Below are 57,671 nucleotides of genomic sequence, written 5' to 3'. Positions count from 1 at the left end.
TATTTTTCTTGCTTCTTTATAGAAAGCCTTCGTCTTGTCTGCCATTTTCTCAACTCCCTTGAACTCAGCAGCCTGTAAGGCACAGATCAGTTCAATCGAAAGGACATTATTAGCATTTTGAATAATTTGATAAGCATGTCTGGCAGCGATTGTTCCCATGCTGACATGATCTTCCTGGTTAGCAGAGGATGGAATTGAATCTACACTTGCCGGATGGGCTAATGTTTTATTTTCGGAAACAAGAGCAGCTGCACAATACTGAAGAATCATTGCCCCTGATTGCAAACCAGGCTCCGGACTTAAAAATGGTGGCAGATCATTTAACTGAGGATTGACTAATCGCTCAATTCTTCGTTCCGAAATGTTGGCAAGTTCTGCTACAGCGATTTTCATAAAATCCATTGCAAGTGCAATCGGCTGACCATGGAAATTTCCGCCTGAAATGACACTTTCCCCTTCATCAAAAACAAGCGGATTATCTGTCGCAGCATTCATTTCAATTTCTAGCTTTTCCTTTACATAGTCAAGTGCTTGCCATGAAGCTCCATGAACCTGTGGGATACATCGGATGGAATATGCATCCTGAACACGAATTTCCCCTTGCTTTGTAATTAACTGACTGCCTGATAAATAGGCTCTCATTCTTTCTGCTGTATTAACCTGCTGCTGATAGCCTCTTGCAAGATGAATTTTCTCGTCAAAAGCATCGATAATCCCATTTAAGCCTTCCATAGTAACAGCAGCAATTAACTCACTTTGATAGGCAAGCTTTTCTGCTTCAAGATAAGCAACTACTCCCATTGCTGTCATTGCTTGAGTTCCATTAATGAGAGCTAGTCCTTCCTTTGCTTCCAATGTAAGTGGATTTAAGCCTTCTTCCGTAAGAACTTCAATTGAAGGTCTTCTGTTTCCTTTATAAAAAACTTCTCCTTCTCCGACAAGAACTAATGCTAAATGTGAAAGCGGAGCTAGATCCCCACTTGCGCCAAGAGACCCCTGCTGCGGAATAACCGGATGAATTTCTCTGTTCACCAGTTCAAGTAATCTTTCAATGATGATTGGTCTAGCTCCAGAAAAACCTTTCAGTAAAGCATTCGCTCTTAATAACAGCATTGCTCGTGAAACAGACTCCGGAAATGGCTCTCCTACTCCACAAGCATGTGAACGAATTAAGTTTAGCTGAAGATCTTTGACATCCTTCTGATTAATAAGTACATCACTGAACTTTCCAAAACCAGTGTTGATACCATATATGACTCTTTCTTTCTCAACAATTCTTTTTACTGCGTTATAGCTTTCTTTTACGGCCACCATACTTTCTTCAGATGGCTCGACTTTTTCCTTCTCAAATAATACCCTCTTAATTTCTGCAAGCGTTAACGTGTTTCCTGTTAGAATAACCATTTTTATTCCTCCTCAGTACATTAGCGGGATAAAGAAAAGGCTGTACTTCAAACAGAAGTTTGAAATACAGCCTTTTTGTATGGTTCATTATTCAATAGAAAGCTTTGAATCATGATCATCAATCCCAATCAAAAATTTTCCGAATATAATTAATTGTATGTTTATAATTCAACCCTTGTCAATTATTACTTTACATTTTTTAACAAATTAGATCATTAGATTGTTAGAGTGATAAAGTATTGTCATATTTCAGCAACAAATTTCAGAGTCATTAAACCTGAATAAAACCCGCCATATCAGAAATGGAGGGTTTAGGTTTCATAGGCTATATTAAGTTTGCATTTAAAGCATAAATTATAGATAAGTTACCACTTAATGCTTAAAAAGTTAGTAAAAACAATTTTTACTTGTATTTTTAATCGAATCTCGTATTAATACATATAAGAGGGTGTCCCTCATGAACAGCCTCAATTTTCTAGGCTATAATCTTCCAGGATGAATAGTTTAAATAACTACTTACTTTTTTCTAGGATGTACTTGCGAGTTCCTCATGTAGGATCTCTCCTGATCCCATTTCTACAGAGTAGCTTAATGGTGCAAATAATAGTGCTCCTTCTAAAAAAATCATACTTAAGAAATTTGTAATGTTTGAGACAGAAAAAAGAAAATATTGAATTGTATGATACAACTATAGAAGGAGGGAACAGTATGAATCATGTAGTAAAGACGTCTGGACTTACTAAACAAGTTAAAGGGAAAAATCTTGTAACAGATATTAATCTTCATATACGAAAAGGTGAGATTTATGGTTTTCTTGGGCAAAATGGTGCAGGTAAAACAACCATTATGAAAATGCTCACAGGAATTACGAAGCCAACAAGTGGAGAAATAGAATTATTTGGTCAAATGCTTAGTGAACGGTCTAAGTCGGTTTTAAAGAGAGTAGGCAGCATCATAGAATATCCGATATTGTTCGAGCATCTGACAGCTTTAGAAAATTTAAAGCTTCACTGTGAATATTTAGGATATTACGATGAAAAAGGGATGAAGCATGCGCTTGATATGGTTCACTTAAGAGGGATTGAAGACAAAAAGGTGAAGGAATTTTCACTTGGGATGAAGCAGCGGCTTGGTTTAGCAAGAGCAATCGTAGTAAAGCCTGAACTCATTATTTTGGATGAACCGACAAATGGGCTTGACCCGATTGGTATTAAGGATATTCGAGATTTAATCTTTATGCTTAACAAGGAATATGGGATCACCTTTCTTCTTTCCAGCCATATTTTAGGCGAAATAGAGCAGGTTGCAAATCGAATTGGCGTTATTAAGAATGGAAGGCTTTTAAATGAAGTAGCCTTAGAAGAAATACGAAAGCAGCATACTGATTATATCGAACTACTGACAACAAATGCAGAAAAAACTGTATATTTACTTGAAAAAGAGCTTCATATATCAAATATGAAAATAATCCAAGGGAACAGAATTCGAATCTACGATTTGTCTCATACTCAAAATGACATTTCCAAACTATTGATTCAAAATGATATCGGACTGGAAGAAATCCAAAAACATTCAAGTTCATTGGAGGATTATTTTTATAAACAAATTAATGGGGGTGGAATGAATGACTAAGTTAATTCAAATGGAATGGAAGAAATTAAACCAAAAAACCGTTTGGATGGAATTATTGATTTACATGTTGATTCTTATCTTTTTCCCTGCATTTTTCATCAAGGTGGCTATGCCTGCTTTCGGCCAAAGCTATGCTGCTGCAATTGAACTAAACGGTTTTATTCAAATGGGCTATGTTTTGTTTGGTGGATCGCTAATCAATCATGTTTTCATTGAAGAATATAAAAATAAGACCATCTCGCTTTCTTTCGGGTATCCAATAAGTCGACAAAAGTTGTTTACAGCAAAAGTGCTGTTCATCGCCCTGTTTGTCTTTTTTGCCACCATTATTACATTTATTTTATCTGGATTGACAACTTATTTGCTTGATCAGTTTTTTCCCATTATTAATGGAAAGCCGACAACTTCAGATATGTTAGAATTTTTCAGCAGCATGATGATTGGTTCAGTTTTGATTACTCTAATCAGTTTCATTCCTCTCTTTTACTTTGGAATATGGAAAAGGGCAGTCGTACCAGCCATCATTTGCTCCATATTTATTATGCAATTGCCTAATTTTTCATTATTTTTCAATGTTAAACCAGATGTTGTAGTCATCATACTGAGTATTTTAGGCGCAATAAGCATATTTCTTTCTATAAAGACTGCTGAAAGCGTAGGGGAGATATAGGAGAACATCTTCTGCAAACGTTTCCGGTTCATATGATTTTCAACAATGGGTAGCGTTAACCAATGAAGGATTAACGCTCTTTTTTTTGATTACCTATTGAATGAAGCAGGTTAGAAGAACTACGATTATTAGATGTACCCAGCAGAACAAATGGTCGCAAGGTGCCCAAATACAAATACCACTAATAAAAGCTCCTCAGTGGATTCCTGTATAACGCTCATTCGCTTAGACAGCAGTTTTGCTGACAAATGGTAGTTTGTTGTAGGATAATGGTGATGTATTTAATGGGCAAAGTATGAGGGGTAAAACTCCAAAAAGAGGAAGTGTTAAACGATGAATTTAGAAATAGTTATGCAGGAGCTTGAAGCCCTTGGCAAGGAACGAACTAAAAAAATGTACATATCTAATGGTGCGCATGAGCCGCTTTTTGGCGTGGCTACAGGTGCAATGAAGCCAATAGCTAAGAAAATAAAAATAAATCAAAATTTAGCGGATGAGCTTTATGCCACAGGGAACTACGACGCAATGTACTTTGCAGGCATTATTGCAGATCCAAAAGCAATGACTGAGTCGGATTTTGATCGTTGGATGGATTCGGCATATTTTTATATGCTGTCCGATTATGTGGTAGCAGTAACTTTAGCGGAGGCAGATATTGCACAAGTAGTTGCTGATAAATGGATCGCAAGCGGTGAAGAGCTGAGAATGTCAGCCGGCTGGAGTTGCTACTGTTGGCTTTTAGGGAATCGCTTAGACGTTGAATTTTCCGAAAGCAAGATTGCCAAGATGATTGAAATGGTGAAAAATACGATTCACGATTCGCCTGAACGAACGAAATCTGCTATGAATAATTTTCTATACACTGTTGGGGTTTCATATTTGCCACTCCATGAAAAGGCAGTCGAAACTGCGAAGGCAGTAGGTGTAGTAGAAGTCAAACGGGACAAGAAAAAAAGTAGTTCCCTACACGCTTACGAAAATATTCAAAAGGAAGTAGAAAAAGGCAGGCTTGGTTTCAAACGCAAATATGTAAGATGTTAAACAATTGCCCCGCATCACGAACAATATTCAATTATCGAGGGTGTTGATCCAAGATGGATTGATGCCCTTTTTTTGTTATAGTTAACTGATAGAGAGTGATAGTACATTCTAGTCCTGTTTCATAAATTTTGGTTACTTCTAATTTTTCTTATTTTTAGGATGTAGTCAGCTTATTCGCCCCTCATAATAAAGTGAAACTTCCATCAGTGGGGGTTTTTCGACGCACAGGACGTGCTAGTGCCGACGTTGCCACAGGACGTGGCGTTCTTAGTCGGCTTCTATCCCCCACTGATGGTTAGTTGAACCAATCACGCTCAAAACGCCACGTCCTCCCAAAAGCTCTGCTTTCGGTCGTGCGATGAAATGCGGATGAATTACTCCTTGTCCTGTGGCTTTCGCCCACTAGGACATCGTGTCCGTCGTCGGGCCCCTTTACGGGCAGTTGATCCCCCACTTAGGTTTCTTTAATTTTCTCGCAACCTTGAAGTGGGGGTCTTACTGCCCGTTAATCTGTGATAAATTCCATCCCCATTCAACTTTTTAGGGAGATTGACTGCATTTCCAACATAATAATTTGGGGACTCCCAACCACTAAACTTTTTTATAGGTAAATACACATTTATGAGTGAACAAGCTGATAGGTTAATGACTAAAGAATATAATGATTGGAGATTAGAAAAAGTAAAGGAGTACATTTTATTTATCCTAGTCAAATGTATCTGTATAATAACAATCCATATAATGATGAAGCTTATTTATTTTCAACTCCATTCCAAGAGCAGAAATTCTGCCAACCGTTGGGCTGGATACAGATGAGGTTATTTTGAAATAGACTTACTACAATTTCAATCGTTTTCTTCCTATTAACAAGAAAATGGTTTCAACGAATCTGCAAATACTTTTCCTATACACCAAAAAAGGAGGAATTATTTTGCAAAATACTCAATTTACATCGGTTAGTTTGCCCTTTCCGTCAAGATGGGGACTTAGTACTAATATTGCAGGAAGACCGATTTTTAGGGGGGAACTTACTATCAACTCTGTCTCAGGCAACACGGTAATAGGTACCGCCAATTTTCGAGGTGCACCGATTCCTGTCAATGGATACTGGGACGAAAATACGAAACAACTAAGGTTTGAAACACCGTATGCTTCATTTTCTGGTAAATTAGATATTTTTGATGACCCAACAATTAAAGTTCGTCATTTAATTTTAAGTGGACGGTTTGTTATGAAAACCACTTCATTACAGGCAGGAGATAGCGGAGATTGGATTGCTACAACTAATAGAGTTCTTACTGGGCCTCCAATAAGCACGGGTACCCTGCCGCCTGTCGGAGTCTTTCTAACATCTACTCTCCTTTATGGAAGTCAAAGGGATTTTTAGCAACATACTAATATGAATTTTCTCGCTAATAAAAGTTCCTCGTTTATCATTCAGCTATTAGACGTGCTGCTTTAAAACAAAGCACCGTCTTTTTGTGTTTTAGGTCCATATTTTAGCTAAAAAAAGGAGATGTTCCCATTGAACATCTAAGAAGTTTTAATATGAAATTTGCTTAAAAAGACAGGTGAAACTCGTTTTTTCATTTGGTTTGCTATCTAAGTGAATCGTACCCTTCATCGCTTCTGTTAAGTACTTTGTAATACTTAGTCCTAGACCGCTTCCTTGAAAATGAGGATTTCTAGCATCATCTAATGTGTATAACCGTTCAAACACCCGCTCTTGATGAATCTCTGCGATACCTTTACCTCTATCCCAAATCTCAATCGCAACAAACTCATCAACCTCCCTAAGTGTTAATCCAAAGACCCCTCCATCACTTCCATATCGGATTGAATTTGAAATTAGATTGCTTAATATACGTTCTAATGCATCTTCATTTCCCCAAATATAAAATTCCCGATCTGGAATATCAATCTCTACTTGAAGTCCTTTAGAGAGGAGCATATCATAAAACTCCAAAACACTTTTTCTGCAAATTTCATTAAGTGGTATCTTACTTAGAGGCATTACATAATCATCCGATTCTAACTTTACTAAGTCAAAAAACTGATTCAACAAACCAGTTAAACTTAATACTTTTTCATGCAGACGAGTCATAAGCATTTTCTTTTCGTCAATTGCCATACTTTCATCTAGTTTCAACTTTTCCACGTACCCTAAAATAACCATAAGAGGTGTTTTCAAATCATGAGACATATTGGAGATTAATTTTCTTAAACTAGCTTTAGTTTTTGCATAGTCTGCAATGACCTTTTGGTTATAATCCAGGAGCCTGTTAATTTGTATAAGTAATAGGCGAACGGCTTGCCAATCCGTAGGCACCAATACTTTTTCTGCTGTCTCCTGCTTAATGATATCACTTATCTTTTCGCTGATTTCATTAATATTTTGTGTAAGATTCCTCCGAAACAAATATTGTAATATATTCATAATAAGCAAAACGAAAATGATTATACAAAGAATAGGAACCATGGTTTATTCACCTAATTTATATCCAATGCCCCAAATCGTTTTAATGAATTGTGGGTTAGATGGATCCACTTCAATTTTTTCACGGAGCCTTCTTATATGTACATTAATGACATTTTCATTACCGTAATAATCATCTTCCCAAATCAAATGGTATATTTGTTCCTTTGTAAATACTCTACTTTGATTGGTCATAAACAACTTTAATATCTGAAATTCTTTTGACGTTAACTGGACATTTTTATCCCCTATATTTACAGCAAATGAATGCATGTCAAGGGTGATATCTTTATAATTAAGACTATTTTGGCAGGAGTTGCTATCTTGTGGTAGATATTCAGTTGACCTGCGAATGGCCGCATGGACTCGCGCTGTTAACTCTATCATAGAAAATGGTTTGCTTATGTAATCATCCGCTCCAAAGCCAAGTCCGAGAGCTTTATCAAGATCACTTCCTTTTGCTGAAATGATCAGTATAGGAACCCTGCTCTTTTCTCTTATTTTTTTCAATAATTCCGTGCCACTCAATTTAGGGAGCATTAAATCAAGTAAAATTAAATCTGGTTCATTTTTATTAAAAAGGGCTAAAGCCTCTTCTCCATCAAATGCAGCAGTTACTATAAAACTCTCATTCTTAAGGGTATCGGCGATTAATTGACTAATTTCTATGTTGTCCTCAACTAGCAGAATGCCTTTTTTCATACTTCCACATCCAATCAAATATGTCCATTTGTTATATAATATTATTTCTATATTTTTCAGATAATTCCTTTTTAAGTAACCTGCCGAAAATGATTCAATTTAATCATACTTTATTTTAAAATAACACAAAGGCGAAGAGCATTTGAATGCTTCTTCGCCTTTAAATTTTATTTAGTCTAACTTCATTCCTTTTAATAATTCAGCAAAAGGATTATTAATTGGTTCAGCTTCTTTTTCTTGTTGCTTTAAATACTTTTGTACAGTACGTTTATCAACTTTTCCACTGCCTTCTTTTTTGCGACGAGCTTCAAAAGCAGATAGCTTTTCACGATATCCACATTTACATGTGAAGATTTGACCTGCGCCTTCACCTCGCAGCTCCATTTTCTTTTTGCATTGAGGGCAGCGAGCGTTTGTGACACGTGAGACGTTCTTCCGGTGTCCACATTCACGATCCTGGCAAACAAGCATTTTACCTTTTTTTCCATTTACTTCAAGCATTGGTTTTCCGCAGTCAGGACAAGATTTTGTGGAAATGTTATCGTGTTTGTATTTTTTATTACTTGCTTTGATTTCAGACACGATTTCTTTCGTGTAGCCTTTCATTTCTTTAATAAAGACATCTTTTTTCAGCTTGCCTGCAGCAATTGCTTCAAGTTTTTGCTCCCACTCAGCTGTTAGAGAAGGCGATTTTAATTCTTCTGGTACCAAGTCAAGTAACTGACGTCCTTTAGATGTAAGATGAATGTCCTTATTACCGCGTTTTTCAATTAAGAATGAGTTAAATAGTTTATCGATAATGTCTGCACGTGTTGCAACTGTACCTAATCCGCCTGTTGATTTTAAGGTTTCAGCCAATCTTTTATCCTGGGTATTCATATATTTCGTTGGGTTTTCCATCGCTGATAATAATGTTGCTTCATTAAAACGAGCTGGCGGTTTTGTTTGACCAGAAGTTTGCATGATTAATTTTACGTTTAATACATCACCTTTTTCAATGCGAGGTAAAATTTGTTCTTTTAAATCATCTATACCTTCTTCATCATCTACAAAACGGTTTTCATATACTTCTTTCCAACCAGCGTGTACAATCATCTTTCCGCGTGCAACGAAGTTCTCATCTCCTATTTTTGCACGAAGGGTTAATTGCTCGTATTCGTATGCTGGGAATAGTACTGCTATAAAACGTTTTATAACTAAATCGTAAATTTTACGTTCTTTGTCAGTGAATTTCGCCATTTGAACGAAGCCTTCAGTTGGGATAATGGCATGATGATCTGATACTTTACTGTCATCTACAAATGCTTTAGATGCTTTAATAGGTTTGTTTATCACCTTGTTGGCTAATGGACGATATTCTCCAACTCCACATGCTTTTAAACGCTCTGGAAGTGTTGCGACAATATCGGATGAGATATATCGTGAATCTGTACGAGGGTATGTTAATACTTTGTGCTGCTCATACAGTTTTTGCATAATATTTAATGTTTCTTTTGCAGAGTAGCCGTAGATTTTATTTGCATCACGCTGCAGCTCTGTTAAGTCATAAAGACCCGGTGCGAATGATTTCTTCGGTTTTTTCTCAATTTCAGTAACAATCGTCTTTTCCCTAGTGAGTTTTCGAATGATTGTATCGATCTTCTCTTTATCGAAGCTGCGCGTATTTCCTTTTGCATCTTGCCAAGTAAGCTTAAGTTTATCCGCTGTTTGTGCTTCAATACCGTAGTATGTTTGTGCTTTAAAGCTTTTAATTTCCTCTTCACGTTGGGCAATCATGGCAACAGTTGGTGTTTGTACACGTCCGCAGTTAAGCTGAGCATTGAAGCGCGTTGTCAGAGCACGAGTAGCATTTAAACCGATATACCAGTCTGCTTCTGAACGTGCCACTGCTGATTGATACAGATTGTCATAGTTTTTACCTGGCTTTAAGTTGGCAAATCCGTCTTTAATCGCTTTATCTGTGACAGATGAGATCCACAAACGTTTTATCGGTTTATTTATTTTTACTTTATCAATAATCCAGCGTGCGACTAGTTCTCCTTCTCTCCCTGCGTCTGTCGCCACGATTATTTCACTAATATCCTTTCTAGTCAGCTGACTTTTAACCGCATTAAACTGTTTTCCAGTTTGCTTAATAACTGTCAATTTCAAACGATCAGGCAGCATAGGCAGATCTTCTAAATTCCACGTTTTATATTTCACATCATAGCTTTCTGGGTCAGCAAGAGTGACTAGATGTCCAAGTGCCCAAGTTACGATATATTTATCTCCTTCAAGATATCCATTTCCCTTTCTACTACACTTCAGCACACGTGCGATATCTCGTGCAACAGAAGGTTTTTCAGCAATTACAACACTTTTTGCCATATTTATAACATCCTTTCGAGTTTCCGTAAGATAAATATAGCATACGTCCCAAATAGATTCAGTTTTTCCGAAGATTCCAATGAATTATTGAACCTGTTGCTAAACTAATAGGGTATTTACTAGTAAATAAATATGGTAAAATTTAGATAAAGTGAAACTTCCATCAGTGGGGGTTTTCGACGCACAGGACGTGCTAGTGCCGACGTTGCCACAGGACGTGGCGTTCTTAGTCGGCCTTCATCCCCCACTGATGGTTAGTTGCGGCCCACAGGAAGTGGGGCACGCAGACGTTGCCACACGATGTGGCGCTTTTAGTCTGTGTTCATTTTTCGGGCTTTTACGGGCAGTTGTCCCCCACCTATCTTCCTCGCTTCTCTCTCAATCTTGAGGTGGGGGTCTTACTGCCCGTTAATGCGGGATAAAAAGGAGTTGGCAGCCATTAAAACTAAAATCAATTTTCCATTTATCTATTTTTTTATGGAACCAAATGTCGTTTTTGTTTATAAAATTGAAACGCAAAATTATGTAACTGTATCAGATTTTATTAAAAGAGGTCAATGGGAGACGTTTGAATTAGATCATGGAGAAATATTTGATATGTTTAATCATGAAGTTAGCAAACCACTTGAAGGTAAAGGTTACTTTATTAATGAAGTTGATCTGAACATTATGGTAGAAGAAATAAATAAACATATTCAAAAAAATCGCCATTCCCTTTCCCTACCTCAATATGCTGGCGGAGCTAGTGCAGTGCATATCATTACCTCAGAATCTGCAGCAGGTTCTTTAAGAGTGGGGCTTGAAAGACCTAAGGTTGTGATTGGATTTCCAGACTGCTTTTCGATTGGACCATTGTGGAAACTAGATGAAAAAATAGGTCAAGCTTACCGAAATGAATGGTTACAGGAAAATATTAATTTTGAACAGGATGATTATGAATATCAAAATAAATTTACAAATACACTGCGAGAAATTGAGGATATACCAACTGAAGTTCCTATTTACATCTGGTATGGTAATAATGCCGATGAACAAACTGGACTTCGATTTTTCCTAAATTTATTGCGGGACAAAACAAATGAGATTTTTCTTATCAACTCAACTGACCTCTATGAAAGATATATTCATTCTATAGATGAAGAGCAGCCTACTTTCCATACAAGTCAGATTGAATCTAGGAACTTAAGACTTCTATTTGAACAAGGCAATGGGAATCAGCCCTTATCTGATAGGGATCGAATTCAATTTCAAAGAGAATGGGAGACATTATCACTGACGAGTGATGTTCTACGATTATGGATTAATGGTGAAATAATAGGTGTGTCTGAACATTATTATGATCCACAAATTATCAGTACACTTGAAAAGCTGCACATTGAGCAAGAAAACAAAGATTTTATCCAGACTGGAAGAGTAATTGGGGAAACATTACAACAAATGGATGAGGTTGTTAATGTTTTCTTTTTAGAGTATAGGATTAGGCATTTAGTATACAGTGGTGTACTGGAGTTAAAAGGAATACCAAAATCAATGAGACATTATCGTGTTAAACTTCGGTAATGGAGCATTCATTTAAGTACAACACTGAATTATACAATCTTGGAACAAGTCTTGGTCAACTGCGTAAAGCTGTGATGGAAGATAAGGATTAATTGAAACACTATATACTCTTTTAAGAGCGTAGAAAACGCTCTTTTTATTTTGTCATAAACAACTTGTCTACACCATAGCATGTACTATCAAATGGAAGGAGTGTGACAAAATGTTAAACAGGATAGCCAATCGCTTTTCGAAACTGGTTGAGAGATATTTACCCGATGCATTTGTTATTGCAGTATTCATGACCATTCTCGTCTTCGTTCTCGGATTTATTATGAAGCCTTCTGAACCTATCAAGCTATTTAAGTCATTCGGAGATGGTTTTTGGGTGTACCTCGCTTTTACAATGCAAATGGTTCTTTTGCTGATGACCGGTATGGCTTTGGCTTCAGTCCCTGTAGTACAGAGAATTCTAGAGGCACTGGCATCTAAGGCAAAGACCGCAAATCAGGCTTACATCATGACTTTTCTTGTATCCTCAGCTGCGTATTATATTAACTGGGGGCTTGCAGTTGTAGTTGGTGCTATAATAGCGCGTGAATTAGGGAAAAGGAATAAGCATGCTCACTTTCCGCTCCTAGTTGCATGTGCCTACACCCCTACTGTCCTATTCGCAGCTGGCTTATCAAGTTCAATTGGCTTAACAGTAGCGACAAAAGGACATTTTTTAGAAGAAATTATGGGCGTTATTCCAACTTCAAACACCATTTTCCATTCGGGTACTATCATCATATTTTTAGCACTTTTAATTACACTCCCAATCTTTATTATCCTCATGGCACCTAAACAAGGAATTATCTCGTACACTCCCCCAATCCAAAATAAAGAAATCGAAGTAAAAAATGAATCTAGAAGCAGTCCTGCAGAACGATTGGAAAACACTTCATTCCTTGGAATTCTGACAGGGATTATTGGTATGGTATATGTTATTAATGAGTTTATTAATGATAGGGACTTAGATTTAAATATAATTAATATTTTCTTCTTATCACTTGGGCTGATACTCCATAAATCACTTGGTCAATATGCAAAAGCATTCAAAGAGGCAGGTACCGCGATTTCCCCTATCATTCTGCAATTCCCTTTTTATGCAGGGATCATAGCCGTATTAGGGAGTTCCGGACTAGCTGAATCAATCATTAATGGGATGGCATCTGTAGCCAGTAAAGAAACTTTCGATATCTTTACTTACTGGACTGCAGGACTCGTTAATATTCTTGCCCCTTCTGGCGGCGGTCAATGGGCCTTGCAAGGGCCTCTTCAAGTTCCAGCTGGTTTGCAGCTTGGAGTAGATCCCGCAATTACCGCAATGGCAGTTGCCTGGGGAGATGCCTGGACAAACCTGATTCAACCTTTTTGGGCGTTGCCAATTTTAAGTGTAGTAGGTCTTCATATTCGTCATATTATGGGCTACTGCATTTTATTGAGTGTTTGGGTTGGGGTTTTAACGACTGTATTAATGCTATTTGTTTATTAATTTGATATAAGTTATCTTTAAAAAACGAAAATCGGCTGGTTAGCCGATTTCTTTTTTTTCTCAAGTTTCGAATGAAACAGAAAATAATTTCTTGAATTACTTTCCAATTTGGTAGTATGATAGCGTTATTCTAAAAAAAATATCGAGGATACATCATGAGAATTAGAGATTGGGATTCAAATTTAAAAGTTAGGTTGTTCGGAGAAGCGGCGATGAATATCACCTTTTGGATGTTCTTTCCGTTTTTAACGATTTATTTTGCAGGGGAATTTGGTAAAGATAAAGCAGGACTACTCCTTATTTTTTCTCAAGTATTTTCTGTATTAGCCAATTTAATGGGCGGTTATTGCGCAGATCGATTTGGAAGAAAAACGATGATGGTTTTTTCAGCATTTGGTCAAGGCATAAGCTTTCTCATATTTGCATTAGCAAATTCTCCTTGGCTTAATTCACCATGGCTTGCTTTTATTTGTTTTGCTTTTGTTGGTATTTTCGGATCATTTTATTGGCCAGCAAGCCAAGCAATGGTCGCTGATGTAGTAGAGGAAAAACATCGAAGCGATGTATTTGCTATTTTTTATACTTCGATTAATATCGCAGTTGTTGTTGGTCCTATTTTAGGCGCCATTTTTTATGCGAATTATCGCTTTCAGCTTCTTGTCATTGCTGGAATCATCTGTATAGCTTTAGCGGGAATATTAGCAAAAATGACTAGAGAAACTGTGCCTGAGCAGCTTAATAACAAGAAAGAGAATAATAAATGGTACTCAGTTTTACTAAATCAAATGAGAGATTACGGAATTATCTTCAAAGACAAAACCTTTCTTCTTTTTATCATTGCAGGTGTATTAGCTGCACAAACATTTATGCAGCTAGATCTCTTAATACCTGTATACACGAATGAATTTGTTCAAAACCAAGCACTTTTCAAATTTGGAGATTGGTCTTTTACCATTCAAGGAGAACAAGCCTTTGGTATTCTTTTAGCAGAAAATGGCTTCTTTGTAGCTTTATTTACAGTGGTTGTAACAAGATTCATGGCCAAATACAAAGAAAGAAATATATTTTTCCTCTCCTCCCTTACATACGCAGCAGCGATTATTATGTTCGGGCAAACATCTTGGATTTGGGGATTAATTATTGCTATGGCTATTTTTACATTAGCAGAGCTGATGACAGCTGGCTTGCAGCAAAGCTATGTTTCAAAAATTGCTCCTGAACATATGCGAGGGCAGTATTTTGCAGCTGCCAGCCTTAGATTTACATTCGGAAAAACAATTGCTCCCATATCTATTCCTTTAACCGTATGGATAGGTTATGATTGGACATTTATTATCCTCGCTGCTCTTGCCGTTATAAGTGCCTTTTTGTATTGGATCATGTTTACTATTTCAGAAAAAATAAAATTGCTTCCTGCAAAAAAGGGATCTGTTTGAGATCTCTTTTTTGCTCATTTAAAAAATCGGACATCAATTGGAAAATTTTAAAAGATTTTAATCTTCAAAGTTTCTTTTTTAAAAGAAAAAAGCTACAATGAAAATGAAGATTCTGAAAAAGGAGAATACATATAATGAGTGATTTTCTAAAGAATTTAGAGAAATATGCAGAGCTTGCAGTAAAAGTTGGTGTTAATATTCAAAACGGCCAAACATTAGTTATTAATACAACCCTTGATGCAGCAGAATTGGTTCGCCTAGTTGTAAAAAAAGCCTATGAAGCTGGTGCATTTAATGTTGTTGTTAACTGGAACGATGATATTGTTTCTCGTACAAAGTATGATTTGGCTCCTGATGAGGCTTTCAATGAATACCCTGAATGGCGTGCAAAAGAGGTTGAAGAACTTGCGAAGGATGGCGCAGCGTTTATGTCAATCGTTTCAACGAGCCCCGACCTATTAAAAGGAGTAAAATCTGAACGAATTGCCAATTTCCAAAAAGCAGCTGGTAAAGCACTATCTAACTATAGAAAAATGATGATGGCTGATAAAGTGAGCTGGACGGTTATCGCGGCCCCATCTCCTTCATGGGCTGATAAAGTTTTCCCTGAAGCACCTGAAGAAACAAGAGTTCAATTGCTCTGGGATGCCATTTTTAAGGCTACACGTTCAGATGTAGAAAACCCTGTTGAAGAATGGAAAAAGCATGATAACACTCTACATGAAAAAGTAGATTATTTGAATAACAAACACTATAAAAAACTACACTATAAGGCACCAGGAACAGATTTAACGATCGAGCTTCCAGAAAAGCATCTTTGGTGTGGAGCTGGCAGCATTAATGAAAAAGGGCATGAATTCATGGCAAATATGCCGACTGAAGAAGTTTTCACAGTCCCATTAAGAACAGGTGTTAACGGAACTGTGTCAAGTACTAAACCATTAAGCTATGGCGGCAATATCATTGACAACTTCACAATCACATTTGAAAATGGCCGAATTGTCAGTGTAAAAGCAGAAGAAGGCGAAGAAATTCTTAAACAGCTAGTAGAAACAGATGAAGGCTCTCACTATCTTGGAGAAGTAGCACTCGTACCATTCAATTCGCCAATTTCTCAATCAAACCTGCTTTTCTATAATACTTTATTTGACGAAAATGCCTCTAACCATCTTGCAATCGGAAGTGCATATGCATTCTGCCTTGAAGGCGGCAAGCAAATGTCAAGTGATCAACTAAAGGAACATGGTTTAAATGATAGTCTCACTCATGTTGATTTTATGATAGGATCTGCAGAAATGGATATTGATGGCATTAGAGCAGACGGAACAAGCGAACCAGTCTTCCGAAATGGTGATTGGGCATTTTAATTGATATTAGACATTGTGAAGAATCATGCGGTATGATCTGCATGATTCTTCATTTTTTCCACAAATAGATACTTCGAACATTCCCATCAGCATCTGGCATGAAATTGATCGCATATTTGTCTGCATTGTAAATCACACGTTTTTCGCCATTCATAGGGTCATAGCCCTCTTCATCAGGCTCGCCAAATAAACTCTTTATCATTTTTATTGATGTTTTCACTCGTTCACCTGGAATGGAAACAGCTGTCACGATACCAGTCGTTTTTTCATAATAATAGGTGATTTCAGGATACATCACATAAGGAGTTCCGTCAGCAATACCTTCCTCTATATATATTGGCTCGTTTTTTTTGATATTCGCAATATTCGTCCCAATTGGATATGGACTTCCAATTGGGAGGCCTTGTTTTGCTTTTTCAATTACATCACTGCTAAGCTTGAGGTTTTGGAAAGGATAATATATTTCACTTTTTTTACTCCAACGCTCATACCATTTCTCTCCATTTTCACCATTCAAGGTAGATTCGTCCTTCTTTTTGAGCGTCATGGCTTTCTCATCAAATTCCCATGTAATGAATCTCCATTCCTGATCACCTTGTAAATGAGCTGTTTGAATATATTTCTGGTATATTGATTTCATTTCAGATCCAAAAATAGTGGTTAGATCTTCACTAAATTGAACCTGCTTTATTTCTCCATCTTTAATAGCGAATAATAATAATTTTGAGTTCTCATTTTCACTAGGCTGCAATATCGTAATGAACGTTTTATTTCCTAAATTCAGTGGATAAACCTGGTTGAATGACGAATTAAATACAAATGAAGAGGTCCATGCTTCATCTAAAGCTTCCTGCTTGTATGCGACAGCAGAATCCTTTTCAGCTAAATAAATGGAATAATGGCCAGTATAAATTTGATTCTTTACCCCAAGGTTCTCATTCAAGGAACTTTGTTCATCCTCTGCATAAAGAAATACAGTATATTCGTAAGACCCATCATAAGCTTCGAATTGGTAAAGTGATTTCTCTTTTAACCAAACAGTGTCCTTTTTTTCCTTCTTTTCACTTATGACAGCGGGGTGATTGACAGTAGTGCTTAGGTTTTGCTGCTTTCTTTCTATTTCATCATTAGAAGCATTTGTTTCACTCATACAGGCTGCTAAAATGCCTGATAACATAATTAAAGCTAATATATATAAATAATTTTTCATTAAAAATCTCCCAGTAGGTTAAAAACATTTTTGATATTTCTTTGTAGATTATTTTTTGCACTTTAAAAGTGTAACAAATAGCCAGCTATTCTACAAATCTCCCAATATACCCATTTTTCGAAAAACTCGTATCTAAATAGCTATTAATGATTATTAACAGATAGCGAAAATAATAATTTCCTATACAATAAAAAGAGCAAGAACCTTAATGGAACTTGCTCTTTACTCAATCAATATTGTAGATCAGCTTCTTCTTTAATCTTATTACTTGTCATTATACTAACGATGATAAACGAAATTAATGATAAAATAACCGGAAGGACAACCGTGTGCATGCCGAATAGGTTTGGAAAATACAAGTGAAAAATGATATAGGAGCCTATCCCAATAACCATAGATGATATGGCACCAAATTTATTGCCTTTCCTCCAGTATAATCCGAGGACAACAGGCCAGATAAAGGCAGCTTCCAATCCGCCAAATGAAAATAAATTCAGCCAAATGATTAGATCCGGCGGGCTAAGGGCCATTAAAAATACGAGGATCCCTAAAATTGCCGTTACACCAAAACTCATTTTCTTTATCGTCTTCTCTTCAGCATTTGGCTTAATATAATTGATATATACATCCTTTACAACAGCCGAGCTAACAAGAAGCAATAAGGAATCTACAGTAGACATAATGGCAGCCATCGGAGCTGCTAATACAACCCCGGCAAGCCATGGTGGCAATACTTCAAGGGCAATAAGCGGCATAACCTTATCGCCTACCTCAATTCCTGGAAGAATTGGACGAGCAAAAACGCCAATTAAGTGCATGCCAAGCATAATGAATCCAACTACTACTGTGCCAATAATGATTGCCCTATGCATTGCTTTTGAATTTTTATAGGACATCGCTCTAACCGTTACTTGCGGAAGCCCTACAACACCGACACCTACTAAAACCCAGAATGACGATACGTACAATGGAGTCAGTCCTCTATCAAATCCATAAGGACTAATTAAATTAGGATTTTCTGCTATTAGATCATTTATTATATTTGGAATTCCTCCACCTGCAATAATAACAGCTATTAATAATATGAGTGTACCAATAAACATGATCGCACCTTGAAGCGCATCTGTTAAGGCAACCGCACGAAATCCGCCAATAATTACATATACCATTACGGAAATTGCAAAAATAAACAGAGCTGAGCTGTAACTTAGTCCTGTAAGGGATTCAATCAGTCTTGCTCCGCCAACCCACTGAGCAGCCATCGCGGAAAATAGGAAGACGATAATGCTGAAAGCAGACAACAACACAACCCACTTACTTTTGTATCGTTCCTTTAAATAATCAATTAATGTGACTGCTTGATACCTTCTTGCAGTGATGGCAAACTTTTTCCCTAGAACCATAAGAACGAAATATCCCGTTACAACCTGGGACATAGCAAGCAATACCCAGCCAAGCCCCTGTGTATATGCAACACCTGGTCCGCCAATAAAACTGCTGGCACTTCCATATGTCGCCATCATCGTCATCGCTAAAATAAACCCGCCAAGCTCTCTCCCACCAAGAAAATATTCTTGAAGAAACGAATTGGATTTATTCATTTTCTTACTTGCCCAAAAACCTACAATAAATATAAGAACTAAAAAAATAATTAATGGCGTGATGACTTGCCAGCTCATTTCGTCTTAGTCCCCCCGTCTTTTTCTTCGTCAAATGGGACATCCTTAAAGAAAAACTTCACGACAATAATAACAAGGATAACCATAACGACAAATCCTACTACACAGCTATAGAAAAACCATGCAGGCAATCCTAAGATGAATTGATAGTTTTCAACTGGCTCTGATCCCATTCCGTAAGCAAAGCCAAACCACCAGATAAAATTAAATAGAACTAATCCGATTCCGATCCAGGCTTCTTTTTCAGCTATTTTAAAGCGAGGATCTTTTTTCTTATTTTTCTCCATTTTATCCCCCTTTGTTTACCATCCTTTTGTATTGTATTAGAAAAACTTGTTGCTCGCCAAGTCCTTCCCGCGAATGACTCAGTTTTTTGTATGCGATATTATTTGCAAACACTTAATCAAATCCAAAAACACTTTAGAACGTTAAAAAACTTAAACTCCTATTAGCATAATACATCAAAACTTTACATTAAATAGGACATAATTTACTAGCATTTTTCCCTATCATCATAGTATAATTAACGAGAATTTTGAATGGTAGGTGTTTGTATCCTATGTGGAGTGATTTCAAGAAATTTGCATTTAAAGGAAATGTATTAGATCTCGCTATTGGGGTCGTTATTGGAGGAGCATTCGGCAAAATTGTCACCTCTTTAGTTGAAAATATTATCGTGCCTCTTACAGGTCTACTTCTTGGCGGGATAGATTTGACCAAACAGCTTGTCATCACAGTTGGCAAAGCAGAAATAAATATCGGGGCATTTGCTCAAAGCATTCTTGACTTCCTTATCATATCTTTTTCAATATTTATTTTCATAAGGATTATTAATAAGCACTTTAGTAAGAAGGAAGAACAAAAGCCTGCACCAGTTGAAGTGGATAAGACGGAAGCTCTTCTTACTGAAATAAGAGATTTATTAAAAGAAAAATAAAATTTTATGAAACTCTTTTTATGGACAATCGTATAATATATATAGACATATCTTAATGAGGTGAAAAAAGTAATGTATGTTCAGCAAACAGCTAATTATAATAATAGCCATTTACCAGCCGTATTAAGGACCTTTGCTTTGTCTTTGGGAATTGCTTTTGCCGGTACAATGGCAGGTGTTTTTGTCCCGCCGGCGATGTTTCTGCCGCTCGCTATTCTTGAAATTGGAATGCTTGTCTTTGCGTTTATCATTCGTCGTAAAAAGGCGATGTCATATTCCTTCTTATTTGCCTTTACCTTTATTTCAGGGTTAACGACCTATCCAATTGTTTCACATTACCTTGCAACAATTGGTCCAGAGCCTGTTCTGTTGGCTCTAGCAACTACTACAACTGTATTTACAGGTCTAGCCATATACGCTACAACTACTAAGCGTGATTTATCCTTCTTAGGCGGTATGCTAATGGCTGCATTGTTGGCACTTATTGCCATATCAATCTTTAGTATTTTCTGGCCATTAAGCTCATCTGGTATGCTTGCCTTCTCTTTCATTGGGGTACTAGTATTTAGCGGTTATGTTCTTTTTGACTTTAACCGCATGAAGCAATATGGAGTTACAGCTGAACAAGTGCCTTTAATGGCTCTTAACTTATATCTTGATTTTGTTAACTTATTCATTAACATCCTGCGTATTTTCGGAATACTTGGAAGCAAGGACTAAAATTCTATTTCTGGTTATATATGTAAACATGAAAAGTAGAGTGGATTATTTGATCCACTCTATTTTTATCTTTTCTTGAAAATTTTAACATTTGCAAGATTGTTTTCATCCGTAAAAATAACATCTTTTTTCTTCGTGATTTCTTCTAGCCTTTTAACTGCTTCTTCAAATTCTACATTGCTCATCTGTTTGGTTGCAAGTAAAGAACAAAGTATAGCAATACCGATTGCAGTCGTATCAACATGAATATCTACCTGTAAATCCACATCAGAGTTTCCGCTTTGCCCAATCGAATTTTTACTCTCATTATTAATCTTTATAATATTTTGGTCATTTGATCGTGCTTCAGCATTATTCTTATTTTCATCAATAATATTAGAATTTATGTCGATATCATTTTCTTCTTTTGAATTCAATCGGGGTATATATTTATTGCCTCGCTTTCTCGAATACATACCATCACCTATCCTAATAAAGGCGGGACTTAATAATCCCACCTTTTATATTAGATATCAATATCAGCTTCTTGATTTTGGTCATTTTCCTGATCCTGATCTGATTTTACACGTGCATTACTTCTACTGTTCAATCGAATGTCGACTTTAGAGTTTCCAGAATTTTCGATTGTACTTTTTGCCACATTTGTGTTTTTATCAGTATTTCGAACATCTGCATCTGCATCAGCTTCCGATCTATTGCGTATCTTGTTTTCTAATTCAGAATCCACATCTACATCGACATCTGTGTTTGTATTGTTTTTTCGATTTCCTCCCGAGCTCACAAAGTTGTTATTTGGAAATTTCTTTCTTTTTCTTCTCAATTGAACTTCCACCTTTCTGATTCATATAAAATATTATTCTGTTAGACGTGTAAGAATTGCCCTTGCCCTACACGTCTAACTATCAGAGATTAGTCAAAATACGAAGGAATTGTTTTCACTACCAATGAACCAATACAATTAGGTAAAAAAACTATCAGGTGAAGTTAGATTTTTTGCATATATTTATCAAAATCCCACATCAAGATCTTGGTCTTGATCATTTTCCTGATCTTGTTCTGATCGAACACGAGCATTACTCTTGTTATTCAATCTGATGTCAACTCGTGAATTGCCTGAATTATTGATATTGCTTCGTGCACTATTAATATTTTTATCAGTGTTACGAACATCTGCTTCAGCATCAGCATCTGATTTATTTTTTAGCCTATTTTCAATATCAGTATCTACGTCAACATCTACATTTGTATTTTCACGATTTTTAATCCTTTTGTTAGAACTTCTAAAGAAACTTTGATTTCCAAAATCATCAAACTCTCTTTCCATAATACGCTCATCTCCCTTCCCAGTATTTAATAAACAATATATTCATGTACAACATGTGTGAATAGGCAATTCTACAAGGTTTTTAACCCATTTATTGAGTTTTATTGTTCGTTTGAGTACTACTATTTATAAAACAATAATTTATGCCTAATTAAATATAAGTAGAAAATTCTGTTTACATACAGGGGAATTTCAATAATTGTTTTCATTTCTTTTTAAAAAAATATCCCTCATAGGAGAAATCTATGAGAGATATTATGTAAAAAATATTAATGCGTATACTCTTCTTTTAATATACTGTAAAACGTTAAATCGATAAGTTTGTTTTCTTTAAGAATATGGTTGCGTAAAATCCCTTCATGCTTCATTCCGCATTTCTCCATGATTCTCCATGAGCCTGGATTGTCTGTAAAAGCAGCAGCATAAATTCGATTTAAGTTTAAAACAGCAAATCCAAATTTGATTAATAATTTTGCTGCTTCCGTTCCATATCCCTTGCCCCAAAATGGCTTTCCAATCCAATAGCCAAGTTCGCCACGACGATGCTCCATAACAGGACGAATACTGATAAGGCCGATTAAGCCATTATCCTCTTTAAGGACAATGGCATATGTGATGACTCTTCCCTCTTTTTCAGCCTCCAAAATATTAGCAATATACTCCTTTGCAGCACCCTTCGGATAGGGATTTGGAATATTTAAAGTCGTTTTTGCTACTTCATAATCACTTGCATATTCCTCTACCTTTTCGGCATCTTCCAAAGCAAGTGAACGCAAAAAGATTTGTTCTGCGTTTAAAATTTCCATTTTCATACACACCTTTTCAGTCAATATTGGGGTGGTATTTATCGTAATTGTCAAATCTCTAATATAAAGTCTGGGTTGTCTTAAAACCCTTATATCTACATAAGAAGGGACTTCACATTATTGGAAAAATCGATTTATGTGGTCCCTGATTTTTGCTAAAAGGAAGGTTTATGAGGCCACTCCCCAATGGATTTTTGCTTTATGTGGTCTCACTTCACAAAGAATTCTTGCTTTATGTGGTCTCATGGAAGGCTTATGTGACCACTTCACAAAGAATTTTACCTTTATGTGGTCTCATAGAAAGCTTATGAGACCACTCCCCAATGGATTTTTGCTTTATGTGGTCTCATGGAAAGCTTATGTGACCACTTCACAAAGAATTTCACCCTAAATGTGGTCTCATGGAAGGCTTATGAGACCACTTCACAAAGATTTTTACCTTTATGTGGTCTCATGAAAAGGTTTATGTGACCACTTCACAAAGAATTTTACCTTTATGTAGTCTCATAGAAAGCTTATGAGACCACTGCCCAATGGATTTTTGCTTTATGTGGTCTCATGGAAAGCTTATGTGACCACTTCACAAAGAATTTTACCTTTATGTGGTCTCATGGAAGCTTCATGAAACTATTAAACAAAGAAATATTTTAAATGTGGTCTCATGAAGGTTATGAGACCACACCTTTTAAGCTATTCGACTGTTACAGCTAACTCTTTAATTAATAACGTGGGAGAACCAATATAGCCTGGCGCAACAAAGTTCATTGAAAACTCTAAGTCGGAGCCAATTCCCTCAATGTTATTTAATACATCGTAGAAATTGCCGGCAATCGTCATTTGTTTAACAGCGTTTTGAATTTTTCCTTCTTTAACAAAATAACCATTTGCAGCTAAAGAGAAGTTACCGGAAACAAAGTCAGCTCCTGAATGTAATCCTGCTAAATCCGTAACGATGATGCCCTCTCTTATAGAAGCAATGAGCTCTTCAAAGCCTTTATTTGAAGGGATGACATATAAATTGGTTGGAGATACCGTCAAGGAACCTTTATAGGAAGATTTATAAGCATTCCCTGTAGTTTCTAGTCCAGCCTTCTCAGCTGTTTTGCGATTATGAAGCAAAGTAATTAACTTTCCGTTCTTCACAATTTCCTTCTTTACTGTTGCTACACCTTCACTATCAAACGTCCTGCTGAATAGCCCATCTTCTAAAAATGGATCATCTACTATTTGTAATTCTTCCGCAGCAATTACTTCTCCTACCTTATCCTTTAAAAGTGATTGTCCCTTTTGTGCGTTTTCTGCAGAAAAAATAGGAGAGAAGGTTTGAAGTAGACTAGCTGCTGCATCATTTCGCAATAAAACAGGATAACGCTTGCTTTCAGCTGACTGTGCGTTCAACTGGGATAGAGCCTCTTCAACAGCATACTTTGCAATTTCTTTGGGAACAAAGGAAGAGAAATCTCTTGTCATCTTAATATACGTGCCTGTTTTCGTTTCTTCCCCTTGCTTTACAACAACAGAAATATACATGCCGATATAATTCTGTTTCCCTTTAAGCGAAAGTCCCTTGCTATTCATGATAAAACGCTCTGACTCAGCACTTTCGAGAATAAAATAATCCGTTCCCGTTACTCTTTCATCATACTCATAAATATGATTCTCGATTTCTTTAAATAAAGCTATCTTTTCCGGAATTGTTACTTTTGCTAGTTCAGAAGAATGAAAGCTGCCTTCATGATAAACCTCACTTCCGGAAAAAATATCTTCTTGAATTTCTTCTTCTATAAATTGAGAATTTTCTTTTGCATTTTCAACAAGAAATTGGAGGGAGTCTTCGTCTAATTTTTCTGTAAACGCATATCCCATTTTCCCATTAAAGAGACCACGGAATGCTGCCCCTGCTACTTCAGAAGTTTCGTAGGAATCGATTTCCCCTTTGAACAAGGCGCAGCCAAATTTTTCTTCCCGCTCAAAGTAAATTTCCATATCATGAAAACCATGCTGCTCTGCAAGTTCAAATAATCTTTGCTGGAATTCCTGAACATTCATCCTATTCAACCTCCTTACTTCCGCCAACCGTCATTTCACTTACACGAATCATTGGCTGACCAACATTAACAGGGATACTTCCGCTTAATGAGCCACACATCCCTGCACCGTGTCCTAAATTATTTCCGACCATGTCAACGAGCTGTAATGTTTCGGCGCCATTTCCAACAAGAGTAGCTCCTTTAAGTGGCTTGCCGATCTTGCCATCCTTCACAAGATACGCTTCCATAACGGCAAAATTATAATCGCCTGTAGCCGGAGTTACTGAACCACCGCCCATATATTTTGTATAGATGCCATGCTCTGTATTGGAAATGATTTCTTCTGGTGTTGACTCCCCTTCCGCAATAAAGGTATTTGTCATTCTTGATGTAGGTGCGAAACGGTATGACTGTCTTCTGCCTGATCCTGTTGAAGGCATTCCCATTCTTCTTCCGTTAAATTTATCAATCAAGTAACCTTTCAAAATCCCATTTTCAATTAAAACATTTTTCCGTGCTTTTTCGCCTTCATCATCAATCGTAATCGATCCCCACTCATTTTCAAGCGTTCCATCATCAATATATGTAACGACTTCTGATGCAACCTTCTCACCAATTCTACCAGCAAAAACAGAATTATCCTTTGCTACAGCTGTGGCTTCTAGTCCATGTCCACATGCCTCATGGAAAATAACCCCACCGAATTCATTATCGATAATAACTGGAAACTTTCCACTCGGACAAGGCTCTGCACTAAGCATCGTTACAGCAATTCGAGATGCCTCAGCAGCATAGTGCTCAAGATTGAGATTCTCAAAAAACTCAAACCCCTTATGCGCACCTGGTCCGTAAAAGCCAGGCTGTATTTGTACTCCATCTGAAGCGATGGACTGAATCGCCATTCTTCCTCTTACCCTTTTATCTTCAACAAATTTCCCCTCACTGTTGGCAATAAGAACATTTTGTTCCTCATCCAAGTAACGGACCAATACTTGCTGAATGCTAGAATGATAGTTTTTGGCAATTTCGTACGCCTTCTTCATTACATTCACTTTTCGGATTTTTTCTGTTTCTCGTGGATGAATCGCTATCGGATGGGCACAGGTAATTATTTCTTTAACAAGTGGTACTGGCTGGATGATCGTTTCTCCAGAAATAGCATGTGCTGCATTTCTCGCAGCTTTTAATAAACCTTCTTTTGTCACATCTGTTGTGTACGTATACACACTATTAAGGCCTTTAAAAACGCGGATTCCAATCCCGAAATCCCTTCCTGACAAGCTATTTTCAATCTTTCCGCCCTGAAGTGTCAAATTATTTGTATACCGATCTTCAACGAATACTTCGGAAAAATCTCCACCGGTTGCTAGTGCAGCCGTTAGGACGTCTTCAATTACAGATTTCGATAGCATAAGACCCCTCCTTTTCAATCTAATAATTCAGAATCATTAAAACAAGATAATTATACTAATATTTTCCTATTCTTACTACTAATGAGACCTTCTTTTCCCACAAATAATAGATGATCTTCCTTAATTTGTTCTAAAACAGATCTCCAAATTGTCTCATCATCTATTAAAAAATGACCTGCCTTCGATACAAAGTGCGTGATTGAAATAGGTATTTCCTTGGATACTTTTTCAATTTCTTCAAATGGGGCCATTCCATCCTCTTTTCCATGCCAGATATGGACAGGCATTTGTATTTTCTCGAATTCGAATCCCCACGGTTTAGTTATTAATTTGATTTCTTCTACAATTCCGTCCACCCTGATACGAAAGGCTCCTAATAAATGAGCCATCATGTCTTTAATCTGATCATCTGTTTGTATATATTTTCGATCCCACTCATTTAAATGTTTATTTCCTTTTTTCATCGCCTCAATAAATCTCTCTGGCTTCTGCTCGATCATTTTTTTCTGTGATTGATAGGAAAGCTTGACTAGCCATGGTGCATATTTTCCTAAAGAAAAAGCTATCCGATTTTCTTTTATCATACTTTTCGGCGGCTTGCCGTTTTTAAATGGAGCTACACTTGAAATCATGGATACATGATCAATTCTTTCTGGTATTTGATACGCACATGCTGCAGCATAAGCTCCGCCGCCGGATACACCTAATACAGAAAACCTTTCGATTCCAAGTCCATTAGCCAGCTCCTTTACATCATTCGGCCAATCTAGCAAAGTTCTATTTTTGTTTGGATCAGAAGTACCAAATCCGGGTCTATCAGTCGAGATTAGCCTTAAGCCAAGCTCTTTCGCGATCTCGTCATCCTTCCTAAACCATATTTTAGATCCAGGTGTTCCATGAAATATCATCACCGGAATTCCATCATTTTTCCCATACTCAATAAAACCTAATTTTCTGCCGTCTTTAAGATGGAATATTTTCTCTTCCATTGAACTCTCTCCCTTATCATTGATAACTCCATTGTAAAAGATCACGTTGCGAGAGCTTCAAGGGTTTTAATATAAAAAAACAGCCCCTCGAAACCAGAAGCTGCATCATTTTAAAGGACGCCTGAAAAAAGACGGGCAAAGGATTCCTTCGATCTTTCAACAAATCCTCGTTTATAATATTGGATAGGATTTATTATCTCACTATCCTTCATGTCTTGTTCATAATGAGTCACGAGATCTCGTATGGAGCTTGTACCATACAGAAAAACATTCACTTCGAAGTTCAGATGGAAGCTGCGCATATCCATATTCGCCGTACCAAGAGATGCAAGATTTCCATCGATAATGATAACCTTTTGGTGTAAAAAACCCTTTTTATATGAATAGATTTCTACACCATAGCGAAGCAGCTCAGGAAAATAGGATCTGCTAGCATATTGGGTTAAAAAGCCATCATTGATTTCCGGAACCATAATTCGAACTTCTATCCCTTTCGCAGCTGCTACTCTTAACGCTGTCCGTATGGATTCGTCCGGAACAAAATAAGGAGAAGCAATCCAGATAGACTTTGTTGCAGAGGAGATCATTGAAAAATAAAAATCACTCATGAGTCCAGCTTGAGTGTCTGGTCCGCTCGCCACAACTTGAACAGCTCCGTCCTGGATCCCATCATCAATAACAGATTTGGAGGTTGAAAATCTTTGGAGGATCTTCTCTCCGCTAATATACTCCCAATCGAGTAAGAAAACCATATGGAGGAAAAAAACTGCTTCCCCTTTAAGAAGCATATGGGTATCCCGCCAAAAACCAACCTTTTCATTCTCACCTAGATACTCTACACCGACATTTAGTCCACCTACAAAACCGATCTCTCCATCAATAACGATGATTTTCCTGTGATTGCGAAAATTTACTTTTTGATTGAAAAAGCCATACTTTAACGGGGAAAAAGCATTTACTCTTATTCCCGCCTTCTCCATTTCTTTAATAACTTCCGGCCCAATTTTCCTACTGCCAACAGCATCAAATATAAATAAAACTTCGACTCCCTTTTTTGCTTTTTCAATCAGAATACGAATGATTTCATTCCCTAAACGATCAGAGCGAAAAATATAATATTCAATATGAATAAATTTTTCAGCCTCTTTCAGCTTTTTCATTATTTCTGGAAAGGTCTCATCTCCATTTTTTAAAATAAATGATCGGGATGCAGTACTTATTGGAGTAGGGGATGTATGATTCGCGAATTTTGCAAATGAATGCTGATAATCCTGTAAAAAAGCTAAATCTGGTGATGTATCCTGCTGCAATACCTTTTTCCATTCTTCCCTATCTTTTTTCCGCTTGCTTCGAAATAGATAACCTTTTAAATAGAGCTGTCCAGAAAAGAGATAAAACAAGTACCCAATAATCGGGAAAAACAAAAGTACATATATCCAAAGGAGTGTATGCTGGGGAGAGCGATTTTCCAGCATTAACGAGTAAATACTCACCATGATCGTTGATATATATATAAGTGATATCCATGCCTTTGCTGCCAAGCTGAGATTGCTAAATAAGAGCAAAGAAAGTGATATGAATAGAATAAAAGCAATTAGAAATTCAACCCGGCGTTTTCTCATTATCATCATCTTCTCCAAAACAAAAAAATAGAGGCTAATTACAACTATCATTTCCATTATGAATCGGCTTTAAAAGCAAGTATCCGTTTTCATCTTCTATATTCTCCTTTATTTAAATATTGAAAGGTTAAATTTGTGATTAACCTTGTTTAAATTTGGTTTAAAAATGGTAGAATTAGAGAAAAATCATTGAAGGAGGAGCTTATGAATATTAGACTTTTATCGCCAAATGATTCCGATGCTTATAGAAATATGAGATTAATGGCTCTACAGAAACATCCTGAAGCCTTTGCCTCGAGCTACGAGGAGGAAGCAGCTTATTCTAAGGATGTTTATAAAAATCGATTTCAATCGGAGAATTCGTTCACATTTGGAGCTTTTGAAAACGAGGAATTATTAGGAACTGTTACTCTACTGAAGGAAACAAAGCTCAAATTGAAACACCGAGCAATGATTGTTGCGATGTATGTGTCACCTGAAAAGCGTAGAATGGGGATCGGTAAAACATTAGTAGCTAATGCACTTGAAAAAGCAAAAGAACTTGGTGAAGTTGAGCAAGTATATTTGTCCGTTGAGGCAACGAATGAACCTGCCAAGAAGCTTTATGAATCTTTTGGTTTTGAGGTATATGCTGAGGAAAAAAGAGCTTTGAAAATAGGGGATACCTATTATGATGAAGAGCATATGGTTTTATTTTTTTAAATTTGGCTATGTTAAACTTCCCTGTTGATTTCCGCTGCAGGCACTTAGCGATCGCGGGCGGTCCGGAAGCCTCCTCGTCGAAGAGCGCTCCTGTGGGGTCTCCCTTCGACTCGCTTCTCCCGCAGGACGTTGAATAATCTTCCCCGAGTAAACACCGCACGAAGGAAATGCGAATGCATTTTCGAGGATCTCGTGCCTTCCGCTCCAATCAACAACAAAATAGCATTATCAACACTGAGCTTTAACACAGCCTTAAATTTAAGAATTACAAGAGAACCAGGCACGAAACCTAGTTCTCTTGTTTCTGCTACTTCAACTGTTTACTGATACTTCTTCACGATTTCCTGAAGCTTTAAGGCAAGACCCATTTTTCCTTCTACCTTCAAACCACCAGTCATAAAAGCAATTGTTGTATTCAAGTCATCCTTTAAAAGCTTCGAAAAATTTTTATCTGAAAGAATTAAAGTTACTTCTGATTCGTGAAGTGTGCCTTCCTCTACCGACACTTTCCCGTCCTTAATTACTATTTGCAATTGACCGCTTTCATCTAAATTCACTTGAAAAACTCGGTCCTTTTCATTCTCGATATGTTCAGGATTTGCATTCATTTTTTCGATTAGCTGAAATAGTTCTTCTTTTACCGGCATGTTATTTCTCCCTCAATTCTTTCCGTCTTCTTAATACTTCTGCTTCCACAATGCTTTCTTTAAGCCATATCGGCGCGTTTTCATGGCTAATAATTTCATCTGCTGACATCCAGAACAGATCATCTACCTCATCAGGACTCTTCCGAAAAGCTTCACCGCTTTCATATTCACATAAAAAAACAATATCAATGACATGAATGCCTTTATCAGTAACAAATGAAGTACTTCTTACATAATGAATATGATCCTTCACTAGAATACCAACCTCTTCGAAAATTTCTCGTTTGACAGTCCGCTCTAAGATATGAGTTGAGTGACCTTCCTGCTCAACTGTGCCGCCAACAAGAGAAAGCTGTCCACCTGCATGTTCTTCTTTCTTACTTCGCTCAATGATTAACCATTGATTTCCTCGAAATAATGCACCTTCCACATTTACGAAAAACAATGAAATTCACCCCCATTATATAATTCACCTTAAGCCAGTCCATTCCTCCTGAAAATGAATATTGATTCATTTTCATACAAAAAAACGCCCCATGTAATGAGGCGCTTACCACTTCAATTATTTCTTCTTCCCTTTTAAATTCACTCCAATAGCAGCTCCGTTGCGGCTGGAGTCTGCCACTCCTTTGAACGTGCCATTTTTGTGATCGATTAAAATACTTTGTACATTTCCAATCGTAACAGGATTTGTGCCAAATTTATGACCCATAGAATTCAGCTTATCGATAACATCTTTGGAGATACCTGATTCATAACGGTAAGAGTTTAAGTTATTTGTGTAGATTCTAGGCTCTTCAACCGCTGCCTTCAGCTCCATATCATACTCAATTGCATGAAGAATCGTTTGTAATACAGATGTGATGATCGTTGCACCACCTGGAGAACCAACAGTTAAAACCGGCTTGTCATCCTTGAATACGATTGTAGGTGTCATACTGCTTAAAGGACGTTTATTCGGCTGCACTTCATTTGCTCCACCAGGAACAGCATCAAAGTCAGTCAACTCATTATTCAAAACAATCCCATATCCTGGAACTACAATTCCGGTACCAAATAATTGCTCAATGGTTGTCGTATAGGAAACGACATTTCCCCATCTGTCTGTAACAGAGAAGTGAGTCGTTTCTCCATATTTACGATCATTTGGCTGTTTTTTCTGTTCATAATTTGCAGCAACTACTGATTCATATTTCCACGGGTTCCCTGCCGTTGGATTCATGTTCACACTATTTAAGCTAATAAGCTTTTGACGCTCTTTAATATAATCTGGATGCAAGAGTCCATTCAATGGTACATTAACAAACTCTGGATCTCCTGCATATGCAGCGCGGTCAGCATATGCAAGATGCATTGTCTCCGCAAGAAGATGATATTTTTGCCATGATCCTACATGATATTGAGATAGGTTAAAATCATCTAATATCTTAAGCATTTGCAGGAGGAACACCCCGCCAGAGCTTGGAGGCGGCATACTAGCAATCTGATAACCTTGATAGTCGCCCCAAATAGGCTTGTCAATCGTTACTTTATATTTATTCAAATCCTCTGTAGTCATTGAACCGCCATATTTTTGAACAGTACTTGCGAGTGCCTCAGCTACCGGCCCCTTATAAAAGGCATCTGACCCTTTTGAGCGAATCAGTTTAAAGGTCTTAGCTAAATCTTTTTGGACAAGTATTTCCCCTTCAAGCAAAGGTTTTCCGTTTGGAAGAAAAATATCTTTTGCTGCTGTTTTCGACAACGTTCCTTTATTATCGGAAATCGCTGCTGCTAACACAGAATCAATCGGAAAGCCTTTATCAGCAAGCTTGATAGCAGGATCTATTAACTGCTGAATTGGGCGAGTTCCCCATTTTTCCAATGCAGTTTCCAGCCCTTTTAACGTTCCAGGTACACCAACTGCTGTTCCTCCTGTCGAACGCTCTGCAAATGGAATAGGATTTCCGTTTTTATCTAAAAACATATTAGGGGTTGCTCCTCGCGGGGCTCTTTCACGACTATTAATGATTGTTGTTTCCTTTGTTTTCCCATCATAAACCATCATAAAACCACCTCCGCCAATTCCTGACATCATTGGCTCTACAACATTCAGTGCAAATTGAATGGCTACAGCTGCATCAATCGCATTTCCACCTTTTTTCAGTACATCAGCACCTATTTCAGATGCTAATGGGTGAGCCGTTGCTACCATTCCGTCCTTTCCAACTGCAACCTGGCTATATTGATCGTAATCAAGCTTTTTCCCTTTGGCTTGAGTGCTAAAAGGGAATGTCCCTACGATCAGAAGGACGCTAAATAAAATGGCTAAACTAGCTTTCCATGTCTTTTTCATCCTTTCCCTCCTCATCTATTTTTACTTCAAATCTATTTTACCAAAGAAAACAGAAAAATTTGAAAATTAAAACTTTAATCCTTGAATTTTAAATACTTTCTCCTATAAGGTCCCCTTCAAAAGTAATGAGTTTGGATTTATACAAGAATCTAATTATAGTCTTATTCTTATATATAATTTACAGATTTTACATTTAATCGTTTATGTTAAGAAAGATTTTCAAAAAATGAACTTTACACAGTGTTGAAGAAAATGGAAAACTAACACCAGTATTCGCAGTCATTTCAGAGACTAAGAAGAGAAAAGCATTTACAATTCTGCAAAAGAACGAGCTGAGGTTCGAAAAAAGGAAAAAAAGATAGTGAAAATAGAACGAAGATATATGGAATAAACCTACCAAAATATTCATTTTTAAGAGCAGCCATCTTGGATCGGAATTCATGGCTGCTCTCTTTTCTGTTTAATATAAAATTTTCACCGGATTCGTAGAGCAAGCCTCGCAGCGAAAGGAAACCGACGACATTTTTTATACAAGGTTGAGAGTAGATACTCAAATTGTTTTTATTTTGTGATAAGCCTTATAAATAGCTAAAAGCGCCATTTATTGTGAAGAGACTTTCTTATTTTCCATAATGAAGTTTAAAGTTTCTCTAATTCCTTCCTCATATGGCGTTTTTGGAACAGGCCCAATCCGTTTTTCATATTTGCTTCCATCTAAAATGACTGGAGTTTCATTTAAATACATCATCTCTACATACTCTCTCATAAATGGATTGAATAGTCCCATTGCTTGAATCATCCACTTATGAACAGGCTTTAATACGACTTCCTTTTCCAAGTAAGAAGACGCAATCCGTTCTATCTCCTTTCCTGAAATGGTTCCAGCCCCAGGAATATTCCAAACTTCTCCGTATGCCTCTTCCTTCAATGCCAAATCTACTAATGCACGAGCTCCATCCTTTATATAAATAAACTCCCTTTGAATATCTGTTTTTCCAACAAATCTTCCGGACTTTTTATTTACTATTTGTTCAAGTGTGTAATGCAATTGGGTATTGCCAGTATATGGACCATAAAAATCTGGATAATGAGCAATGATATAGGGAATATTCGAACTTCCAATTTGATCAAGGAGTCTTTGTCTTAGTTTTCCCTTTTTGGTATGAGGATTTTTCCTAGCTGTTTCTGCTACTCTGGAATTTTGTAATCCATAAGAATAAATATTATCTACGTAAATAAACGGTTTGTTTTGCTCTTGGCATTCATCTAGAACATTAGAAAGTATCGTGTAGAGATTCGGCTCCCAATCTTGATATGGAATATTCATTGTGTGAAAAACGACGTCCGCTTTTGAAACAACCTGAGCTACATCCTGTTGATTCAAAGCATCTCCTTCCATAATATCTGCCTTTGATACTCCCCATTCCAATTGCTTTTTGATTAAGGTTTCTTTAGACCTCGCAAATGCAATCGGTTTAATATTCCTTTCAATCAATGCCTCTGTTAATGCATTTCCCATTCCACCTGTTGCACCTAAAACTGCGGCAGTTTTCATATAATCTGTCTCCTTTTCATAATTAATTAACCACTGTTCAAATATGTGTTTTTAAAAACTTGGCGTTTGCCAAGTCCTATCTGCATATAAAATTCATTATGTATATTAATCAAGTTGAACTCTTATACTATCTAAAAAATTCACTTGCATTTCTTTATTTATTTAATTGCCTTAATTAAAAAGCGTGCATGTGATGAAGCAAGATTCTTCACATCATCAAATTTTATATCTGATCTGCAATAATGGGACACAAAGCCGTGCATACTTATAAATAGAGACCAAATTTCATTTGGCGAAAGCTGTTTAGCGCTCAAGCTGGCAATAGTCTGAGCAAATTTTTCATAGCTATTATTTGGTTTATCTTGAACTTGGCATTGAAGTTCTTCATCACGAATCAAGAACATCACTTCATAATGCTTTTGGTGAGTCAGACCAAATTTAATAAAGCCATACAAAACAGCAAATATTTTTTCATCATTAGAGGACGCCATATCAGCCATTACGTCATCTAGTTCTTGATCAAGCTTTTTGAAATCCGCTTCTACTATTTCATAAAATAGCTCTGCTTTATTTTTGAAATGATAGTAAATGGCACCGTGACTGCATTTCAGGGTTTGTGCAATTTTCCTCATTGAAGTAGAACGATACCCTTCCGTTACAAACAGATCACGAGCTACATCAATAATGGCATCTTTTGTCAATTCATCTTTTGCAAGTTTTCTAGGAGTCATTTCAATCACCTTTCGTTTTGAACACCGGTCAATCAAATTGTATCCCTAATTATTTCATTTTGCAATATTTTTATCATTTTTAAAAAATTCTTTAATTAATTTTAATATTACTTTGTTATGATTAATTCAAATATGAGAAAATTTAGGAGGCAAATATGCAAGAATCAAAATATTGTAAAGAGTCTTTTGTCGTTAAAACAAGTATCGTTCTGCCGCCAGATACGAATTCTTATGGGACATTATTTGGGGGAAAGCTAATGGCTTACATAGACGATGTAGCGGCGATATCAGCGATGCGACATGCCAGAAAAAGTGTTGTAACGGCTTCTACTGATTCAGTAGATTTTCTGCATCCTATTCATGAGGGAGATGCGGTCTGCTTAGAAGCATTTGTTACATTTACAGGAAGAACTTCAATGGAGGTTTTTGTAAAAGTGATGGCGGAAAATTTACTTTCTGGCGTAAGCAATGTATGTGCCATGTCCTTTCTAACAATGGTAGCTGTTGAAGAAGATGGAAAACCAACACCAGTACCTACAGTCATTCCAGAGTCAGAAGAAGAGAAAAGCTTATACAATTCTGCAAAAGATCGAGCTGAAATCAGAAAAAAAAGAAGAATAGATAGTGAAAATAGGGCGAATACATATGGGATAAAGTGAAACTTCCATCAGTGGGGGTTTTTCGACGCACAGGACGTGCTAGTGCCGACGTTGCCACAGGACGTGGCGTTCTTAGTCGGCTTTCATCCCCCACTGATGGTTAGTTGCGGCCCACAGGAAGTGGGTCACACAGACGTTGCCACACGATGTGGCGCTTTTAGTCTGTGTTCATTTTACAAGCCTTTACGGGCAGTTGATCCCCTACTTGGTTTCTTTAATTCTCTCGCAACCTTGAAGAGGGGGTCTTACTGCCCGTTAATCTGCGATAAATAAAAATATGTAATCATTTTTAAGAGCAGCCATTTTGGTTATGGCTGCTCTTTATTTTTATACATTAACAACAAGTTCTTCTACCTTTGGACGAAGCCGATCTTTTGCTCTTTTCATCCGCGTTTTTACTGTTGAAATCGGCAATTTGGTCGTATTGCTAATTTCCATTAATGTTTGGTGATGATAATAGAATAGTAATAAGGGATCCCGATACATTTTCGGAAGTTCCTTCAACGTGTCTTTCATTTCCTCCTGATTGCATTGAGCAATAACCGACTCCTCCGGAAGGTGAACACTATTCGTGTCATTCACATACATATAAACCTTCTCTTCCCAAAAAACTTTCGCGGATTTTTCTTTTCTCCAATAATCACGACATTTGTTCATCGCAATTGTAAATAGCCAGCTCTTGACGTTTGCTCTTTCCTCAAAGGATGGTAATGCCATGAAAGCTGATATTAACACTTCCTGATAAAGATCTTCAGCTAGCTCCTTATGCTGTACTAATGAATAAATATAATTTAATAGAGAGCGGCCATGCTCAATAATACATTCCTCGAAATATTGCTCTATCGCTTGTTTTGAATCTAACTTCACACTGGGTTTCATCTCAAATTACTCCTTACTTACAAATAAAGTGAAACTTCCATCAGTGGGGGTTTTTCTTCATCCCCCACTAATGGTTAGTTGAACCAATCGGGCATTTACGGGCAGTTGATCCCCCACTTACTCTTCTTTGCATACGCGAATCCTTGAAGTGAGGGTCTTACTGCCCGTTAATCTGCGATAAAATAAGCTATTTGTTGATTTCCGCTGCAGGCGCACAAGCGATCGCGGGCGGTCGGGGAGCCTTCTCGTCGAAGAGCGCTCCTGTGGGGTCTCCCCTGGACACGCATTTCCCACAGGACGTTGAATAATCTTCCCCGAATTAACACCGCACGAAGGAAATGCGAATGCATTTTCGAGGATCTCGCGCCTGCAGCGAAAATCAACAACAAAATAGCATTTTCAATACTGAGCTTTAACACAACCAATAAATAAAAAAACATTTCTCATATTAATAGACGAATTTCTTGTGTTCATCCCTACACTTTTAGTTTTAAAAAACAATCATAAGTATCCACTCTCGACCTTGTATGTAAAATGTCGTCGGTTTTATTTCGCTGCGCTGGTGATTACTTCGTACATCAAGGCTTACTCAACGAATCTGACGACAATTTCATTTTCACACAGAAAATGGCTTTCTTAATGAAATTCCTTAACTGGAGCAAGCAGCATGCTAACTCCAATTTTTTTACATATAGTTAAATAGTGCATGAGGAATAAGACGACTGCTCCTGCATTCATACCTATAATGATTCCATCCATTTGAAAGCTTTGCATGGAACCAAGAACATACATGACAGTAAAGGAAACTACCGTTGACCAAACGAAATGATAGACTGCCTCTTTCATTAAACCTAGTCCGATTAAAAAAGCTTGCATTGGAATAATGAAATAATGAAGCAGGAAGAATGGCCAGAGCATTTGCAAGTAAATGGCTGCATCAGATGAGTGGAAAAAGTTTACTGCAATAGGCTCAGCAAATAAATAAAAAAGAGTAACTGCTGGAATTCCGTATATGAATGTAATACCGCATACTTGCTGGAGAAGGATTTGAAGCTTTTCTTTATTTTTCTCAGCATAAGCTTCCGAAACAGTTGGGATAAGCATTATTAAAAAAGAATGTGCAATAAAGGCAGGGAAAAAGCCAATCGTCATTGCAATTCCTGCAAGCATGCCAAAATGCTCCGTTGCCACAATACCACTAACACCAGCTTGTAACAAAGCTGCTTTTATAAGAAATGGCTCGAAAGCATGTGTCAAGGCATGAAATACTCTTAAAGCAGTAGTTGGAATGGAAACAGCCATTAAACTTTTCCACACTGTTCCACCGCTCATTCTTACACTCGGTTCCCTTTTCACCTGCTGGAATTGGATAATAAACATGTGTAAGAGGTACAAAAAGACGACAACCTCACTGCCAATAAATGTACAAAACGCGATAAAAACCGCAGTTTCCGTATCAAATTGAAAGAATTGATAGAGGAAAACTAATAAAATAAGCTGAACAATCTTCCTCACAAAATTATAAGTAGCGATTTTCCCCATCTGCTGCTTCCCCATAAAAAATCCTCTTGTTATGGAGGAAAAAGAAACAATTGGAATGAAGGCAACTACAATCCATCTGAGATATGGGTGATACTGATTAAATACGGAAATAAACGGAATAATCATGATCGCCAGCGGCAGTAGTATTGCTGTGAAAATGATGGTCAATTTAATAACATGGTTAAGCATGCTGTAATGATATTTATTATCCTTTTCAGCTATAAATTTTGAAATAGCGATTGGCAGTTCAAAGCTTGCTAGCAGCACAATTAAAAAAATTGTCGGCAAAATGGACATATACATGCCTAGTCCTCTTTCCCCTAACTCCCTTGCCAAAACAATATTCACCAAAAATTCAATGCATTCACCAGCAAAGGCAGCAACAGCAAGCAATAATGTTCCCCTGAAAAATTTATTCATTTTGCCTCTCCTCATAAGCCTAGTTTGCACGGCAAATTGCCGAGTTCGTATTCTGTATAAGATATGAGACAAGTCCATAAAATATTAAATTGTTTTTCTTTTCGCATTAGAAAAACATAGATGAATGAGTTATTACACTCATATTTTTAACGGATAGGTTCATTACTAATAAAGTGGAACATTAATCAGTTGGGAATTCTAACCCGTTAACCTGAGGAAAATAGGGTTTAGTTCTTTTAATTTTTGCTGAGTTAAAGCCCAGTGTTGATAATGCTATTTTGTTGTTGATTTTCGCTGCAGGCGCGAGAGCCTCAAAAATGCACTCGCATTTCCTTAGCGCGGTGATTATACGGGGAAGATTATTCATCGTCCTGCGGGAGAAGCGAGTCAAAGGGAGACCCCGCAGGAGCGCTCTTCGACGAGGAGGCTTCCGGACCGCCCGCTACGCTTTAGTGCCTGCAGCGAAAATCAACAGGGGAGTTAACATTGCCTTGTTTTTATTACTTTAGATGGGAGCCTTAGAGAATTGAGCTTAAAACATATAACGCTTGACCTTGTTGTTGCCTTCATTTTTATGTTTATTATCGTGAAGATTGTAGGTCGAAAAATAATAAATCAAATTTCGCCTTTTACATTTATTACATCAATTGCCTTAAGCGAAATGCTTGGAAATGCGATGTATGAGGAAAAGATCGGTGTTTTTTATATTATTTATTCAATGAGCTTATGGGGGGCTATGTTACTTACTGTGGAATACCTTGATCGTAAATTTTTATTTTTCCGTGGGCTTACCCATGGAAAACCAATTGCACTTATCAAAAACGGGGTTATCGATAAAGAAGGATTGAAGAAAAGCAGATTGAATATAAATCAGCTTCAGGGCTTGCTTCGTGAAAGCGAAACTTTTTCTATTAGGGAGGTTGCTTTTTGCTATTTAGAGGGAAATGGATCACTCAGCATCCTAAAAAAATCACGATATCAAAAAACAAAACAGGAGAATTTTAATTTCCCCACACAAACTGTTTACATGCCTGTAACACTTATTCGCGATGGAGCCATCCTATGGGACGAATTAAAGGACCTTGGCTTTGACGAATCTTGGTTAAAAAATCAACTTATTTCTAAAGGTGTTACGAATTATGAAGATGTCTTTTTAGCCGAATGGCAAGAAGGAGACGGTATTTTTGTACAATCAATACATGACTAAAAGTGCCTACGAGCGGCTTCAGACACCGCTCGTTTTGCTCGCTTTAGTTATTGTCTACCAAAGAATGCTTAAAAGCATAGATAACAGCCTGAGTACGGTCCTGAACTTGCAGCTTGCTTAGTATATTGCTTACATGCGTTTTAACCGTTTTTAGGGCAATAAACAATTCATCTGCAATTTCCTGGTTTGTTTTCCCTTCTGTCATGAGAAGGAGAATTTCCATTTCCCTATCGGTAAGTTCTTCATGGGGAAGCTGCTGTTTTTTCTGTCTCATTTTCACCATCATTTTTCCAGTTACTTCTGGTTCAAGTACAGATTGCCCACGAAATGTAGAACGGACAGCTTCAGCTATTTCGCTAGCTTTTGAGGTTTTCAGCATATAGCTTGTTGCTCCCGCTTCTAATGCTGGATAAACCTTTTCGTCATCAAGGAAACTTGTGACTATAATGATTTTTGCTTCAGGCCATTGTTCAATTATATTCCTTGTTGCCTCAATTCCGTCCATTTCCTTCATGACTAAATCCATTAAGATAATATCTGGACGCAAGCTCAAAGCCAGATCAATCGCTGTTCTTCCATTGTCAGCCTCACCGATCACTTCAATATCCGGTTGTGCAGACAAGTAAGAAGAAACCCCAATTCTCACCATTTCATGATCATCAACAAATAATACTTTAATCATTGGCTTCACCCTCTTGCTTCATTATAGGAACCTTTACTTCAAGGCGTGTTCCGTTATTTTTCAAACTAATAATTTTGATTGTTCCTCCAACTTCAACTGCTCTTTCATACATATTTTGAAGGCCATAGGATCCTGCTTTTGCTTCTTCAACATCAAAACCAATACCATCATCAACTATGCGTAAAATAACGAAATCGTCTCTCTGAATCAGTAAGACTTCAAGCATCGTTGATTTTGCGTGACGAAGGGTATTGGAAACAGACTCTTGAAGAATTCGGAATAGATGATCCTCGATTCCTTTATCAAGAGGGAAATTCTCTATTTTCCATTTTATTTCCATATTTACTTTTTGAGATAATTCAATCAGTAATTCTTTTATTCCTTCTTGAAGTGATTTTCCTTTTAACGCAACAGGCCTTAAATGAAGGAGAAGCGCTCTCATTTCGAGCTGCGATTGGTGAATCATTTCCTCTACCATTTTTAATTGCTTCGTTTCTCTCTCATCTGTCTGAGGCTTTGCTTCATTAATAGCAGACATCAGCATGGATGCTGCGAATAGCTGCTGACTTACAGAATCATGGAGTTCCCTTGCTAACCGATTTCTTTCCTGTGAAATTATTTCCTGCATCCGATTCTCAATATCCTCTGCTTTTTCAGTAGCTAGCTTTTGTGATAATTTTGCCTGCTCGGTGATTTGTTTTTGGATCTTCCCTATTCTGTTTACAATAGACTCAAGATCTCCAGAAGTATTCATATCTTTTAAATCAATTTGGCGCCCCTCTTCGATTTGATATAGCCAATTATCTACATCATGGATCTGTTTTCTCCAATAAAATCCTGATACTAGGCCAAAGAGGATACCTATAACAATACTTACACTTGGAACGAAGATGATAAATGGGATATCCATGACATCTGTTTCCCATAACATATTCCAATCAATAAGAGGAAAGCGGAAAAGAAAAGAAGCAATAAAGATTGCACAGATTATGATGGACATGATAACTCCCGAACCGATTTGCCGCTGAACAGTATTCATACTCGCTTCACCTCTAAATCGCCAACAAAGATTGAAGTGAAGATTTTGATACGCTGTTCTGCTTGATCATACAGAGGAGTTTGTACCTGTATTGCTTGGTTAATTATTTTCGATTCTTGGTTTTCAAATACTTCAGTTGAACCCGCAATTACAGAGTGATTAACACTAATTTCGATATCATATGGGACAAGAACCTGAACATTGCCTATAAAATTTCGGATAAAAATAACCGTTTCCCCTTTCGGAAGAACTGTATAACTTAAGTCGATTATCGTATCCCCGATTCCTGTTTGAATATTGACATCGTTCCACTCATATACATGATCAGGTGTTTTTTGCTGCCCAAATAAGTGGTTAGAAAAGAGAGGTTTTTTCTTTATGACAGTCTCTTTTTCTAGTTTTATGCTTGGTTCCTTAATAACTGGCTTAATATGCTCAGTTTTTTTCTTCGCCTGGATAAATTGGATAAAGAAATGAATTAAGATGGCAAGCAGGAAAAATTTAATTGTTATCATACTAAAAATACTAATAATCAATAAAATGATACCGAGCCAAAACAAAATTTTTCCTAATGAACGATCCTTCCATTTCCTACCGAAATATATCATCCCAACGTCAACTAGAAGGGAGAAAATCAATCCCCGGTTAAAAAAGGAAAATTCTAAGAAGAGGACGATAATTCCTAGTAATAAAATCCAACTAATGTATTCGCTTTTTATTCTATTTTTCATCGGGCTTCCTCCCTTCTGTGTGATTATTAGAAAAACTTGGCGTTCGCCAAGTTTTTGGCGAATGCCTTAGTTTTTCTTATGCGATCTTATTAGCAGATATTTAATTGAAATCACACTTTGCTTTAATACGTTAATAAACATATACTTTCTTATTAGCTTAGAAAAACTTGGCGTTCGCCAAGTTTTTGGCGAATGCCTTAGTTTTTTTATGCGATCTTATTAGCAGATATTTAATTGAACATACACTTTTACTTTAGTACGTTAATAAACTTAAACTTACCTATTAGCTTAGAAGCGCAATCGCCTTCGGAACGAATTAAGATCAGATTGTGGAACAGACATTTCTCTTACTAAAAAAATGATACTTTCTAATAGCTTCAAAAAGGCGTAGTTGTCCTACGCCTTTTTAGAATACCATGTTTCCCCTATGAAATAGAATGAGTTTCTTTGTTTTTCATATCTTTTTCAATTTGTACAATTCGAGCATCAATTGTGCTGCTATGATAAGAGCTATTTACTTGATGCTCTAAGCGATCTAAATAAGATTCAATTTCTTGGAAACGAGAGTATGATTGATTTGAATAAGTGTCATTATTAAGCACTTGATTCATTTTCACTTCCGCACGAGTCATATTCTCTCTTCCCATTAATTCCATACGACGAATATGCATGTCTTTCAGTTTATGCTTCATTTCTTCATATTTTCTTTCTAGATCAGCAAGCTGCTGAACAGCCTGATTTAGTGCATCCTTTAAGCGAGCTGCACGATCTTCATAATTTGCTTGCTCTTTGGAAGCAAATAAGTACAATTCATTTTCTCCAGCTTGTGAAGCGATTTCCGCTTGACGCTTCCGTTTTCCTGCTAATTCCTCTGCTTGACGGTATTCACGGCTAAACTCTTCTTTTAAAGTATATTGACGCTCTAACAGCTTACGGACTTTTTCGGTCTCAAGCTCGCACTCACGAAGATATTGGTTTAATAATGCAATCGGATTTTTCTTCTCCTTTTTATCCAATACTTCATTGATATCTGCTAATACTGAATTTTTAATACGAGTAAATAAATTTGTCATTTTCTATCTCTCCTTTAGAACATTTTAGGTTAGTTCTTTTTTATTTCTCCCCATTGCTTTTCAAAATTGGCGAAAGGGTCGTTTTCTTCTACTACTGCTGTTTTTGATTTATTCCATTTTTTATATACAAGGTAAAGGACATATGCTGCTGCAATTCCAAGTATTGCCGGGATATTAGAAGCAGATGCCATCAGTGCCATTAATCCAATGATTCCCCAGCCAATCTTCATGAGTGTTGAATCTGTTTTTACAAATTGTTTAAACACGAGGTATAAAATCGCGATGCTAATTGCTAGACCGATTATCGAACCTAAATTCGATAACAGCACAATCGCTGCAATCCCTCCTGCTAAAAGTAAAGCGAATTTTTTCATTTTCGTTTCCTCCTTTCTTGATTACATCTTACCTTTATTTCTTGCTTTCAATAACGAGCTTGAGCTTTATTTTTAGCTAGGACCTGAGACGTAGCAAATTAGTGGTCGGAAGTGGGAGATCGTATTTGAAGCAGAAAGGCAGTTAGCGATATTAGATTTAAAAGTTCATTTACATGAAATGTAATGACTAATCCATACTAGTGATAGGAGGTGTGAAGGAGAACATGAACTTTAAGTGGCTTTGCGGACTTTTACTATTGATTCAACCAAGTTATGCTCAGAATGACTTGTTGATTGAAAGCAAAGGAGAAGTTTTAACGATTATCAATCGGTCAGACTATTTAATTCCCCAGCCTGGTATTCCATTAATAAATTTATCAAATTATAATGAACTCCTTGATAAAATCGACAAACTGACATATATTCCACCAAGAAATGCTTTTATTGATCATACAGGAAGGGTAATTGAGGAACAATTAGGGAGCAGACTGCATCGAAGGGCTTTTAACGATTTATTTTATACATATTTTTATAACTCCAATCCTTCTACCATTGAGGTTCCTACTCTTCCAATTCATCCACGTGTTGATCGGGATATGCTGCTGCATATTCGAGTTAAACAAATTGGTCAATATGTCACTTATTATAACGAGAATAATAAAGCACGTTCTCATAATATTTCTTTAGCAACCGAAGCGATTAATAACTATGTACTATTCCCAGGTGAAACCTTTTCCTTTAATCGGATTGTCGGAAAAAGAACGAAGGAACGAGGATATATGCGTGCGCCTGTTATCGTAAGAGGGGAATTAGCAGAAGATATCGGAGGCGGGATTTGCCAAGTATCTTCGACCCTATTTAATGCAGCTGATCGAGCTGGTTTAGTCATGATTGAGCGTTATTCACACTCCAAAAAAGTTCCGTACGTTCCTCCTGGCCGGGATGCAACTGTAAGCTGGTACGGACCGGATTTCAGCTTTAAAAATAAATATAGCTTTCCGTTGCTAATTCGTGCCAAGGCTATAGGTGGACAAATGATTATCCGAATATTTTCCTCAGATGAAATTGATTATGAACCAAGATTCGTTCCAGGAGCTTCAAAGATGCTTCCAGAAGAAATTCCTACAAAGGAAATGAATTAGAGTGTCTTTGAGAGTGCATGTACAAAGGAGTAATTTTATTTGTAAAAACATTGCTTCTCTTAAGTAATTCGTTTAATCCAGCTGAAACATAGAAGAGTCAGGTGGGATGCTGCCCCACCTGACTAGAAAATTCTATCTGCCGTAAAGCTTACAAACGGAGCCTTCCCTTAATCAACTTTTGAATGTTTACAGAAGTCTTTTAGGACCCACAACTACTCCATCTTCATCTGCATATACATATTCTCCCGGTCTCCAATCAATACCCCCGAATGTAACTGTAATGCCTAAGTCGCCTTTTCCATCTTTTTTGCTTCTTAATGGATTGCTTCTAATTGCTAGAATACCCACATCAAGCTGAGCAAGGTCAGCTGTATCTCTTACACAACCATTAATGATCACACCTGCAAGCTTTCTCCTTACAGCGATTTCACCTAGGCGATCTCCCAGCAAGGCATATCTTTTCGATCCTCCCCCATCGACAATAAGTACATTTCCTTCTGGTATCGTTTCGAGAGATTCCTCGACTAACACATTATCTTCAAATACTCTAACTGTCGAAATAGGGCCGAAAAATTGTTTCTTACCTCCATATGAATGAAACTCCTGCTGACATACTTCTAAATCCATTCCGAATTCATCACAAATATCTGTTGTTTTCCATTTCATCATTTATCCCTCCAAATTAATAAATCCCTAAAAAAGCTTGGCTTTCGGCTGAATCTAGATAGTCAAGGAAAATTCACTTATGTGTATAAAATTACTTACATTTCCCTTTTTGCTAAGAGTACGATAAGTCATTACGGCAGCAATATATACATGTTTAATTCATTCCTTGTGGCAATATTCCCTTTTTTATTGTCAAAATAAATAATCTTAAAGCATATATTTATATTGAATATCCATATTTTCACGTATTTATGAAACTCTCTCTTCTCCAATAAATCCTTAACGCAAATGATATCGTTCGCATGATAAGGGAGGTTAGCTCATGGTTTTAATGCTCATTACAACAATAGGCTTTGTTATTTCATTAGGTATCGTCGGTATTTTACTTTTCTACTTTATTAATAATGCAACAAATCAGGAACACTCAAGTTCTATCGATCCAATACCCCAAAATGAAGATTTTGAGAAGAAAGATTGAAACAAGAACTGGCTATTTTGTGTAGCCAGCTTTTTTAATTCCTCCTTACTTCCTAATACTGTATACAAATGAATGCAATTGGAAAAATTACGTATGACAATGTAGAAGCTTATAGGAGGAAAGATATGACATCAAATAATAAAATGCCGCAGTTCCCAGAGTCTTATTGGAGAGAATTCCCTCTGCCCTCATTCGAAAAGCTAAAGGAGCATACTTCTGTTGATGTAGCAATTGTTGGAGGTGGAATTACTGGAATTACCGCTGGATATCTTCTAATAAAAGAAGGTTTAAAAGTAGCTATTCTAGATGCTGGAAATATTCTAACCGGAACAACAGGCCATACAACAGCGAAACTAACGGCCCAGCATGGATTGATTTATGACGAACTCATCAACCATTTCGGAGTTGAGAAAGCCAAGCTTTATTATGAGGCGGAAAGCAGTGCAATTAATTTTATTAGCAACAAGGTGAAGGAAAAAGGTATAGATTGCGACTTTAGTGAAGAACAAGCATTTATATATGCCACTTCTGATAAGTATGCAAAAAAAATAGAAACCGAAATGGATGCCTATCAAAAGCTTGGGATTAATGGCAGCCTTGTAGATGGCATCCCTTTTGATATTAAAACCAAGGCCACCATTGTCATGAATAATCAAGCTCAATTTCATCCTGTAAAATATATGAAAAAATTATTGGAGGATTTCATTGAAGCTGGTGGAATTGTTTATGAAAAAACGACTGCAACAGATATAGGGGAAAACGATCATCCGGTCGTCATTACGAGGGATGGCCATCGAGTAAACTGCAAACATGTAATTGTTGCCTCTCACTTTCCATTTGTGGATATGATGGGCTTCTATTTTGCAAGAATGTATGTAAGCAGATCCTACGTCCTTGGGGTAAAATCAAAAATGGATTACCCTGGTGGAATGTATTATAGTGCTGATGAGCCTACTCGTTCATTAAGATATACCCCTTTTAATGATGAAAAATTAATACTTGTTGGTGGCGAAGGTCATAAAACAGGTCAGGGCATTGATATGATGAAGCATTATGAGGCACTCGAAGGCTTTGCCGAAGAGGTGCTCGGAATTAACGAATTCCCATATCGCTGGTCTGCACAGGACTTAGTAACACTTGATAAAGTACCATATATCGGCCCAATAACTTCTACTAATCAAAATATTCTTGTTGCCACAGGCTTCCGAAAATGGGGAATGACAAACGGAACTTTTGCAGCAATGCTATTGAAGGATATTATCACTGAAAAAGAAAATAGGTATCGTGAATTATTTGATCCATCGAGATTCCAAGCAGACCCTAGCATAAAGCAAATCATCTCGATTAATACCGATGTAGCCGGACATTTGATAAGTGGAAAACTTGAAGTAGCTCCAAAAGAACCTAGAGACTTAGAAAATGATGAGGGCGCCGTCGTCATGGTGAATGGAAAAAGAGCAGGAGCTTACCGTGATAAGGAAGGAAAACTGCATCTGGTCGATACAACATGTACACATATGGGCTGTGAAACACACTGGAATGATGCTGAGCGAACATGGGATTGCCCTTGCCATGGATCACGATATACGTATGATGGTGAAGTATTGAACGGACCAACGAAAAGGCCATTGAGAAAGGTTGATCTTGATTAAGTAAATAGAAAAATCCTCTTCCATGTGAAAGAGGATTTTTCTGTTCTTTTACTCTTGACGGAGATTCTTTTGCGATTTTTCTTGCCCCGTTGTAAATTCAACTAATTCAGAACTTGTGCGGTTTCCCTTTTTAACATTATTATTTCGCTGTGCATTTGCATTTCCAAGTTTTTTTCTGCCCATAATTGTCTTTACCCCTTTTCTATTTCTCAAAAAGTAGTATGAGCGATTATCGCTACATTATTCAGGGATTATTTCGTCTCATTTGGATCGACAATTTTTCCACCGCGCATCACTTTTTTATTTGCTTGAATACGAAGCTCATTCGCAAATTTCTTTAGCTCACGTTCCTCTCTTTCCGTTACAAGTGATATAACCACCCCACTCGCCCCGAATCTGCCTGTTCTGCCTGAACGGTGAACATATTGTTGAAGATCCTTAGGGAAATCGAAATGGACAACATGTGTCACATCTTTAATATCTAATCCTCTTGCAGCCACATCTGTTGCAAGCAGCATTTTTGTTTTGCCTGTACGGAAATCCTGTAAAGATTTTTGACGGTCTGTTTTATTTAAATCACTGTGAAGAAAGCTGGTATGAATGTTTTTATAGGCTAATTTTTCTGACATGACCGTAAGATTCCCTATATCTCTCACGAAAACGAGTGCTTTAATGGATTCAAGTCTAGAAATTTTTTCGAGCATCATGAGTTTGTCTCTTTGCTCTGCAACGAAATAAATATGATCAACCTCTGCCGCATGAATGGTCTCATCTTTTTCAACTCGGATGATGACAGGATCATTTGTTAGCTCCACTGCAAGCTGCTCAATTCCTTTTGGCAAAGTTGCAGAAAAAAGAATCGTTTGTCTTTCACTCAATGTTGATTTCATGATCTGACGAATTGTTTCCAAATGCTCATGAATAAGCAGCTGATCTACCTCATCAAGCACGACAGTCCTGACTTCATGCATTTTTAGCTTTTTCTGTTTAATTAATTCCAGCATTCTTCCCGGTGTTCCAACAGCAATATGTGGATGCTTTTTTAATTTTTCCAGCTGTCTCTTCACATTCGCACCACCGATAAAGGATGCTGCACGGATGCCACTGCCTTCTCCCCACTTTTGAATCTCCTGCAATATTTGCATAACAAGCTCCTGAGATGGTGCAATAATGACAGCTTGTACAGCCTTCTTATCTGCATTCACTTTCTCTAAAACTGGAAGTAAATAAGCAAGGGTCTTTCCAGTACCAGTTGGTGATTCTGCCATCACATCTTTTCCCTCAATAGCTACTGGAATGGCTTTTGTCTGAACGGTTGTTGGTTGATTGAATTCCGATTTTTTCCACACTTCTTGTAAAAATGGCTTTAATTGATTAATTAGAGTCTGTGTCATAAAGTGCTCCTTTAGCTTAGTAATGTATGTATATCGAATGATTTCTTTATTATTATTTTTATTAAAAACAGTATCGCTACTGATACTAGCCTATCAAGCTAAAGATGTCTAGTCTTAGTCTGTCTTATGAAAGGAATAACAGCATAGCCCTTGGGTCATATTATGAATGAGGTGAATGAGGTGAATCCGATGATCCGAAAGATTATTGCCTTATTGTTTATAGGGTTACTTGTTTTTTCTGTACATATTCATGCACAAAATCAAAGTCATATGATCGAAATATTCCATTTAGAGAAGGGAAAAGTGATTAAGGAAATACCGATAACAGCGACTATTCAATTTGAAGCGGAGAAATTTTTGACCAACATCGCAGGTATTTATAAGAATATTAATCCCCTTCCAAAAAAAGGACTGATTGTTAGAATTCCTCTTGATCCTCCTCTTCAAGTTCAAAATCAATGGATTCACACTCTAGTTGACGAAATGAATATTATTTTTCCTATTGGCGAAAATCCTTACATCATGATCTATGATGATGAAAACAATACCTATTTTTTTACAATTAATAGTCATTTAAACTCTAAGAACTTGTCAAAGGATTTGGGCATACATAAACTTCTATCAACAGATAGCGAAAATTATAATTTCCTGGTGTACAATAAAAAAAGGGTAAGTACCTATACAAAAAAATAGGTACTCACCCTCTTCTCTTCTAAGTGCCTATCACTTAGTTAGACACTGTTAAAAGCATTATTATTAAGCTGCTGCTCCACTCTTTTTTGCCTTTTCCTCTGCTCTGATTTTTTTGAAAGCCTTTGTTTCAGCAACGACAACACCAGATAGGAAGAGAAGTCCAATTAAGTTTGGAACTGCCATTAATGCATTAAATATGTCTGCAACCGTCCAAACTAATCCAAGACTTGCACCTGCTCCAATGAATACAGTTAAAGTGTAAATGATACGATACCATACGATTGACTTGATGCCAAATAAGTATTCAAAACATTTTTCACCATAATATGCCCATCCCAATACTGTTGAATAAGCAAAAAAGATTAATCCAATTGTAACGACCCAGCCACCAACACCAGGTAACAATTGATCAAATGTTTGTGTCGTTAATGCAGCACCAGTTACATCGCCATTTACATATAACCCTCCCATAACTAGAGTTATTCCAGTTATTGAACAAACGACAACCGTATCAATGAAGGTACCAGTCATGGAAATAAGAGCCTGACGTCCCGGATGGTCAGTTTTTGCTGCAGCTGCAGCAATTGGTGCTGATCCCATACCAGCTTCATTTGAGAATACACCACGTGCTACACCATATCGGATTACTGACCCAATTGCCCCACCTGCCATAGCTTGTCCAGTAAATGCATCTGTAAAAATAAGACCTATAGCAGCAGGTAGTTCACTTACATTTAATAATATGATAATAAGTCCGCCTACAATGTAAAAGATGGCCATGAAAGGAACCATAAGAGAAGTAACTTTACCTATACTTTTAATCCCACCTACAACAACAAGACCTGTTCCTACCGTTAAAATAATGCCTGTTATCCAAGGATTGATACCAAAGCTAGACTCTACTGCAGCTGCTACGGAATTCGATTGGACTGAACTTCCTATACCAAATGCAGCAATTGAACCGAAGAATGCGAACAAAACAGCAAGCCATTTCCAGCCTAATCCTTTTTCAATATAGTACATCGGTCCGCCAGCCATTTCGCCACGTTTTCCAACTGTACGGTATTTTACTGCAAGGATTGCTTCAGCATATTTCGTTGCCATTCCGACAAGGGCTGTAATCCACATCCAAAATATTGCACCTGGACCTCCTAAAACAACCGCTGTGGCAACACCAGCAATATTTCCTGTACCGATTGTAGCGGCTAAAGCAGTCATTAAGGATTGGAAATGTGAAATATCACCTTCAGAGGTTTGATCTTGGTTCTTAGAAAAGGCAAGTTTAAGAGCATATGGAAGGCTGCTAAACTGCATAAAGCCAAGTCGAATTGTAAGAAAAAGTCCTGTTCCAACTAAAAGAATTAATAAGGGTGGCCCCCAAACAAAATCTGCTATTTTTGTTAGAATATCAGCCATACTGTTACTCCTTTTTTATGTTAGTTTTATTCAAGCACTTGATGATCAACTATTTCCCGATGTAGAATCCCCCTTTTTGCATTTGAATATTTTTTATTTTATGATAATTATATTTTATTCTAAAAATTATCACAATATATTTCATTTTGAGGACCGGTAATGAAAAGAGATGCTAAGCATATGCTAAAGCATCTCTTCTATTTATTATGATACTTTCTCTTTTTCCTCTTGATACCCGTTTTCCCAATAGTCGGCATTTTTAATGCCAAGCTTTGTTGAGTTAAACACAGGGTCGAGACCTTGTTTCTTCTGTTGTTCATAATCCTTTAAGGCGACTAATGCTGGTTTTGCTAGAATGACTATGGCAATCATATTCAACCAAACCATTATCCCTAATCCCGCATCCCCAAATGCCCATGCAAGATCTGCTGTTCTAACAGCACCGTAGAAAGTTGAAACTAACAGGACAATTTTCAAAATAAACGTTGGCCATTTTGCATTTTTAAACAAGTAAGTAACGTTCGTTTCTGACATATAATAGTATGCCATTATTGTCGTAAAGGCAAAGAAGAATAGAGAAATTGCAACGAATCCAGCTCCAAAGCCAGGGAGAGCTGTTTCAACAGCTGCCTGTGTATACCCAGGACCAGCCTCAACACCAGGAAGCTGATTTACGATCATCGTCTCTCCATCGGGACCGACTGTATTAAACGTTCCTGTAAATAGAATCATAAATGCTGTTGCTGAACAAACTAATAATGTATCAACATAAACTGAAAACGCTTGCACTAAACCTTGTTTAGCAGGGTGGGATACTTCGGCGGCTGCTGCAGCATGAGGACCTGTACCTTGTCCTGCTTCATTTGAGTAGATTCCACGCTTTACTCCCCAGGCAATTGCACTACCAACAAGACCACCAAACATTGATTCTGCACCAAAGGCACTTTTGAAAATAAGGGCGAAAACACTGCCTACTTCGCCAATATTTAAGACCATAATAATAAGTGCTACAAGAATATATCCAATTGCCATAAATGGAACTACTAATTGCGCAACATTAGCAATACGTTTTACTCCACCAAAAATAATAAATCCTAATAATGCTATGATAAATAAACCAGTGATCCAGGTTGGAATATTAAATGCATTCTCCATTCCTGCTGCAATTGAATTTGATTGAATACCTGGCATTAAAAAAGACAATGCCAGAATGGCAGAAATAGCGAATAGAACGGCAAACCATTTAACACCCATACCTTTTTCAATATAGAATGCAGGGCCCCCACGATATTGACCATCTTTCTTTACTTTGTAAATTTGCGCTAATGTCGACTCTACATAAGCAGTTGCTGCACCGATGAAGGCCATAGCCCACATCCAGAATACCGCCCCTGGTCCTCCCATTGCGATAGCAGTAGCAGTGCCCGCAATATTCCCAGTTCCTACGCGGCCAGAAAGAGCAATAGATAAGGCCTGGAAAGAAGAAACGCCCGCTTCAGAACTTTTTCCTTTAAACATGAGCATGATCATGTCTTTAATATGTCTAACCTGCAGAAACCTAGTAAAGATTGAGAATAATAATCCTACACCTAGACAGATGTAAATGACTGGTGCACTCCATAAAATATCATTCAACCATTTAACAAAATCCTCCAAATGCCTGCCCCCTCTTTTGTATATTCTGAATCTTTTATCTATTAAGAATTATAAAACAACCGTAAAAATAAAACAATCATTATTTTTTCAAGTTTACAATTGTCAATAATCCTATATTCCTAATAAAAAATTATTCTGTTATAGTAAAGAAATTATAAAATAAAAACTGTTATAATACAATACTTTTTTATTTTTTTTGCTATGTTTCTATCCTCCATTTTCGATAAAACGTATAACTCTTCAAATTTTCGGAAATTTCGTTATAATATATTTAGAGAAACGAAATAATTGACTAGAAAGAAGTGTTAATGAAGGATGAATCCTGATTTGAAGCGCAATTTAGTCATCATGTGGTTCGCTAATTTCTTTGTAGCTGGCAGCATGACAATGGTCTTGCCGTTTATTTCATTGTATATTGAAACATTTGGCGATTTTTCAGCAACCTATGTTCAACATTGGTCAGGTTGGATCTTTGCCATAACCTTTGTGACAGCCTTTTTGTTTTCCCCCATATGGGGAAGAATCGGGGATTTATATGGGAGAAAAAAAATTCTCATTGCCTCAGGAATTGGGATGGGAATTTCCATTTTTCTAATGGGTTATTGCACTTCTGTTTGGCAGCTTTTTATACTTAGGTTATTTATGGGCATATTTACTGGCTTTATATCTATGTCACAGGCTTTTATTTCAACACAGACACCTAAAGAAATTGCAGGTAAGGTTATGGGGTCTTTGCAAACAGGAAGTATCACTGGCTCATTAATGGGCCCCTTGCTTGGCGGTGTTTTAGCAGATGTATTTGGTTATGCAAATACATTTAAATGGACTTCAATTTCAATATTCATTTCCGCAATGCTTGTCATTTTAACTAAAGAGATCATTTTACAAAGCAAGAAGGACATAAATGCTAATTACACGAGCAAAGAAGTCATCCTTCATATTGTAAAAAACCCTGTATTGTTAACAGTACTGCTTATATCTGCATTAATTCAGATGGCACATTTCAGCATCCAACCGATATTATCCTTATATGTGAGCGAGCTGCATGGCCCTGAAAATCTAGCGTTCTTTGCAGGAATCGCCTTCTCAGCAGCAGGCATTGGAAACTTAATAATGGCTAGAAAATGGGGAAATATAGCCGATCGATATGGCTATATCAAAGTCCTTGTCATTTTGTTATTTCTTGCTGGAATATTCTACTTGCCCGGTGGATTTGTTACGAATTATTGGCAGCTTGTATTCATTCGATTTACTCTGGGTGTAACAATTGGCGGAATCATCCCTGTTCGAATCGCCTATATCAGGCAAGAGGCTCCGATTGCCATGCAAGGAGAAGTCTTAGGCTATAACACGAGCCTGCGGTTCTTCGGGAATATTATTGGGCCGATGATGGGAGGACTCATATCTGGGTATTTTGGCTTCTCTGCCGTTTTTGTCACGACAAGTATTCTCCTTATCATCAGCGGCGTCATATTATTAGTCGCGATGAACCGTTATCCGAAAACAAAATTAGCTAGAGAATCGGTATAAAAAAAGCTGTCCTTTGGTTGGGATATTCATCCATGGGACAGCTTTTTTATAATAGGTAATCAATTGATAGATAATTAAAACTTTTTTTGACTTTTAAACGTATTTAGAGAAGGTGTATAAGAGTGAAGGAATGAAAGGAGAGGACAATGAAAAAGAAAAAATTACAGAATAAGCCTGAACAAGGGAAATTCAAACAGATTCAAGAGCGTTTCTTTATTATTTTAGTTGCATTATGTGCAGTATTTTTTGTCCTCGCAATATTATTATGGCTTGCTTCTATGTTGGTCAAGGAGCAATTCATTTTACATGAAATGATTAATACATATTGTGGCACTTGCATTTCATTTTGCTTTGCCGCCGTGTTTTTGTTAATTGTCACCTCAACTCGAAACATTTTTGGTATTATCGCTTCTCTCTTTTTTACCATTATATTTTTGAGTGCCGGAGTTCATTTTATCAATACCTCTATGTTGCTACATAAAGATAAGGAAGCTTACGAGAATCAAAGATTTGAAAGAATCGTAGGTATACCAGATCAAGTAGAATACGATGACCCAGATACCGGCCCTGCCTATGTATTTGAATTAGTCTTTAAAAACAAAACGATTGATGCTCACAATCTCCAGATACACGAAGGCTTTTTTGAATCGAATTTAAGAGGGAAGCAGCTAGAAATTTTGTATTTGCCTAATAGTCTATATGCCGTTGAAGTGAAGGAATATGTGAGCGATTAGCAGCATAATTAGGTCAATCTCATACTCGAAAAAAGTTATACTTTATATATTTAAAATACCTCTTGTGCTGTAATTAGAAGCATAACGGGAACAGTGAATGCCTCTTTGTTACCGTGAACCTGATATTTTAAACTTATCGGGCTCATTGATTGCTTCTTTGTTACCGTAATCTTGAAATTTGAATCTTATTGGGCTCATTGATAGCCTCTATGTTACTGTGTTCTTGAAATTTGAATCTTATCGGGCTCATTGATAGCCTCTATGTTACCGTGATCTTGAAATTTGAATCTTATCGGGCTCATTGATAGTCTCTTTGTTACCGTGATCTTGAAATTTGAATCTTATCGGGCTAATTGATAGCCTCTATGTTACCGTTAACTTGATATTTTAAACTTATCGGGCTCATTGAAAGACCTTTCGTTACCGTGATCCAAAAATAGAAATGGGCACGCATACACATGGGCTTCATTATTTAATCTTTCATTATAGCTTCCTCAAGAATGATTACTGAAAGCCGATGATCATCTATTATGTAGGGAATTTCTTCTGGTTCCACCCAAATACGGGATATTGTTTCATTTTCACGCTCAAATGGGAGGCATTTTTCAATGTCCATCCTATAGTAGAGCTGATAACCTATTTTTGGATATTTCCCATTTGGATCAAATAATAGGTTTTCTTCATGGCTTACTTCAATGGCTCCTAAATAGCTTATTTTCCCTTCAACATAGCCTTCCTCAAGTGCTTCTCTGTGAAAAGCCTCTTCAGGTGTTTCTCCTATTTCAATATGTCCACCAGGATTATTAAATCCTCTACCTTTCACATGGACTAATAGAATCTTGCCTTTGTGAAAACAATAGCCGTGGACGCTTGTTACTAAGCTCGTATCCAAAATTATTTTCCTCGGGCACCATGTAAGCTTTACACTTTGCCCTCCCCAATTAACATATATGCTACTTTTCAGTGTGATCTATCCTTTCTTCGATCTAATATAAATATTTTAATAGGTTTCCTCTTTATACCAAGAAGGCTTAATATTTTCAAAGTATTTATGATCTTCCAAAATGCAATATAAGCGATCGATCATTTCATCCAGCTTTTCAGGGACAACTTTTTTAGTCCAGACAACAGATGAAAAGACATTCATTCCCAAATAGATTGAATACAGACTCCAAAACTCTTCAGGTATATTGTTATCAAAGTAGCCGATAACCTGACCATTTGAAAAAGGAATGCTGACCTCTTTACTGAATAAGCCTATTTTAAGAAAGTCATGAATGGGGTCCCCCCAACCAAACCTGTTGAAGTCGATTACACCCGCGTATTGCTTATCCTTCACGATAATATTACCTATATGAAAATCATCATGCTGAAAGCAGTTAGGGCGATTTTTCAAGTACCGTTTATTTTTTGCTATAAAATCAATGATTTTGCTATCACCTTCTATCTTTATTCCACAAGAATGATAAGCCTCCACATAATTTGTATACTTTTTCATAATCCTGTCGTACCAAGGATCATAAAGCGGTGATGCCTTAACCAAATGAATTTTGGCTAAATCCTTTCCTGCCTCAAGACCAATTTCATATTGTTCTTTGCTGCTATATGATGGCAATAAATCTCGTGCATCCTCGCCCTCAATATAAGAAAGCACATAATAGCATATCCCTAATTCATCAACTCGGCCTATTTCAATGGGATGCGATGTCTTCACATCAAATGTTTGCAGCTCGGTAATTCGTTCAAACTCTGCTTTTTTTCTCTCATAATGTTCGATATCTGCTATCCTTAGAATACAACTTTCTCCATGTTCAAAATGAACGATATACTTCTTGTCTTTTGAAAAACCTTTATGAATCTCATGAATATCTGTTGAAGCATTAAGAAAGGGAATCCTTTCTCGCAAATGCTCTATAAAAACCATATCATCCCTCCGTTGCTTTTTAGCTGAAAAATGTTTTCCTTAAAGGATAATTCATCACAATAAACGAAATCTTAATAAACATTAAATTTGAGGTGCTCTGAATGTTATTTAATAATGGTAGGTTAAATGTAAGAAAATTGGAGAAAAAAGACAACTATTTACTAGCGAAATGGCTGTCCGACCCAAGAGTACTGGAATTTTATGAAGGCAGAGATAATCCGTTTGATTTAGAAAAGGTAAATACGGCATTTTATAATCCAAATGATGATGTCAATGGCTGTATTATTGAATTTGAAGGCGTAGATATAGGATATATCCAATATTATGAGCTGGATGATGAAACTAGGGAAACGTATGGATATCCTAAAAACACAGAAGTAATTTATGGGATTGATCAATTCATTGGTGAACCTGCCTATTGGAATAAAGGAATCGGAACAATACTAGTACATTCAATGGTTGAATATTTGATAATAGAAAAACACGCAGGCTTAGTTGTGATGGATCCGCAAGTTCGTAATGAAAGAGCCCTTAAATGCTACGAAAAATGCGGCTTCAGAAAAGTAAAACTTCTCCCTAAGAATGAGCTTCATGAGGGTGAGTATCGTGATTGCTGGCTGATAGAGTATAGAAGAAAATTATAACCATATTTTAGTACGAGGTTCGATCATCTACTTAGGAGATCGAACCTTGTACTTGTCCAATAATAACAAACGAAATCTCATTCATAGATGATATAAGCATCCACATTTCCGGCAATAATTTGACAAAAAAATGCAATTTCATTTCTCGCTTTATCTTGACATATTTTTGTAGAATTCTAATGCCTCTATGAGAAATTGCTTATCAAATCCCGTTTTCAAATTTATTCTTTCCGCCCAATCCTCAATAGTTTTCAATGGCTGATCTT

55 protein-coding genes (2 of these 55 only partly in view) are annotated in these 57,671 nt (G+C 37.0%); 20 read left to right on the top strand and 35 right to left on the bottom strand.

Annotation, left to right across the window (positions count from 1 at the left end):
• Positions 1-1,404: the 5' portion of a histidine ammonia-lyase gene (hutH, locus tag KHA94_RS18515; RefSeq protein ID WP_213103607.1), read on the bottom strand. Its footprint begins 96 nt before the window's first position; 1,404 of the gene's 1,500 nt are visible here — the first part of the coding sequence; the start codon lies at positions 1,402-1,404; its stop codon lies beyond the left edge, outside the window.
• Positions 1,405-2,112: 708 nt separating this feature from the next.
• Here hutH and KHA94_RS18510 point away from each other — a divergent pair.
• The 4 genes from KHA94_RS18510 to KHA94_RS18495 all read left to right on the top strand — a co-directional run bounded on the left by KHA94_RS18510 (position 2,113) and on the right by KHA94_RS18495 (position 6,134).
• Positions 2,113-3,036, top strand: coding sequence for an ATP-binding cassette domain-containing protein (locus tag KHA94_RS18510; RefSeq protein WP_213103606.1), 924 nt, complete (start codon positions 2,113-2,115; stop codon positions 3,034-3,036).
• Entirely contained in the window at positions 3,029-3,706 is a 678-nt protein-coding gene (locus tag KHA94_RS18505) for an ABC transporter permease (protein WP_213103605.1), read from the top strand. Before KHA94_RS18510 ends, KHA94_RS18505 begins: the two co-directional genes overlap by 8 nt.
• A 333-nt stretch (positions 3,707-4,039) precedes the next feature.
• Entirely contained in the window at positions 4,040-4,747 is a 708-nt protein-coding gene (locus KHA94_RS18500; RefSeq protein WP_213103604.1) for a DNA alkylation repair protein, read from the top strand.
• 931 nt (positions 4,748-5,678) lie between these two features.
• The gene (locus tag KHA94_RS18495) at positions 5,679-6,134 is read left to right on the top strand and encodes a hypothetical protein (protein WP_213103603.1); all 456 of its coding nucleotides are present in this window, start codon (positions 5,679-5,681) and stop codon (positions 6,132-6,134) included.
• Positions 6,135-6,290: 156 nt separating this feature from the next.
• Here the strand turns inward: KHA94_RS18495 and KHA94_RS18490 are convergent, their stop codons facing one another.
• The 3 genes from KHA94_RS18490 to KHA94_RS18480 form a co-directional block, all read right to left on the bottom strand.
• The gene (locus KHA94_RS18490) at positions 6,291-7,226 is read right to left on the bottom strand and encodes a sensor histidine kinase (protein ID WP_213103602.1); all 936 of its coding nucleotides are present in this window, start codon (positions 7,224-7,226) and stop codon (positions 6,291-6,293) included.
• Between the two features lie 3 nt (positions 7,227-7,229).
• The gene (locus tag KHA94_RS18485; protein ID WP_213103601.1) at positions 7,230-7,925 is read right to left on the bottom strand and encodes a response regulator transcription factor; all 696 of its coding nucleotides are present in this window, start codon (positions 7,923-7,925) and stop codon (positions 7,230-7,232) included.
• A gap of 171 nt (positions 7,926-8,096) precedes the next feature.
• Positions 8,097-10,292, bottom strand: coding sequence for a DNA topoisomerase III (locus tag KHA94_RS18480; protein WP_213103600.1), 2,196 nt, complete (start codon positions 10,290-10,292; stop codon positions 8,097-8,099).
• Between the two features lie 411 nt (positions 10,293-10,703).
• On the opposite strand from KHA94_RS18480, the gene KHA94_RS18475 reads away from it, so the two are divergent.
• The 4 genes from KHA94_RS18475 to KHA94_RS18460 all read left to right on the top strand — a co-directional run bounded on the left by KHA94_RS18475 (position 10,704) and on the right by KHA94_RS18460 (position 16,171).
• Positions 10,704-11,852, top strand: coding sequence for a DUF1835 domain-containing protein (locus KHA94_RS18475; protein ID WP_249365597.1), 1,149 nt, complete (start codon positions 10,704-10,706; stop codon positions 11,850-11,852).
• 202 nt (positions 11,853-12,054) lie between these two features.
• A complete protein-coding gene (locus KHA94_RS18470) occupies positions 12,055-13,368 on the top strand; it encodes a short-chain fatty acid transporter (RefSeq protein WP_213103599.1) in 1,314 nt (437 codons plus the stop codon).
• 155 nt (positions 13,369-13,523) lie between these two features.
• The gene (locus KHA94_RS18465) at positions 13,524-14,804 is read left to right on the top strand and encodes an MDR family MFS transporter (RefSeq protein ID WP_213103598.1); all 1,281 of its coding nucleotides are present in this window, start codon (positions 13,524-13,526) and stop codon (positions 14,802-14,804) included.
• A gap of 134 nt (positions 14,805-14,938) precedes the next feature.
• Positions 14,939-16,171 carry an aminopeptidase gene (locus tag KHA94_RS18460; RefSeq protein ID WP_213103597.1) on the top strand — a complete coding sequence of 411 codons (1,233 nt, stop codon included), beginning with the start codon at positions 14,939-14,941 and terminating at the stop codon, positions 16,169-16,171.
• A gap of 49 nt (positions 16,172-16,220) precedes the next feature.
• On the opposite strand, the gene KHA94_RS18455 is transcribed toward KHA94_RS18460, so the two are convergent.
• The 3 genes from KHA94_RS18455 to KHA94_RS18445 all read right to left on the bottom strand — a co-directional run bounded on the left by KHA94_RS18455 (position 16,221) and on the right by KHA94_RS18445 (position 19,347).
• Positions 16,221-17,381, bottom strand: a complete 1,161-nt coding sequence (locus KHA94_RS18455; protein WP_213103596.1) for a hypothetical protein — start codon at positions 17,379-17,381, stop codon at positions 16,221-16,223.
• Positions 17,382-17,611: 230 nt separating this feature from the next.
• The gene (gene panF / locus KHA94_RS18450) at positions 17,612-19,060 is read right to left on the bottom strand and encodes a sodium/pantothenate symporter (protein ID WP_213103595.1); all 1,449 of its coding nucleotides are present in this window, start codon (positions 19,058-19,060) and stop codon (positions 17,612-17,614) included.
• Positions 19,057-19,347 carry a YhdT family protein gene (locus tag KHA94_RS18445; protein WP_213103594.1) on the bottom strand — a complete coding sequence of 97 codons (291 nt, stop codon included), beginning with the start codon at positions 19,345-19,347 and terminating at the stop codon, positions 19,057-19,059. Before KHA94_RS18445 ends, panF begins: the two co-directional genes overlap by 4 nt.
• A 272-nt stretch (positions 19,348-19,619) precedes the next feature.
• Here KHA94_RS18445 and mscL point away from each other — a divergent pair, with 272 nt between their 5' ends.
• Together mscL and KHA94_RS18435 are read left to right on the top strand one after the other, a co-directional pair.
• Complete coding sequence (gene mscL / locus KHA94_RS18440; RefSeq protein WP_213103593.1) at positions 19,620-19,997, top strand: large conductance mechanosensitive channel protein MscL; 378 nt, start codon at positions 19,620-19,622, stop codon at positions 19,995-19,997.
• A 72-nt stretch (positions 19,998-20,069) separates the two neighbouring features.
• Complete coding sequence (locus KHA94_RS18435; RefSeq protein WP_213103592.1) at positions 20,070-20,717, top strand: Bax inhibitor-1/YccA family protein; 648 nt, start codon at positions 20,070-20,072, stop codon at positions 20,715-20,717.
• A gap of 65 nt (positions 20,718-20,782) precedes the next feature.
• Here KHA94_RS18435 and KHA94_RS18430 read toward each other — a convergent pair whose 3' ends face one another.
• The 8 genes from KHA94_RS18430 to cls all read right to left on the bottom strand — a co-directional run bounded on the left by KHA94_RS18430 (position 20,783) and on the right by cls (position 28,900).
• A complete protein-coding gene (locus KHA94_RS18430; RefSeq protein ID WP_213103591.1) occupies positions 20,783-21,172 on the bottom strand; it encodes a hypothetical protein in 390 nt (129 codons plus the stop codon).
• 50 nt (positions 21,173-21,222) lie between these two features.
• Entirely contained in the window at positions 21,223-21,537 is a 315-nt protein-coding gene (locus KHA94_RS18425; RefSeq protein WP_213103590.1) for a hypothetical protein, read from the bottom strand.
• Between the two features lie 186 nt (positions 21,538-21,723).
• The gene (locus tag KHA94_RS18420; RefSeq protein WP_213103589.1) at positions 21,724-22,041 is read right to left on the bottom strand and encodes a hypothetical protein; all 318 of its coding nucleotides are present in this window, start codon (positions 22,039-22,041) and stop codon (positions 21,724-21,726) included.
• Positions 22,042-22,310: 269 nt separating this feature from the next.
• The gene (locus KHA94_RS18415) at positions 22,311-22,847 is read right to left on the bottom strand and encodes a GNAT family N-acetyltransferase (RefSeq protein ID WP_213103588.1); all 537 of its coding nucleotides are present in this window, start codon (positions 22,845-22,847) and stop codon (positions 22,311-22,313) included.
• A gap of 690 nt (positions 22,848-23,537) precedes the next feature.
• Positions 23,538-24,896, bottom strand: coding sequence for a TldD/PmbA family protein (locus tag KHA94_RS18410; RefSeq protein WP_213103587.1), 1,359 nt, complete (start codon positions 24,894-24,896; stop codon positions 23,538-23,540).
• 1 nt (position 24,897) lies between these two features.
• The gene (locus KHA94_RS18405; RefSeq protein WP_213103586.1) at positions 24,898-26,289 is read right to left on the bottom strand and encodes a TldD/PmbA family protein; all 1,392 of its coding nucleotides are present in this window, start codon (positions 26,287-26,289) and stop codon (positions 24,898-24,900) included.
• A gap of 50 nt (positions 26,290-26,339) precedes the next feature.
• A complete protein-coding gene (locus KHA94_RS18400; protein ID WP_213103585.1) occupies positions 26,340-27,278 on the bottom strand; it encodes an alpha/beta fold hydrolase in 939 nt (312 codons plus the stop codon).
• 110 nt (positions 27,279-27,388) lie between these two features.
• Positions 27,389-28,900 carry a cardiolipin synthase gene (gene cls / locus KHA94_RS18395; RefSeq protein WP_213103584.1) on the bottom strand — a complete coding sequence of 504 codons (1,512 nt, stop codon included), beginning with the start codon at positions 28,898-28,900 and terminating at the stop codon, positions 27,389-27,391.
• Between the two features lie 204 nt (positions 28,901-29,104).
• Between cls and KHA94_RS18390 the strand changes: the two genes are divergently transcribed.
• Complete coding sequence (locus tag KHA94_RS18390) at positions 29,105-29,602, top strand: GNAT family N-acetyltransferase (RefSeq protein ID WP_213103583.1); 498 nt, start codon at positions 29,105-29,107, stop codon at positions 29,600-29,602.
• Positions 29,603-29,922: 320 nt separating this feature from the next.
• Here the strand turns inward: KHA94_RS18390 and KHA94_RS18385 are convergent, their stop codons facing one another.
• From KHA94_RS18385 to KHA94_RS18365, 5 genes are all read right to left on the bottom strand, one after another.
• Positions 29,923-30,249: an SCP2 sterol-binding domain-containing protein gene (locus KHA94_RS18385; protein WP_213103582.1), complete on the bottom strand. Its 327-nt coding sequence runs from the start codon at positions 30,247-30,249 to the stop codon at positions 29,923-29,925.
• Position 30,250: 1 nt separating this feature from the next.
• A complete protein-coding gene (locus KHA94_RS18380; RefSeq protein WP_213103581.1) occupies positions 30,251-30,694 on the bottom strand; it encodes an NUDIX hydrolase in 444 nt (147 codons plus the stop codon).
• Positions 30,695-30,811: 117 nt separating this feature from the next.
• On the bottom strand, positions 30,812-32,584 hold the full coding sequence (gene ggt / locus KHA94_RS18375; protein ID WP_213103580.1) for a gamma-glutamyltransferase: 1,773 nt from the start codon (positions 32,582-32,584) through the stop codon (positions 30,812-30,814).
• 601 nt (positions 32,585-33,185) lie between these two features.
• Entirely contained in the window at positions 33,186-34,139 is a 954-nt protein-coding gene (locus tag KHA94_RS18370) for an SDR family NAD(P)-dependent oxidoreductase (RefSeq protein ID WP_213103579.1), read from the bottom strand.
• 158 nt (positions 34,140-34,297) lie between these two features.
• Complete coding sequence (locus tag KHA94_RS18365; protein WP_213103578.1) at positions 34,298-34,870, bottom strand: TetR/AcrR family transcriptional regulator; 573 nt, start codon at positions 34,868-34,870, stop codon at positions 34,298-34,300.
• A gap of 155 nt (positions 34,871-35,025) precedes the next feature.
• Between KHA94_RS18365 and KHA94_RS18360 the strand changes: the two genes are divergently transcribed.
• Positions 35,026-35,529, top strand: coding sequence for an acyl-CoA thioesterase (locus KHA94_RS18360; protein WP_213103577.1), 504 nt, complete (start codon positions 35,026-35,028; stop codon positions 35,527-35,529).
• A 327-nt stretch (positions 35,530-35,856) separates the two neighbouring features.
• Here the strand turns inward: KHA94_RS18360 and KHA94_RS18355 are convergent, their stop codons facing one another.
• Together KHA94_RS18355 and KHA94_RS18350 are read right to left on the bottom strand one after the other, a co-directional pair.
• On the bottom strand, positions 35,857-36,408 hold the full coding sequence (locus KHA94_RS18355) for an RNA polymerase sigma factor (RefSeq protein WP_213103576.1): 552 nt from the start codon (positions 36,406-36,408) through the stop codon (positions 35,857-35,859).
• 636 nt (positions 36,409-37,044) lie between these two features.
• Positions 37,045-38,370, bottom strand: coding sequence for a polysaccharide biosynthesis protein (locus KHA94_RS18350; protein ID WP_213103575.1), 1,326 nt, complete (start codon positions 38,368-38,370; stop codon positions 37,045-37,047).
• Between the two features lie 526 nt (positions 38,371-38,896).
• Between KHA94_RS18350 and KHA94_RS18345 the strand changes: the two genes are divergently transcribed.
• Complete coding sequence (locus KHA94_RS18345; RefSeq protein ID WP_213103574.1) at positions 38,897-39,577, top strand: DUF421 domain-containing protein; 681 nt, start codon at positions 38,897-38,899, stop codon at positions 39,575-39,577.
• 43 nt (positions 39,578-39,620) lie between these two features.
• Here the strand turns inward: KHA94_RS18345 and KHA94_RS18340 are convergent, their stop codons facing one another.
• From KHA94_RS18340 to KHA94_RS18320, 5 genes are all read right to left on the bottom strand, one after another.
• Positions 39,621-40,259, bottom strand: coding sequence for a response regulator transcription factor (locus KHA94_RS18340; RefSeq protein WP_213103573.1), 639 nt, complete (start codon positions 40,257-40,259; stop codon positions 39,621-39,623).
• Complete coding sequence (locus KHA94_RS18335) at positions 40,252-41,298, bottom strand: sensor histidine kinase (RefSeq protein ID WP_213103572.1); 1,047 nt, start codon at positions 41,296-41,298, stop codon at positions 40,252-40,254. The genes KHA94_RS18340 and KHA94_RS18335 overlap by 8 nt, the downstream gene beginning before the upstream one ends.
• Positions 41,295-42,029 carry a cell wall-active antibiotics response protein LiaF gene (gene liaF, locus KHA94_RS18330; protein ID WP_213103571.1) on the bottom strand — a complete coding sequence of 245 codons (735 nt, stop codon included), beginning with the start codon at positions 42,027-42,029 and terminating at the stop codon, positions 41,295-41,297. The genes KHA94_RS18335 and liaF overlap by 4 nt, the downstream gene beginning before the upstream one ends.
• A 425-nt stretch (positions 42,030-42,454) precedes the next feature.
• Positions 42,455-43,102, bottom strand: a complete 648-nt coding sequence (locus tag KHA94_RS18325; protein WP_213103570.1) for a PspA/IM30 family protein — start codon at positions 43,100-43,102, stop codon at positions 42,455-42,457.
• Positions 43,103-43,131: 29 nt separating this feature from the next.
• A complete protein-coding gene (locus KHA94_RS18320; protein ID WP_213103569.1) occupies positions 43,132-43,476 on the bottom strand; it encodes a lmo0954 family membrane protein in 345 nt (114 codons plus the stop codon).
• Positions 43,477-43,700: 224 nt separating this feature from the next.
• Between KHA94_RS18320 and KHA94_RS18315 the strand changes: the two genes are divergently transcribed.
• Positions 43,701-44,618, top strand: a complete 918-nt coding sequence (locus KHA94_RS18315; protein WP_213103568.1) for a VanW family protein — start codon at positions 43,701-43,703, stop codon at positions 44,616-44,618.
• Between the two features lie 186 nt (positions 44,619-44,804).
• Here the strand turns inward: KHA94_RS18315 and rraA are convergent, their stop codons facing one another.
• Positions 44,805-45,284 carry a ribonuclease E activity regulator RraA gene (rraA, locus tag KHA94_RS18310; RefSeq protein WP_213103925.1) on the bottom strand — a complete coding sequence of 160 codons (480 nt, stop codon included), beginning with the start codon at positions 45,282-45,284 and terminating at the stop codon, positions 44,805-44,807.
• A gap of 322 nt (positions 45,285-45,606) precedes the next feature.
• Here rraA and KHA94_RS18305 point away from each other — a divergent pair, with 322 nt between their 5' ends.
• Together KHA94_RS18305 and KHA94_RS18300 are read left to right on the top strand one after the other, a co-directional pair.
• Positions 45,607-45,762 carry a hypothetical protein gene (locus KHA94_RS18305; RefSeq protein WP_213103567.1) on the top strand — a complete coding sequence of 52 codons (156 nt, stop codon included), beginning with the start codon at positions 45,607-45,609 and terminating at the stop codon, positions 45,760-45,762.
• A gap of 125 nt (positions 45,763-45,887) precedes the next feature.
• On the top strand, positions 45,888-47,414 hold the full coding sequence (locus tag KHA94_RS18300) for an FAD-dependent oxidoreductase (RefSeq protein ID WP_213103566.1): 1,527 nt from the start codon (positions 45,888-45,890) through the stop codon (positions 47,412-47,414).
• A gap of 48 nt (positions 47,415-47,462) precedes the next feature.
• On the opposite strand, the gene KHA94_RS26315 is transcribed toward KHA94_RS18300, so the two are convergent.
• Both KHA94_RS26315 and KHA94_RS18295 read right to left on the bottom strand, forming a co-directional pair.
• Positions 47,463-47,597, bottom strand: coding sequence for a hypothetical protein (locus tag KHA94_RS26315; RefSeq protein WP_275950907.1), 135 nt, complete (start codon positions 47,595-47,597; stop codon positions 47,463-47,465).
• A gap of 68 nt (positions 47,598-47,665) precedes the next feature.
• Complete coding sequence (locus KHA94_RS18295) at positions 47,666-48,808, bottom strand: DEAD/DEAH box helicase (protein ID WP_213103565.1); 1,143 nt, start codon at positions 48,806-48,808, stop codon at positions 47,666-47,668.
• 189 nt (positions 48,809-48,997) lie between these two features.
• Here KHA94_RS18295 and KHA94_RS18290 point away from each other — a divergent pair, with 189 nt between their 5' ends.
• The gene (locus KHA94_RS18290; RefSeq protein ID WP_213103564.1) at positions 48,998-49,501 is read left to right on the top strand and encodes a hypothetical protein; all 504 of its coding nucleotides are present in this window, start codon (positions 48,998-49,000) and stop codon (positions 49,499-49,501) included.
• 63 nt (positions 49,502-49,564) lie between these two features.
• Here the strand turns inward: KHA94_RS18290 and KHA94_RS18285 are convergent, their stop codons facing one another.
• Both KHA94_RS18285 and KHA94_RS18280 read right to left on the bottom strand, forming a co-directional pair.
• A complete protein-coding gene (locus KHA94_RS18285) occupies positions 49,565-50,917 on the bottom strand; it encodes an alanine/glycine:cation symporter family protein (RefSeq protein WP_213103563.1) in 1,353 nt (450 codons plus the stop codon).
• 204 nt (positions 50,918-51,121) lie between these two features.
• The gene (locus KHA94_RS18280; RefSeq protein WP_213103562.1) at positions 51,122-52,573 is read right to left on the bottom strand and encodes an alanine/glycine:cation symporter family protein; all 1,452 of its coding nucleotides are present in this window, start codon (positions 52,571-52,573) and stop codon (positions 51,122-51,124) included.
• 315 nt (positions 52,574-52,888) lie between these two features.
• Between KHA94_RS18280 and KHA94_RS18275 the strand changes: the two genes are divergently transcribed.
• Both KHA94_RS18275 and KHA94_RS18270 read left to right on the top strand, forming a co-directional pair.
• A complete protein-coding gene (locus KHA94_RS18275) occupies positions 52,889-54,103 on the top strand; it encodes an MFS transporter (RefSeq protein WP_213103561.1) in 1,215 nt (404 codons plus the stop codon).
• A gap of 146 nt (positions 54,104-54,249) precedes the next feature.
• Complete coding sequence (locus KHA94_RS18270; RefSeq protein WP_213103560.1) at positions 54,250-54,837, top strand: hypothetical protein; 588 nt, start codon at positions 54,250-54,252, stop codon at positions 54,835-54,837.
• 472 nt (positions 54,838-55,309) lie between these two features.
• Here KHA94_RS18270 and KHA94_RS18265 read toward each other — a convergent pair whose 3' ends face one another.
• Positions 55,310-55,729 (bottom strand): NUDIX hydrolase, encoded by a 420-nt coding sequence (locus KHA94_RS18265; RefSeq protein WP_249365596.1) that lies wholly within the window; start codon positions 55,727-55,729, stop codon positions 55,310-55,312.
• A gap of 108 nt (positions 55,730-55,837) precedes the next feature.
• Positions 55,838-56,761, bottom strand: coding sequence for an aminoglycoside phosphotransferase family protein (locus KHA94_RS18260; RefSeq protein WP_213103559.1), 924 nt, complete (start codon positions 56,759-56,761; stop codon positions 55,838-55,840).
• Positions 56,762-56,862: 101 nt separating this feature from the next.
• Here KHA94_RS18260 and KHA94_RS18255 point away from each other — a divergent pair, with 101 nt between their 5' ends.
• Entirely contained in the window at positions 56,863-57,405 is a 543-nt protein-coding gene (locus KHA94_RS18255; RefSeq protein ID WP_213103558.1) for a GNAT family N-acetyltransferase, read from the top strand.
• A gap of 150 nt (positions 57,406-57,555) precedes the next feature.
• Here KHA94_RS18255 and KHA94_RS18250 read toward each other — a convergent pair whose 3' ends face one another.
• Positions 57,556-57,671, bottom strand: the 3' end of a protein-coding gene (locus KHA94_RS18250) for a hypothetical protein (protein ID WP_213103557.1). The gene runs 646 nt beyond the window's last position; only the last 116 of its 762 coding nucleotides appear in the window; its start codon lies beyond the right edge, outside the window; it ends in the stop codon at positions 57,556-57,558.

It is taken from the genome of Cytobacillus citreus, assembly GCF_018343665.1.
GTDB lineage: Bacteria > Bacillota > Bacilli > Bacillales > Cytobacillaceae > Cytobacillus > Cytobacillus citreus.
This window is presented reverse-complemented; position numbering and strand designations above follow the sequence as displayed.

What these genes read in the sequence shown, in the direction of transcription:
- KHA94_RS18510 (WP_213103606.1), top strand. Translation starts at nt 2,113, where the DNA reads ATGAATCATGTAGTAAAGACGTCTGGACTTACTAAACAAGTTAAAGGG.
- KHA94_RS18505 (WP_213103605.1), top strand. Translation starts at nt 3,029, where the DNA reads ATGACTAAGTTAATTCAAATGGAATGGAAGAAATTAAACCAAAAAACC.
- KHA94_RS18500 (WP_213103604.1), top strand. Translation starts at nt 4,040, where the DNA reads ATGAATTTAGAAATAGTTATGCAGGAGCTTGAAGCCCTTGGCAAGGAA.
- KHA94_RS18490 (WP_213103602.1), bottom strand. Translation starts at nt 7,226, where the DNA reads ATGGTTCCTATTCTTTGTATAATCATTTTCGTTTTGCTTATTATGAAT.
- KHA94_RS18485 (WP_213103601.1), bottom strand. Translation starts at nt 7,925, where the DNA reads ATGAAAAAAGGCATTCTGCTAGTTGAGGACAACATAGAAATTAGTCAA.
- KHA94_RS18480 (WP_213103600.1), bottom strand. Translation starts at nt 10,292, where the DNA reads ATGGCAAAAAGTGTTGTAATTGCTGAAAAACCTTCTGTTGCACGAGAT.
- KHA94_RS18475 (WP_249365597.1), top strand. Translation starts at nt 10,704, where the DNA reads ATGCGGGATAAAAAGGAGTTGGCAGCCATTAAAACTAAAATCAATTTT.
- KHA94_RS18470 (WP_213103599.1), top strand. Translation starts at nt 12,055, where the DNA reads ATGTTAAACAGGATAGCCAATCGCTTTTCGAAACTGGTTGAGAGATAT.
- KHA94_RS18465 (WP_213103598.1), top strand. Translation starts at nt 13,524, where the DNA reads ATGAGAATTAGAGATTGGGATTCAAATTTAAAAGTTAGGTTGTTCGGA.
- KHA94_RS18460 (WP_213103597.1), top strand. Translation starts at nt 14,939, where the DNA reads ATGAGTGATTTTCTAAAGAATTTAGAGAAATATGCAGAGCTTGCAGTA.
- KHA94_RS18455 (WP_213103596.1), bottom strand. Translation starts at nt 17,381, where the DNA reads ATGAAAAATTATTTATATATATTAGCTTTAATTATGTTATCAGGCATT.
- panF (WP_213103595.1), bottom strand. Translation starts at nt 19,060, where the DNA reads ATGAGCTGGCAAGTCATCACGCCATTAATTATTTTTTTAGTTCTTATA.
- KHA94_RS18445 (WP_213103594.1), bottom strand. Translation starts at nt 19,347, where the DNA reads ATGGAGAAAAATAAGAAAAAAGATCCTCGCTTTAAAATAGCTGAAAAA.
- mscL (WP_213103593.1), top strand. Translation starts at nt 19,620, where the DNA reads ATGTGGAGTGATTTCAAGAAATTTGCATTTAAAGGAAATGTATTAGAT.
- KHA94_RS18435 (WP_213103592.1), top strand. Translation starts at nt 20,070, where the DNA reads ATGTATGTTCAGCAAACAGCTAATTATAATAATAGCCATTTACCAGCC.
- KHA94_RS18430 (WP_213103591.1), bottom strand. Translation starts at nt 21,172, where the DNA reads ATGTATTCGAGAAAGCGAGGCAATAAATATATACCCCGATTGAATTCA.
- KHA94_RS18420 (WP_213103589.1), bottom strand. Translation starts at nt 22,041, where the DNA reads ATGGAAAGAGAGTTTGATGATTTTGGAAATCAAAGTTTCTTTAGAAGT.
- KHA94_RS18415 (WP_213103588.1), bottom strand. Translation starts at nt 22,847, where the DNA reads ATGGAAATTTTAAACGCAGAACAAATCTTTTTGCGTTCACTTGCTTTG.
- KHA94_RS18410 (WP_213103587.1), bottom strand. Translation starts at nt 24,896, where the DNA reads ATGAATGTTCAGGAATTCCAGCAAAGATTATTTGAACTTGCAGAGCAG.
- KHA94_RS18405 (WP_213103586.1), bottom strand. Translation starts at nt 26,289, where the DNA reads ATGCTATCGAAATCTGTAATTGAAGACGTCCTAACGGCTGCACTAGCA.
- KHA94_RS18400 (WP_213103585.1), bottom strand. Translation starts at nt 27,278, where the DNA reads ATGGAAGAGAAAATATTCCATCTTAAAGACGGCAGAAAATTAGGTTTT.
- cls (WP_213103584.1), bottom strand. Translation starts at nt 28,900, where the DNA reads ATGAGAAAACGCCGGGTTGAATTTCTAATTGCTTTTATTCTATTCATA.
- KHA94_RS18390 (WP_213103583.1), top strand. Translation starts at nt 29,105, where the DNA reads ATGAATATTAGACTTTTATCGCCAAATGATTCCGATGCTTATAGAAAT.
- KHA94_RS18385 (WP_213103582.1), bottom strand. Translation starts at nt 30,249, where the DNA reads ATGCCGGTAAAAGAAGAACTATTTCAGCTAATCGAAAAAATGAATGCA.
- ggt (WP_213103580.1), bottom strand. Translation starts at nt 32,584, where the DNA reads ATGAAAAAGACATGGAAAGCTAGTTTAGCCATTTTATTTAGCGTCCTT.
- KHA94_RS18370 (WP_213103579.1), bottom strand. Translation starts at nt 34,139, where the DNA reads ATGAAAACTGCCGCAGTTTTAGGTGCAACAGGTGGAATGGGAAATGCA.
- KHA94_RS18365 (WP_213103578.1), bottom strand. Translation starts at nt 34,870, where the DNA reads ATGACTCCTAGAAAACTTGCAAAAGATGAATTGACAAAAGATGCCATT.
- KHA94_RS18360 (WP_213103577.1), top strand. Translation starts at nt 35,026, where the DNA reads ATGCAAGAATCAAAATATTGTAAAGAGTCTTTTGTCGTTAAAACAAGT.
- KHA94_RS18355 (WP_213103576.1), bottom strand. Translation starts at nt 36,408, where the DNA reads ATGAAACCCAGTGTGAAGTTAGATTCAAAACAAGCGATAGAGCAATAT.
- KHA94_RS18350 (WP_213103575.1), bottom strand. Translation starts at nt 38,370, where the DNA reads ATGAATAAATTTTTCAGGGGAACATTATTGCTTGCTGTTGCTGCCTTT.
- KHA94_RS18340 (WP_213103573.1), bottom strand. Translation starts at nt 40,259, where the DNA reads ATGATTAAAGTATTATTTGTTGATGATCATGAAATGGTGAGAATTGGG.
- KHA94_RS18335 (WP_213103572.1), bottom strand. Translation starts at nt 41,298, where the DNA reads ATGAATACTGTTCAGCGGCAAATCGGTTCGGGAGTTATCATGTCCATC.
- liaF (WP_213103571.1), bottom strand. Translation starts at nt 42,029, where the DNA reads ATGAAAAATAGAATAAAAAGCGAATACATTAGTTGGATTTTATTACTA.
- KHA94_RS18325 (WP_213103570.1), bottom strand. Translation starts at nt 43,102, where the DNA reads ATGACAAATTTATTTACTCGTATTAAAAATTCAGTATTAGCAGATATC.
- KHA94_RS18320 (WP_213103569.1), bottom strand. Translation starts at nt 43,476, where the DNA reads ATGAAAAAATTCGCTTTACTTTTAGCAGGAGGGATTGCAGCGATTGTG.
- KHA94_RS18315 (WP_213103568.1), top strand. Translation starts at nt 43,701, where the DNA reads ATGAACTTTAAGTGGCTTTGCGGACTTTTACTATTGATTCAACCAAGT.
- rraA (WP_213103925.1), bottom strand. Translation starts at nt 45,284, where the DNA reads ATGAAATGGAAAACAACAGATATTTGTGATGAATTCGGAATGGATTTA.
- KHA94_RS18305 (WP_213103567.1), top strand. Translation starts at nt 45,607, where the DNA reads ATGGTTTTAATGCTCATTACAACAATAGGCTTTGTTATTTCATTAGGT.
- KHA94_RS18300 (WP_213103566.1), top strand. Translation starts at nt 45,888, where the DNA reads ATGACATCAAATAATAAAATGCCGCAGTTCCCAGAGTCTTATTGGAGA.
- KHA94_RS26315 (WP_275950907.1), bottom strand. Translation starts at nt 47,597, where the DNA reads ATGGGCAGAAAAAAACTTGGAAATGCAAATGCACAGCGAAATAATAAT.
- KHA94_RS18295 (WP_213103565.1), bottom strand. Translation starts at nt 48,808, where the DNA reads ATGACACAGACTCTAATTAATCAATTAAAGCCATTTTTACAAGAAGTG.
- KHA94_RS18290 (WP_213103564.1), top strand. Translation starts at nt 48,998, where the DNA reads ATGATCCGAAAGATTATTGCCTTATTGTTTATAGGGTTACTTGTTTTT.
- KHA94_RS18285 (WP_213103563.1), bottom strand. Translation starts at nt 50,917, where the DNA reads ATGGCTGATATTCTAACAAAAATAGCAGATTTTGTTTGGGGGCCACCC.
- KHA94_RS18275 (WP_213103561.1), top strand. Translation starts at nt 52,889, where the DNA reads ATGAATCCTGATTTGAAGCGCAATTTAGTCATCATGTGGTTCGCTAAT.
- KHA94_RS18270 (WP_213103560.1), top strand. Translation starts at nt 54,250, where the DNA reads ATGAAAAAGAAAAAATTACAGAATAAGCCTGAACAAGGGAAATTCAAA.
- KHA94_RS18260 (WP_213103559.1), bottom strand. Translation starts at nt 56,761, where the DNA reads ATGGTTTTTATAGAGCATTTGCGAGAAAGGATTCCCTTTCTTAATGCT.
- KHA94_RS18255 (WP_213103558.1), top strand. Translation starts at nt 56,863, where the DNA reads ATGTTATTTAATAATGGTAGGTTAAATGTAAGAAAATTGGAGAAAAAA.